Origin of the sequence: Rhizobium sp. GR12 (genome assembly GCF_036596185.1) — a bacterium.
Taxonomy (GTDB): Bacteria; Pseudomonadota; Alphaproteobacteria; order Rhizobiales; family Rhizobiaceae; genus Agrobacterium; species Agrobacterium nepotum.
Window position 1 is genome coordinate 115,343 of the sequence record NZ_JASXTH010000006.1, and the last position, 56,042, is coordinate 171,384.

The 56,042-nt window shown below is 59.1% G+C and carries 57 protein-coding genes and 1 pseudogene (2 of these 58 running past the window's edge); 31 read left to right on the forward strand and 27 right to left on the reverse strand.

Translation table 11 applies throughout. The annotated features are described in order from the left end of the window. Both QSK43_RS12165 and tsaD read right to left on the reverse strand, forming a co-directional pair. Positions 1-317, reverse strand: partial view of an NAD(P)H-dependent glycerol-3-phosphate dehydrogenase gene (locus QSK43_RS12165; RefSeq protein ID WP_332303651.1) — the beginning only. The gene continues 667 nt to the left of window position 1, outside the view; the window shows 317 of its 984 coding nt (coding positions 1-317); the start codon lies at positions 315-317; its stop codon lies off the left edge, out of view. Continuing rightward, positions 317-1,414, reverse strand: coding sequence for a tRNA (adenosine(37)-N6)-threonylcarbamoyltransferase complex transferase subunit TsaD (tsaD, locus tag QSK43_RS12170; RefSeq protein WP_332303652.1), 1,098 nt, complete (start codon positions 1,412-1,414; stop codon positions 317-319). The genes QSK43_RS12165 and tsaD overlap by 1 nt, the downstream gene beginning before the upstream one ends. A gap of 73 nt (positions 1,415-1,487) precedes the next feature. Between tsaD and hemC the strand changes: the two genes are divergently transcribed. From hemC to QSK43_RS12200, 6 genes are all read left to right on the forward strand, one after another. Further along, complete coding sequence (gene hemC, locus QSK43_RS12175; RefSeq protein WP_332303653.1) at positions 1,488-2,417, forward strand: hydroxymethylbilane synthase; 930 nt, start codon at positions 1,488-1,490, stop codon at positions 2,415-2,417. Between the two features lie 4 nt (positions 2,418-2,421). Next, positions 2,422-3,162 carry a uroporphyrinogen-III synthase gene (locus QSK43_RS12180; RefSeq protein WP_332303816.1) on the forward strand — a complete coding sequence of 247 codons (741 nt, stop codon included), beginning with the start codon at positions 2,422-2,424 and terminating at the stop codon, positions 3,160-3,162. A gap of 72 nt (positions 3,163-3,234) precedes the next feature. Beyond that, a complete protein-coding gene (locus QSK43_RS12185) occupies positions 3,235-4,683 on the forward strand; it encodes a COG4223 family protein (protein ID WP_332303654.1) in 1,449 nt (482 codons plus the stop codon). Between the two features lie 4 nt (positions 4,684-4,687). After that, the gene (locus QSK43_RS12190; protein WP_332303655.1) at positions 4,688-6,304 is read left to right on the forward strand and encodes a heme biosynthesis protein HemY; all 1,617 of its coding nucleotides are present in this window, start codon (positions 4,688-4,690) and stop codon (positions 6,302-6,304) included. A gap of 14 nt (positions 6,305-6,318) precedes the next feature. After that, positions 6,319-6,807 (forward strand): tellurite resistance TerB family protein, encoded by a 489-nt coding sequence (locus tag QSK43_RS12195; RefSeq protein WP_332303656.1) that lies wholly within the window; start codon positions 6,319-6,321, stop codon positions 6,805-6,807. Further along, positions 6,797-7,528 carry a glutamine amidotransferase gene (locus QSK43_RS12200; protein WP_332303657.1) on the forward strand — a complete coding sequence of 244 codons (732 nt, stop codon included), beginning with the start codon at positions 6,797-6,799 and terminating at the stop codon, positions 7,526-7,528. Before QSK43_RS12195 ends, QSK43_RS12200 begins: the two co-directional genes overlap by 11 nt. Positions 7,529-7,540: 12 nt before the next feature. Here the strand turns inward: QSK43_RS12200 and QSK43_RS12205 are convergent, their stop codons facing one another. Next, a complete protein-coding gene (locus tag QSK43_RS12205; RefSeq protein WP_332303658.1) occupies positions 7,541-8,773 on the reverse strand; it encodes an MFS transporter in 1,233 nt (410 codons plus the stop codon). 246 nt (positions 8,774-9,019) lie between these two features. Here QSK43_RS12205 and QSK43_RS12210 point away from each other — a divergent pair, with 246 nt between their 5' ends. Together QSK43_RS12210 and QSK43_RS12215 are read left to right on the forward strand one after the other, a co-directional pair. Beyond that, positions 9,020-9,310, forward strand: coding sequence for a YggT family protein (locus QSK43_RS12210; protein ID WP_045019592.1), 291 nt, complete (start codon positions 9,020-9,022; stop codon positions 9,308-9,310). Further along, a complete protein-coding gene (locus tag QSK43_RS12215) occupies positions 9,307-9,618 on the forward strand; it encodes a DUF167 domain-containing protein (RefSeq protein ID WP_332303659.1) in 312 nt (103 codons plus the stop codon). Before QSK43_RS12210 ends, QSK43_RS12215 begins: the two co-directional genes overlap by 4 nt. A gap of 45 nt (positions 9,619-9,663) precedes the next feature. Here QSK43_RS12215 and ppa read toward each other — a convergent pair whose 3' ends face one another. The 4 genes from ppa to QSK43_RS12235 all read right to left on the reverse strand — a co-directional run bounded on the left by ppa (position 9,664) and on the right by QSK43_RS12235 (position 15,131). Continuing rightward, positions 9,664-10,197 (reverse strand): inorganic diphosphatase, encoded by a 534-nt coding sequence (gene ppa / locus QSK43_RS12220; protein WP_045019588.1) that lies wholly within the window; start codon positions 10,195-10,197, stop codon positions 9,664-9,666. Positions 10,198-10,376: 179 nt separating this feature from the next. Continuing rightward, positions 10,377-10,883 carry a GNAT family N-acetyltransferase gene (locus QSK43_RS12225; RefSeq protein ID WP_045019585.1) on the reverse strand — a complete coding sequence of 169 codons (507 nt, stop codon included), beginning with the start codon at positions 10,881-10,883 and terminating at the stop codon, positions 10,377-10,379. 216 nt (positions 10,884-11,099) lie between these two features. After that, positions 11,100-12,920: a translational GTPase TypA gene (gene typA / locus QSK43_RS12230; protein ID WP_045019583.1), complete on the reverse strand. Its 1,821-nt coding sequence runs from the start codon at positions 12,918-12,920 to the stop codon at positions 11,100-11,102. Positions 12,921-13,070: 150 nt separating this feature from the next. Beyond that, positions 13,071-15,131 (reverse strand): M3 family metallopeptidase, encoded by a 2,061-nt coding sequence (locus tag QSK43_RS12235; protein ID WP_332303660.1) that lies wholly within the window; start codon positions 15,129-15,131, stop codon positions 13,071-13,073. Between the two features lie 245 nt (positions 15,132-15,376). Between QSK43_RS12235 and QSK43_RS12240 the strand changes: the two genes are divergently transcribed. From QSK43_RS12240 to QSK43_RS12250, 3 genes are all read left to right on the forward strand, one after another. Continuing rightward, a complete protein-coding gene (locus tag QSK43_RS12240) occupies positions 15,377-15,733 on the forward strand; it encodes a hypothetical protein (protein WP_332303661.1) in 357 nt (118 codons plus the stop codon). Between the two features lie 134 nt (positions 15,734-15,867). Beyond that, a complete protein-coding gene (locus QSK43_RS12245; protein ID WP_332303662.1) occupies positions 15,868-16,326 on the forward strand; it encodes a MarR family winged helix-turn-helix transcriptional regulator in 459 nt (152 codons plus the stop codon). Between the two features lie 5 nt (positions 16,327-16,331). Continuing rightward, positions 16,332-17,528 carry a multidrug effflux MFS transporter gene (locus tag QSK43_RS12250; protein WP_332303663.1) on the forward strand — a complete coding sequence of 399 codons (1,197 nt, stop codon included), beginning with the start codon at positions 16,332-16,334 and terminating at the stop codon, positions 17,526-17,528. A 56-nt stretch (positions 17,529-17,584) separates the two neighbouring features. On the opposite strand, the gene QSK43_RS12255 is transcribed toward QSK43_RS12250, so the two are convergent. Next, a complete protein-coding gene (locus tag QSK43_RS12255; protein WP_045019859.1) occupies positions 17,585-18,808 on the reverse strand; it encodes an argininosuccinate synthase in 1,224 nt (407 codons plus the stop codon). A 300-nt stretch (positions 18,809-19,108) separates the two neighbouring features. Here QSK43_RS12255 and QSK43_RS12260 point away from each other — a divergent pair. Together QSK43_RS12260 and QSK43_RS12265 are read left to right on the forward strand one after the other, a co-directional pair. Then, positions 19,109-19,951: pseudogene (locus QSK43_RS12260) on the forward strand (SDR family NAD(P)-dependent oxidoreductase). A gap of 142 nt (positions 19,952-20,093) precedes the next feature. After that, positions 20,094-20,741 (forward strand): LysE family translocator, encoded by a 648-nt coding sequence (locus tag QSK43_RS12265; RefSeq protein ID WP_045019857.1) that lies wholly within the window; start codon positions 20,094-20,096, stop codon positions 20,739-20,741. Positions 20,742-20,786: 45 nt separating this feature from the next. On the opposite strand, the gene QSK43_RS12270 is transcribed toward QSK43_RS12265, so the two are convergent. The 7 genes from QSK43_RS12270 to QSK43_RS12300 form a co-directional block, all read right to left on the reverse strand. Further along, positions 20,787-21,581 (reverse strand): ABC transporter ATP-binding protein, encoded by a 795-nt coding sequence (locus tag QSK43_RS12270; protein ID WP_045019570.1) that lies wholly within the window; start codon positions 21,579-21,581, stop codon positions 20,787-20,789. Next, the gene (locus QSK43_RS12275; protein ID WP_332303664.1) at positions 21,578-22,459 is read right to left on the reverse strand and encodes an ABC transporter permease; all 882 of its coding nucleotides are present in this window, start codon (positions 22,457-22,459) and stop codon (positions 21,578-21,580) included. The genes QSK43_RS12270 and QSK43_RS12275 overlap by 4 nt, the downstream gene beginning before the upstream one ends. Positions 22,460-22,563: 104 nt before the next feature. Further along, complete coding sequence (locus QSK43_RS12280) at positions 22,564-23,517, reverse strand: ABC transporter substrate-binding protein (RefSeq protein ID WP_332303665.1); 954 nt, start codon at positions 23,515-23,517, stop codon at positions 22,564-22,566. A gap of 110 nt (positions 23,518-23,627) precedes the next feature. After that, positions 23,628-24,800 (reverse strand): 23S rRNA (adenine(2503)-C(2))-methyltransferase RlmN, encoded by a 1,173-nt coding sequence (gene rlmN / locus QSK43_RS12285; RefSeq protein WP_332303817.1) that lies wholly within the window; start codon positions 24,798-24,800, stop codon positions 23,628-23,630. Between the two features lie 266 nt (positions 24,801-25,066). Next, a complete protein-coding gene (locus tag QSK43_RS12290; RefSeq protein ID WP_045019562.1) occupies positions 25,067-25,570 on the reverse strand; it encodes an invasion associated locus B family protein in 504 nt (167 codons plus the stop codon). 298 nt (positions 25,571-25,868) lie between these two features. Further along, positions 25,869-26,249: a YkvA family protein gene (locus QSK43_RS12295; protein WP_332303666.1), complete on the reverse strand. Its 381-nt coding sequence runs from the start codon at positions 26,247-26,249 to the stop codon at positions 25,869-25,871. Between the two features lie 52 nt (positions 26,250-26,301). Beyond that, a complete protein-coding gene (locus tag QSK43_RS12300) occupies positions 26,302-26,607 on the reverse strand; it encodes a 4a-hydroxytetrahydrobiopterin dehydratase (protein ID WP_045019558.1) in 306 nt (101 codons plus the stop codon). Between the two features lie 80 nt (positions 26,608-26,687). Between QSK43_RS12300 and QSK43_RS12305 the strand changes: the two genes are divergently transcribed. After that, positions 26,688-27,167 (forward strand): low molecular weight protein-tyrosine-phosphatase, encoded by a 480-nt coding sequence (locus QSK43_RS12305; RefSeq protein WP_332303667.1) that lies wholly within the window; start codon positions 26,688-26,690, stop codon positions 27,165-27,167. On the opposite strand, the gene thpR is transcribed toward QSK43_RS12305, so the two are convergent. After that, complete coding sequence (gene thpR / locus QSK43_RS12310; RefSeq protein ID WP_045019856.1) at positions 27,101-27,694, reverse strand: RNA 2',3'-cyclic phosphodiesterase; 594 nt, start codon at positions 27,692-27,694, stop codon at positions 27,101-27,103. The two genes, QSK43_RS12305 and thpR, sit on opposite strands and share 67 nt — an antisense overlap. A 68-nt stretch (positions 27,695-27,762) precedes the next feature. After that, positions 27,763-28,413, reverse strand: a complete 651-nt coding sequence (locus QSK43_RS12315) for an arylesterase (protein WP_332303668.1) — start codon at positions 28,411-28,413, stop codon at positions 27,763-27,765. 92 nt (positions 28,414-28,505) lie between these two features. Between QSK43_RS12315 and QSK43_RS12320 the strand changes: the two genes are divergently transcribed. The 3 genes from QSK43_RS12320 to QSK43_RS12330 all read left to right on the forward strand — a co-directional run bounded on the left by QSK43_RS12320 (position 28,506) and on the right by QSK43_RS12330 (position 32,730). Beyond that, positions 28,506-29,216, forward strand: a complete 711-nt coding sequence (locus QSK43_RS12320; protein WP_332303669.1) for an ABC transporter ATP-binding protein — start codon at positions 28,506-28,508, stop codon at positions 29,214-29,216. Beyond that, on the forward strand, positions 29,213-31,774 hold the full coding sequence (locus tag QSK43_RS12325) for an ABC transporter permease (protein ID WP_332303670.1): 2,562 nt from the start codon (positions 29,213-29,215) through the stop codon (positions 31,772-31,774). Before QSK43_RS12320 ends, QSK43_RS12325 begins: the two co-directional genes overlap by 4 nt. A gap of 218 nt (positions 31,775-31,992) precedes the next feature. Next, positions 31,993-32,730 carry a Bax inhibitor-1/YccA family protein gene (locus tag QSK43_RS12330; protein ID WP_045019548.1) on the forward strand — a complete coding sequence of 246 codons (738 nt, stop codon included), beginning with the start codon at positions 31,993-31,995 and terminating at the stop codon, positions 32,728-32,730. A 137-nt stretch (positions 32,731-32,867) separates the two neighbouring features. Here QSK43_RS12330 and QSK43_RS12335 read toward each other — a convergent pair whose 3' ends face one another. The 3 genes from QSK43_RS12335 to acnA all read right to left on the reverse strand — a co-directional run bounded on the left by QSK43_RS12335 (position 32,868) and on the right by acnA (position 37,290). Continuing rightward, positions 32,868-33,260, reverse strand: a complete 393-nt coding sequence (locus QSK43_RS12335) for a DUF2794 domain-containing protein (protein ID WP_045019546.1) — start codon at positions 33,258-33,260, stop codon at positions 32,868-32,870. 399 nt (positions 33,261-33,659) lie between these two features. Next, complete coding sequence (locus tag QSK43_RS12340; protein ID WP_045019545.1) at positions 33,660-34,400, reverse strand: DUF1223 domain-containing protein; 741 nt, start codon at positions 34,398-34,400, stop codon at positions 33,660-33,662. Positions 34,401-34,596: 196 nt separating this feature from the next. Next, positions 34,597-37,290, reverse strand: coding sequence for an aconitate hydratase AcnA (gene acnA / locus QSK43_RS12345; RefSeq protein ID WP_045019543.1), 2,694 nt, complete (start codon positions 37,288-37,290; stop codon positions 34,597-34,599). 272 nt (positions 37,291-37,562) lie between these two features. Here acnA and ccmA point away from each other — a divergent pair, with 272 nt between their 5' ends. The 5 genes from ccmA to QSK43_RS12370 all read left to right on the forward strand — a co-directional run bounded on the left by ccmA (position 37,563) and on the right by QSK43_RS12370 (position 40,685). After that, positions 37,563-38,204: a heme ABC exporter ATP-binding protein CcmA gene (ccmA, locus tag QSK43_RS12350; RefSeq protein WP_332303671.1), complete on the forward strand. Its 642-nt coding sequence runs from the start codon at positions 37,563-37,565 to the stop codon at positions 38,202-38,204. 205 nt (positions 38,205-38,409) lie between these two features. Beyond that, on the forward strand, positions 38,410-39,069 hold the full coding sequence (ccmB, locus tag QSK43_RS12355; RefSeq protein WP_332303672.1) for a heme exporter protein CcmB: 660 nt from the start codon (positions 38,410-38,412) through the stop codon (positions 39,067-39,069). A 74-nt stretch (positions 39,070-39,143) separates the two neighbouring features. Further along, on the forward strand, positions 39,144-39,905 hold the full coding sequence (locus QSK43_RS12360) for a heme ABC transporter permease (protein WP_332303673.1): 762 nt from the start codon (positions 39,144-39,146) through the stop codon (positions 39,903-39,905). Between the two features lie 4 nt (positions 39,906-39,909). Further along, a complete protein-coding gene (gene ccmD / locus QSK43_RS12365) occupies positions 39,910-40,083 on the forward strand; it encodes a heme exporter protein CcmD (RefSeq protein WP_045019533.1) in 174 nt (57 codons plus the stop codon). Then, on the forward strand, positions 40,080-40,685 hold the full coding sequence (locus QSK43_RS12370) for a DsbE family thiol:disulfide interchange protein (protein ID WP_332303674.1): 606 nt from the start codon (positions 40,080-40,082) through the stop codon (positions 40,683-40,685). The genes ccmD and QSK43_RS12370 overlap by 4 nt, the downstream gene beginning before the upstream one ends. A 74-nt stretch (positions 40,686-40,759) precedes the next feature. On the opposite strand, the gene QSK43_RS12375 is transcribed toward QSK43_RS12370, so the two are convergent. From QSK43_RS12375 to QSK43_RS12400, 6 genes are all read right to left on the reverse strand, one after another. Continuing rightward, positions 40,760-41,356 carry a DUF2585 domain-containing protein gene (locus QSK43_RS12375; protein ID WP_332303675.1) on the reverse strand — a complete coding sequence of 199 codons (597 nt, stop codon included), beginning with the start codon at positions 41,354-41,356 and terminating at the stop codon, positions 40,760-40,762. Further along, entirely contained in the window at positions 41,353-42,003 is a 651-nt protein-coding gene (locus QSK43_RS12380; protein WP_045019527.1) for a septation protein A, read from the reverse strand. Before QSK43_RS12380 ends, QSK43_RS12375 begins: the two co-directional genes overlap by 4 nt. A gap of 2 nt (positions 42,004-42,005) precedes the next feature. Continuing rightward, on the reverse strand, positions 42,006-43,442 hold the full coding sequence (gene ftsY / locus QSK43_RS12385) for a signal recognition particle-docking protein FtsY (protein WP_332303676.1): 1,437 nt from the start codon (positions 43,440-43,442) through the stop codon (positions 42,006-42,008). Between the two features lie 31 nt (positions 43,443-43,473). Then, positions 43,474-44,748, reverse strand: a complete 1,275-nt coding sequence (gene mtaB, locus QSK43_RS12390; protein ID WP_332303677.1) for a tRNA (N(6)-L-threonylcarbamoyladenosine(37)-C(2))-methylthiotransferase MtaB — start codon at positions 44,746-44,748, stop codon at positions 43,474-43,476. Next, on the reverse strand, positions 44,745-45,647 hold the full coding sequence (gene dapF / locus QSK43_RS12395; RefSeq protein WP_332303678.1) for a diaminopimelate epimerase: 903 nt from the start codon (positions 45,645-45,647) through the stop codon (positions 44,745-44,747). The genes mtaB and dapF overlap by 4 nt, the downstream gene beginning before the upstream one ends. Positions 45,648-45,768: 121 nt before the next feature. Beyond that, positions 45,769-46,878: an MBL fold metallo-hydrolase gene (locus QSK43_RS12400; protein ID WP_332303679.1), complete on the reverse strand. Its 1,110-nt coding sequence runs from the start codon at positions 46,876-46,878 to the stop codon at positions 45,769-45,771. 289 nt (positions 46,879-47,167) lie between these two features. Here QSK43_RS12400 and ffh point away from each other — a divergent pair, with 289 nt between their 5' ends. From ffh to trmD, 5 genes are all read left to right on the forward strand, one after another. Continuing rightward, complete coding sequence (ffh, locus tag QSK43_RS12405; RefSeq protein ID WP_332303680.1) at positions 47,168-48,739, forward strand: signal recognition particle protein; 1,572 nt, start codon at positions 47,168-47,170, stop codon at positions 48,737-48,739. An 11-nt stretch (positions 48,740-48,750) separates the two neighbouring features. Beyond that, complete coding sequence (locus QSK43_RS12410) at positions 48,751-49,068, forward strand: chorismate mutase (RefSeq protein ID WP_332303681.1); 318 nt, start codon at positions 48,751-48,753, stop codon at positions 49,066-49,068. Between the two features lie 33 nt (positions 49,069-49,101). Beyond that, positions 49,102-49,479 (forward strand): 30S ribosomal protein S16, encoded by a 378-nt coding sequence (gene rpsP / locus QSK43_RS12415; RefSeq protein WP_045019514.1) that lies wholly within the window; start codon positions 49,102-49,104, stop codon positions 49,477-49,479. A 203-nt stretch (positions 49,480-49,682) separates the two neighbouring features. Continuing rightward, positions 49,683-50,249 carry a ribosome maturation factor RimM gene (rimM, locus tag QSK43_RS12420; RefSeq protein WP_332303682.1) on the forward strand — a complete coding sequence of 189 codons (567 nt, stop codon included), beginning with the start codon at positions 49,683-49,685 and terminating at the stop codon, positions 50,247-50,249. A gap of 5 nt (positions 50,250-50,254) precedes the next feature. Further along, positions 50,255-50,959 carry a tRNA (guanosine(37)-N1)-methyltransferase TrmD gene (gene trmD / locus QSK43_RS12425; RefSeq protein WP_332303683.1) on the forward strand — a complete coding sequence of 235 codons (705 nt, stop codon included), beginning with the start codon at positions 50,255-50,257 and terminating at the stop codon, positions 50,957-50,959. Here trmD and QSK43_RS12430 read toward each other — a convergent pair. After that, a complete protein-coding gene (locus tag QSK43_RS12430) occupies positions 50,941-51,687 on the reverse strand; it encodes a sulfite exporter TauE/SafE family protein (RefSeq protein WP_332303684.1) in 747 nt (248 codons plus the stop codon). The two genes, trmD and QSK43_RS12430, sit on opposite strands and share 19 nt — an antisense overlap. Positions 51,688-51,953: 266 nt before the next feature. On the opposite strand from QSK43_RS12430, the gene rplS reads away from it, so the two are divergent. The 4 genes from rplS to QSK43_RS12450 form a co-directional block, all read left to right on the forward strand. Then, positions 51,954-52,493 (forward strand): 50S ribosomal protein L19, encoded by a 540-nt coding sequence (gene rplS, locus QSK43_RS12435; protein WP_045019506.1) that lies wholly within the window; start codon positions 51,954-51,956, stop codon positions 52,491-52,493. 274 nt (positions 52,494-52,767) lie between these two features. Continuing rightward, entirely contained in the window at positions 52,768-54,504 is a 1,737-nt protein-coding gene (locus tag QSK43_RS12440) for a type I secretion system permease/ATPase (protein WP_332303685.1), read from the forward strand. Beyond that, complete coding sequence (locus QSK43_RS12445) at positions 54,497-55,810, forward strand: HlyD family type I secretion periplasmic adaptor subunit (protein WP_332303686.1); 1,314 nt, start codon at positions 54,497-54,499, stop codon at positions 55,808-55,810. The genes QSK43_RS12440 and QSK43_RS12445 overlap by 8 nt, the downstream gene beginning before the upstream one ends. Before the next feature lie 181 nt (positions 55,811-55,991). Continuing rightward, positions 55,992-56,042, forward strand: the beginning of a protein-coding gene (locus QSK43_RS12450) for a rhizobiocin (protein ID WP_332303687.1). 855 nt of this gene lie beyond the right edge of the window; 51 of the gene's 906 nt are visible here — the first part of the coding sequence; its start codon is at positions 55,992-55,994; the stop codon falls past the right edge of the window.

The window sequence follows — 56,042 nt, forward strand, 5'->3', positions numbered from 1 at the left end:
CAGGTAACGATGATACAGTCATTAGCCAGATAAGGGCCGTAATGGCGCGCCGCATCCGCATGGGCCTGCGAGGGCATGGCGAACAGCACGATGCCGGCACCGGCCAGCACATCCGGCTCGGCGGAAAATTCAAGCGCATCCGGCAGGTCGATACCCGGCAAGGCCGCCTCGTGAATACGATCAACCTTCAGATCGGCCATCAGGGACGCACTGCGGCCGAGCAGGATTACATCATGCCGGTTTTCCAGCGCGATGACGACGGCAAGCGCGGTTCCGAAGGCGCCAGCGCCGATGACGACGATTTTCTCCCGCTGCATCAGGCCTTGGCTCCTCTTTTGCCGAAACCGATCAATGTCTCCGCGCTGCCGTCAAGCGGCCAACGCGAGCGCGGCGCTGTCTCCAGCGCATCGGGTTCCTTGCCCTCCGCCATGCGTTCCAGCCCCGCCCAGGCGATCATAGCGGCATTGTCGGTGCAAAGCCGGTGCGGCGGCGCGACAAAACGGAAGCCGTGGGTATCGCAAAGCACTTGCAGGGTCTGGCGGATTTCCTGATTGGCGGCAACGCCGCCGGCCACGACCAGAGCAGGCACGGTCTCGATATGCGGAAATTCCGCTTTGAAACGGGCAAGGCCACGGCCGATCCGGTCTTTCAGTGTGCGCGACACGGCCTTCTGAAAGGAAGCGCATATATCGGCAATGTCCTGCTCCGAAAGCGGCGCGATGGCAGTCGCCGCCTGCCGCACTGCCGTTTTCAGGCCGGAGAAGGAAAAATCGAGCCTGGTCTCGCCGACCATCGGGCGCGGCAGCGCAAAACGGTCCGGGTTGCCCGTCGCTGCCGCCTTCTCAACCGCAGGCCCGCCGGGATAGGGCAACCCCAGAAGTTTCGCGGTCTTGTCGAAGGCTTCCCCCAGCGCATCATCGATGGTGGTGCCCCAGCGCTCGTATTCGCCCACGCCGCGCACCAGCACCAGCTGGGTATGGCCGCCGGAAACCAGCAGCATCAGATAGGGGAAAGAAAGACCGTCGGTCAGGCGCGCCGTCAGCGCATGGCCTTCCAGATGGTTGATGGCGTAGAGCGGCTTGTCTGCGGCCATGGCAATCGCCTTGCCCGTCATCAGGCCCACCAGCAGGCCGCCAATAAGGCCGGGGCCGGACGTGGCCGCGATGGCGTCGACATCGGCAAGGGTGACACCTGCCTGCTCCAATGCTTCCTCCACCAGCGTGTCCAGCGCCTCGACATGGGCGCGGGCCGCGATTTCGGGCACCACGCCGCCATAGGCGCTGTGTTCCTCAAGCTGCGACAAAACGACGTCGGACACGATCTCGCCACGGCCGTCCGCATGCCGAACCACAATGGATGCAGCGGTTTCGTCGCAGCTTGTCTCTATGCCGAGGATACGAAGAAAGGGGGTCATCAATTCTGTTCGTTGATTGCGATCATGCGCTGAGTTGGTCTAAGACAACTCCGGTAACAATGGATAGACGCGGATGCAAACAAAACCTTTCCGAATCGGCACGCGTGGCAGCCCTCTGGCGCTCGCGCAGGCTTACGAGACCCGCAACCGGCTGATGTCGGCGCATGGTCTTCCGGAAGATATGTTCGAGATCGTCGTGCTTTCCACCAAGGGCGACCGGATAACCGACCGCGCTTTGTCCGAGATCGGTGGCAAGGGCCTGTTCACGGAGGAACTGGAAAACCAGCTTCTTTCCGGCGAGCTCGATATTGCCGTGCATTCCTCCAAGGACATGCCGACCGTTCTGCCTGAGGGCCTGCATCTTTCCGCCTTCCTGCCGCGCGAGGATGCGCGCGACGCCTTCATCGGCCGCACAGCACCGAAGCTTCTGGAACTGCCGCAGGGCGCCGTTGTCGGCTCCGCATCTCTGCGCCGTCAAGCGCTGATCCGCCGCCTGCGTCCAGATCTGAGCGTCATCGTTTTCCGTGGTCTGGTCGATACCCGCCTGCGCAAGCTTGCAGAAGGTCACGCGGATGCGACGCTTCTCGCCTTTGCCGGCCTGAAGAGGCTCGGCAAGGAGAATGTGCCAACGGAAATTCTCGACCCGAAGGAGTTTCCCCCTGCCCCGGCGCAGGGCGCGATCTGCGTGGAAAGCCGCGTTAGTGACGCCCGCATGGACGAGTTGCTGGTCCCCATAAACGACAGACCCACCTATGATGCAGTTACCTGCGAGCGCGCCTTTCTGGCGGTGCTTGATGGCTCCTGTCGTACCCCGATTGCCGGATACGCCATCTGCGACGGTGAGGAACTGCATTTTTCCGGCCTGATCCTCACGCCCGATGGCCAGACGAGCCACGGCGTCGAAATATCCGGCCCCCGCAAGAATGCCGAAAGCCTGGGCCGCAAGGCCGGCGAAGAGGTGCGCGCCAAGGCGGGCAGCAACTTCTTCGATGGCTGGAGCTGAGCCGATGCGGATCGTCGTCACCCGACCGCTTCGTTCGGGCGAAAAGACGGCCGAAAAACTGAAAGCCCTCGGCCACGAGCCGGTGCTTCTTCCGCTGTTTCATCCCGTCCATTACGGCGAGCGCGCCTCGTCGGCGCTCTTAGACCCACGATCAGCCATCGCCGTGACAAGCGCCGAGGCACTCTGCGTCTTGGAACCGCTGCGCGACCGACTTGCGCCTCACCTTTCGAAACCCCTCTTCGCTGTTGGCGAGGCGACGGCGGAAGCGGCGGGAAAAATCGGCTTTAAAAACATCTTCACCGCCTCCGGTGATGCCGAGGCTCTGGCCGGTTTGGTTGCAGAGCATCGCTCTTTCCTGACAAACGAAGAACCCCTGCTCTATCTCGCCGGTACACCGCGAGGTGCCGTGTTTGAGGACGGTCTTGCCGTTGCCGGAATTCACTTCCGGACAGTCGATTGTTACGAAATGCAGCCGTCGGATCTTTCGGACGATATGCTCGAAACGGCGCTTCTGGAGACATCCGCCGATGTGGTGCTGCTCTATTCCTCAGAAGCGGCACGGGCATTTTTCCGTCTCGCATCGGCGGAAAAATATGCGGCAGCGCTGGCTTCAACGCATTTCGTCTGCATCAGCCGCAATGTGCTTTCGCTGATTCCGGAAATCTTCCGCGCAAACGCAGCGGCCGCCGAAGAGCCGAGCGAGGCGGCGATGTTTGAACTTCTTCACCGAAAGTCTGGAACCTAATTCGGGCTCGCCTCTTTCCTTTGCCGCCGTCACTGACTAGGTTTAGCCTATTGCAGGCAGAATGAGGTTGTCATGGTATCGGAAAAGCCGCCACGCCACTCCAAGTCCAAAGCCGAACCGGTCACCATCGACCTGGACGCAAAAGACGTGAAAGCAATTTCCACCGACCTGGATGCTGCCAAGACTGACGAAAAGTCCAGTGACAAGACGTCGCCCGCAGCCGCAGAACCGAGCGTTCCGGAACACAAGCCAGCGGCAGCCGAAACGGCCAACCCCGCCCCGGTCTGGGACCAGCCGCACAAAACCCCAATCGAGCCCGAACCGAACGTCCACAAGGCGGAACCCGCAGCCGGCAAGCCGCAGGTGGAAAAGCAGACCGATGCCGTTTCGCCGACGCCCGCTCCGCCAAAAACCGATGCGAAGCCGTCGACAGGCACCACTGAGACGAGCGCCGCTTCCGCCACTGCCGCAAGCGCAAAGCCTTTTGCGTCCACATCTTCGTCTTCTTTCGCTTCCGGAAGCACTGCCGCGAGTGCGAAACCCTCGACCGGCTCCTCGTCATCGGGGCCGGCCAAGCCCTCCACACCACAGCAAGCCGAGCGCAAACAGGCGGCAACCTCCGGCCTGATCGCGGCGGGTATCGTCGGTGGTCTCGTGGCGCTCGCCACCGCCGGCAGCATGCAATATGCTGGCATCCTGCCCTCGTTCAATGCAGGCAGGGCTGGAAGCGATGAGATCGCCGCACTGAAAACAGATCTCGGTAGCCTGCGCCAGCAACTCGCCAATGTTCCGGCCAGCACCGGCGACACTTCGGCGCTGGAACAACGCATCGCCACCCTCGAGGGCACAAAGGGTGAGGCCCCGCAGGTGGATGCGCTTTCGGAAAAAATAGCAACGCTGGAATCCACCCTTCAGTCGGAACGGTCCGCGCAGGCCTCGGCAACAGCCGAACTGACGCGTCGCCTTACTGACGCGGAAACCAAGATCAACGAACCGCGCGACGATATCGAAGTCGCTCGCGCTATCGCCTCCGCTGGGCTCAAGGCCGCGATCGATCGTGGCGGGCCGTTCCTGACCGAACTGGATACGCTCTCGAAAGTCATCCCCGACGATCCGGCCATCGCATCGTTGCAATCCTTTGCCGCAACCGGCGTGCCGTCACGTTCGGAGCTGATGCAGAAATTCCCTGATGTCGCCAACGCGATGCTATCAGCCATCAATCAGCCCGACCCCAATCAGGGCATCGTTGAGCGCCTGACGGAAAGCGCCTTTTCGCTGGTGAAGGTCCGCCCGGTCGGAAACATCGAAGGCGAGACCCCCGACGCCATGATCGCGCGCATGGAAAACAAGCTGCGCAACGGCGATCTGCAAGGTGCGGCGCTCGAATGGAACGGGCTTCCCGAGGCCGCCAGGACAGCATCCGCCGATTATAAAAAATCTCTGGATGCGCGCATCGAGGTCGAAAACCTGGTCGGAGGCACGTTGAACCGTGCCATCACCAGCACGGGCAGGCAGGGGTAAGGGCATGACCAGAATTCTGACTTTCGCCGTTATCGTTCTGGCGCTCGGTTTCGGTTTTTCCTGGCTGGCGGACAGGCCGGGCGTGCTTTCCGTCGTCTGGCAGGGCCAGTTGATCGAAATGAGCCTGATGGTCGCCGCCTCCATCATTGCGGCGCTGGTTGCCGCCGTCATGCTGGTCTGGTGGATCGTCAACGCCATATGGACATCGCCGAACGCCGCCCGGCGTTATTTTCGCGCCCGCAAGCGCGACCGTGGTTATCAGGCGCTCTCCACCGGCCTCATCGCTGCTGGCGCCGGAAACGCCATTCTCGCCCGCAAGATGACGGCCCGCACGCAAGGGCTGCTCAGTGCCGATCAGGAGCCGCTGATCCACCTGCTCGACGCGCAGGCGGACCTCATCGAAGGCAAATATGACGAGGCGCGGCGCAAATTCGAGGCGATGGCCCGCGATCCCGAGACCCGCGAACTCGGCCTTCGCGGCCTCTATATCGAGGCACGGCGCCAGGGAGCCTATGAGGCGGCCCAGCAATATGCCGAGGATGCTGCGGAAAAAGCCCCTTATCTGCCCTGGGCAGCACAGGCGACGCTGGAAAACCGCTGCCGCAACGGACAGTGGGATGACGCTATCCGTCTTCTCGACCAGCAGAAGGCGGCCAGCGTCATCGAACGTGGCGAAGGGGAACGGCTGAAAGCGGTGCTCCTGACCGCAAAGGCCGGCGAGAAGCTGGAAAGCGATCCGGTTGGTGCGCGCGAGGATGCCAAGCATGCCCTCAAGCTCGCGAAGGGCCTTGTGCCCGCAGCACTCATCGCGGCAAAGTCCTATCTGCGCGAAGACAATCTGCGCAAGGCCGCAGCCGTCCTCGAGCCGGTCTGGAAGAGCGATCCGCATCCGCAGATCGCGGAGCTTTACGTGCGAGCGCGCAGCGGCGATACGGCCATAGACCGGCTGAAACGCGCCGAACGGCTGGAAAGCCTGAAACCCAACAACATCGAATCCCTGTTTGCCGTGGCGCAGGCAGCGCTCGGCGCCAAGGAATTCGCCAAGGCGCGGGCCAAGGCGGAGGCAGCCGCCCGGATCGAGCCGCGCGAAAGCATCTTCCTGCTGATGGCCGATATCGAGGAAGCCGAAACCGGCGATCAGGGACGGGTGCGTTACTGGATGGCGCAGGCATTGCGCGCACCGCGCGATCCGGCCTGGGTGGCCGATAGCATCGTTTCGGAAAAATGGCTGCCCGTTTCGCCCGTCACCGGCCGCCTCGACGCTTTCGAGTGGAAGGCGCCTTTCGGCCAGCTTGAAGGTCCGGTCGAGGACCTGACGATCGAAAACGCGATTGCCGCCGCCCCCGCAAGGGCAGAACCGGCTCCGGCGGCGATCATTGTCGAAGCAGCAGCCGAGCCCGTTGTGGTGAACAAGCCCGCACCGGCCGCGCCAATCGAGGTCAAGCCCGTCGCATCCGCTCCTAAGGAAAGAAAACCGGTACCGATCGAGACGCCGGAGGAAGCGGACGCAGCGGATGTTAAGGCGGAACCGGTTCCCTTTTTCGGCGGCGCGCCGGATGATCCCGGCGTCAAGAAGCCCGGCGTTGAAGCCGAACCGAAAACCCGCTTAAAACTCTTCTGACGAACAGGCTATCGATGTTCAACCAAATACAGTCGTTTATCCAGAACCTCGTCGGCCAGCACACGGATGAATTCAGCCCGGATGATCTGAGGGTGGCCGTGGCCGCCCTCTGCTTTCAGGTGATGGAGGCGGACGGCACGGTCTCGAAAAGCGAGCGTGACCGTCTTCGCGAAATCCTGCAGGACTATTACCATCTCGACGCCGGCAAGCTGGATGCGCTTCTAGCGGCCGGCCAGGAGGCGGGCAAGGAAGCCGTCGACTATTACCGCTTCACCACCGATATCCGCCGCCATCTCGATGAAGAGCAGCGCGTGGAGCTTATTGGCATCCTCTGGGATATTGTTTACGCTGACGGCGAACGAAGCGAAATGGAAGACCATGTGATTTGGCGTGTCGCCGATCTGCTCGGTGTTTCCGTTCGCGACAGGGTTCTGCAACGTCAGCAGGCCGCCACGAGGTCCGGACCCGCTGAAGAAAGCGAAAACGAAGACGATGCTGTTTGACCCTTCCAGGCAACAGAGCAAACAACCCTCACTGCTCGTCGTCCTGCATCAGGAACGCTCCACGCCCGGCCGCGTTGGCCAGATACTGGTGGAAAAAGGCTATCGTCTGGATATAAGACGCCCCGCGCTCGGCGACGATCTGCCGCAAACGCTGGAAAAACACGCGGGCGCCATCATCTTCGGCGGCCCGATGAGCGCCAATGACCCGCATGATTATGTCAAAGCCGAAATTGACTGGCTGAAGGTGCCGCTGAAGGAAAACAAGCCCTTTCTCGGCATCTGTCTCGGCGCGCAAATGCTGTCCAAGCATTTAGGTGGCAAGGTCGAGGCCGACAGGGAAGGCAAGGTGGAGATCGGCTGGTACCCGCTTCACGCCACCGAGCACGGGCGACTTTTGATGCCGCATTGGCCGAAGATGGTCTATCATTTCCACCGCGAAGGCTTTGAGCTGCCGCGAGGAGCCGAGCTTTTGGCATCGGGCGAAACCTACCCCAATCAGGCTTACCGATACGGAAAAAACGCCTGGGGCCTGCAATTTCACGCCGAATTGACCCGCGCCATGATGCACAGCTGGGTGGTGCGCGGCGCCCAGCGTTTTGGCATGCCCAATGCGCAGGTCGGCAGCCAGCATCTGGAGGGGCGCATGTTGTTCGACACACCGCTCCGCTCATGGCTCGGCAATTTTCTCGATCTGGTTTTTGAAGGCAAAGCGCAGCGCTGATACCCGTCGGCGTCAGTGCGGTGCGTCGAGATTGTCGATCCTGCGCAGCTTCGAAAAGCCGAGCGCCCAGATGACCGCGACCGCAAGCGTGCCTGCACCGCCGATAACGACGGCCGGCACCGCTCCGACGACATGGGCCATGGTGCCGGCGCGGAACTCGCCCAACTCGTTGGAGGCACCGACAAACACACTGTTCACCGCATTCACGCGCCCGCGCACCTCATCCGGCGTCCAGAGCGCAATCAGCGTTTCCCGCACATAAACGGACACCATGTCCGATGCGCCCATGACCACCAATGCAGCAATAGACACCCAGGCGGTTTCGGAAAGCCCGAAAACCACGGTGGAAATGCCGAAAAAGCCGACGCCGACGAACATCAGCAGGCCGGCATGGTGGCGGATGGGTTTGAACGCCAGAATGACCGCAACGGTGATGGCGCCGATACCGGGTGCCGCACGCAGAAGCCCGAGGCCCCATGGCCCGAGCGTCAGCACCTCCTTGGCGAAAATCGGCATCAAAGCGACAGCGCCGCCCAGCAACACGGCAAAAAGATCGAGCGAAATGGCGCCGAGAACCACTTTTTCCTGCGAGATGAATTTGAACCCGGCCAACATCGTCTCGAGACTGATCGCTTTCGCCGGACCGCGTTGCTCCGGCTTGCGGATCGTCACCGCCAGCATCGCCGAAACGATGAAAAGCACGAACGCTACGCTATAGGCCACGGAAGCGCCAAGACCGTAAAGCAGGCCGCCGGCGACGGGACCGAGAATCGACGCGAGTTGCCAAGAAGAGGAATTCCAGGCAATCGCGTTCGGCAAATCCTCGACGGGCACGAGATTGGGCGCAAGTGACTGAACCGCCGGCCCCATGAATGCCCGTTCTATGCCGAATACGATGAGAATGGCAAAGACCGGCCAGGGAGAAAAGCTGTCCGCCACCGTCAAGCCAAGCAGGGCTGCAGCGCAACCGGCGGCAATCAGAAGACATATGGACATAATGCGCCGGCGATTATGCCTGTCCGCCACCGTGCCCGTGACGAGGATCAAAAGCAGCGACGGCAGAAACTGGAAAAGGCCGATCAAGCCGAGATAAAAAGCGTTGCCGGTGACCTCATACATCTGCCAGCCGACGGAAACGCTGACGATCTGGATGCCGAAGGCCGAAAAAAACCTGGCGCTGAAAAACCGGCGATAGGAACTATGTCGGAATGCACCGAAACGGTTTTCGGCAGAAGGCAGGGACATCGGCTGGGTGCTCTCGAGACAATATGAGAACTTTGCAATAGAGGGATGTGATGGCGACCGCCAGCCCTCCTTCAGCGGGATGGCGAAAACTGTGAGCGGTTTCGTCTGAAATACCGCCGCAACCCACCTGTCGGATCGTGGCGATCCCGACGTCGATCAGTCTAAAGATCATTACGATCTGGCGCGACACTTGCCGGTTCACCAGCGAATGTCTAAATGTCTTGCAATCAAGATACGGAGATATTGATGCTTGCCCTGTTTCAGACCGTCGATCTGGCTTTGAACCTCTATACGTGGGTGCTGATCGCCAGCGCCATTTTTTCCTGGCTTTACGCCTTCAACGTCATCAACTCCCGCAACCAGTTCGTGAACGCCATCGGCAGCTTTCTGGTAAATATCACGGAGCCCCTGCTGCGCCCCATCCGCCGCATTCTGCCCAATCTCGGCGGCATCGACATTTCGCCGATCGTCCTGCTGCTCATCATCTTCTTCATCCGCTCATTCATGTGGAACACGCTCTATCCCATGTTCGCTTGAGCGGCGTCTGGCAAAAACACGGCGATCATATCCGCCTGTCCGTTCGCCTCACGCCGAATGGCGGGCGTGATGCGATTGACGGTGTGGAGCAGGATGCGGACGGAAACGCACATCTGAAAGCCCGCGTCAGCGCGGTGCCTGAAGACGGCAAGGCGAACAAGGCCCTGATTGTTTTGCTGGCGAAAAAACTAAGACTTTCCAAATCTTCCATCACCTTCATTTCAGGCGAAACAGCGCGTAAAAAAATCCTCCGGATCGACACCGACCCGGAGGATTTCGAAAAGCTTTGTCAAAAGCTGGAAGTCTGAGGCACGGGGCCGAAAAGAGCCCGATACTCGGACAATTCAGGCTGATCAGCCCTGCGTCTTGTAGCGCTCGATAGCTTCGACGATCAGCTTCTTGGCAACGTCGACATTCTGCCAGCCACCCATCTTCACCCACTTGCCGGGCTCCAGATCCTTGTAGTGCTCGAAGAAGTGCTCGATCTGCTTCAGTGTGATTTCCGGCAGGTCCGTATAGTTGTGAACCTTGTCGTAACGGCGCGTCAGCTTCGGAACAGGCACGGCGAGGATCTTCTCGTCCTTGCCGCCGTCGTCTTCCATGATCATCACGCCGATGGGGCGAACGTTGATCACGCAGCCGGGAACCAGCGGGCGAGTGTTGCAGATGAGAACGTCGATCGGGTCGCCATCATCGGAAAGCGTGTGCGGCACGAAGCCGTAATTACCCGGATAGGTCATCGGGGTGTAGAGGAAGCGATCGACGATCAGCGCACCGGCGTCCTTGTCCATCTCGTACTTGATCGGCTGGCCGCCAACCGGCACCTCGACAATAACATTCACGTCTTCCGGCGGATTTTTGCCTATGGAAATTGCATCGATACGCATTCGCTTCCCTCATTCGACGGGTTGGATTTGGTTTTCGATACTGGGAAAGTCGCCGCATTGCAACACGGCTTTGGGCGGATAAGGCAGAATGCCGGATTTGAGGGTATCGAGATTGCGAATGACCGACCGGAAAAAATGAAACCGGCGCGAAATCACCCGGCTCTGGAACGAACCCCTGGTCAGTTCCAGACGAAACCGACCTTGCGCAGCGACCTGCCGCCGAAATCTTCCATGCCCTCGGCAATATCCCGGCCGCCATGTGAACGGAAAAACCGATTGGCGACGTCGCTGTCTTCGAGGCACCAGACGACGACGCCGTTGCAGCCGAGCGAGGTCAGCAACCGGCGGGCCTCCGTGAACAGCAGGGAGCCAAGCCCGATGCCCTGATATTCCGGCCGGAGATAAAGTTCGTAAATCTCGCCGTCATGCGGCAGCCCACGCGCCCGGCTTAAGCCCAGCGTCGCGTATCCAGCAACCACTCCGGCCACTTCTACGACCAGCATGGTTGCGGAACCCCGGGTCGCCTTCTTCCACCAGATTTCGCCGCGGCGCTCCAGCATCTGCGTCAATGGACGGTGCGGAATGAGCCCGGCATAGGCCTGTTGCCACGACAGACGGTGCGCTTCGGATATAGCGCGCGCATCTTGCGGTTCGGCTCGGCGAACATCTATGGATAACGTTTTCATAACGCGATTCTGGCCCCGGCCGTGAAAACTTGCCAGCCATAAAGGTTAACGTCGGCAAGCTTACCCACAGCCTATTCATGTGGACGACCGGAAAAAATTAACGCATCCTTAACCTTTGACACAAGGGCCTTTCGACTCATGCACAAATAAAAACATGCGCATAAAAAAACCCGGCTCGAGGCCGGGTTTTTCCAAATTCGTGATGGGAAGCAGCAATCAGACTGCGAGCTTCGACTTTTCGAAACGCTTGCGATCGTTGGCGTCGAGGAACATCTTGCGCAGGCGGATCGACTTCGGCGTCACTTCCATCAACTCGTCTTCCTGGATCCAGGAAAGAGCGCGATCGAGCGTCATGCGGATCGGCGGCGTCAGCTTTACCGCTTCATCCTTGCCGGCGGCACGGATGTTGGTCAGCTGCTTGCCCTTCAGCACGTTCACTTCGAGATCGTTGTCGCGCGTGTGAATACCGATGATCATGCCGGCGTAAACCTTTTCACCCGGCTCGATAATCATCGGGCCGCGATCTTCCAGGTTGAACATGGCGTAGGCGACGGCTTCGCCCGAACCGTTCGACAGCAGAACGCCGTTGACGCGACCTGCGATCTGGCCCTTGAAAGGCTGATAGTCGTGGAACAGACGGTTCATGATCGCCGTGCCGCGCGTGTCGGTCAAAAGCTCCGACTGGTAGCCGATCAGGCCGCGGGTCGGTGCGTAGAACTTCAGACGAACGCGATTGCCGCCGGAAGGACGAAGCTCGGCCATTTCAGCCTTGCGCTCGGACATCTTCTGAACGACGACGCCGGAATGCTCTTCATCGACGTCGATCACGACTTCTTCGATCGGCTCCATAAGAGTGCCGTTCTCGTCCTTATGCATCACGACGCGCGGACGCGAAACGGCAAGCTCGAAGCCTTCGCGACGCATCGTTTCGATCAGAACGGCGAGCTGCAATTCGCCACGGCCGGAAACGAAGAACGAATCCTTGCCTTCAGCCTCTTCGATCTTCAGCGCGACGTTGCCTTCGGCTTCCTTGAACAGGCGGTCGCGGATGACGCGGCTCGTGACCTTGTCGCCTTCGGTGCCAGCCAGCGGGCTGTCGTTGACGATGAACGACATGGTGACGGTCGGCGGATCGATCGGCTGTGCGGTCATCGCCTCGGTGACGGAGGGATCACAGAAGGTATCGGCAACAGTGCCCTTGGAAAGGCCGGCGATAGCGACGATGTCACCCGCATGGGCTTCCTCGATTGCCGTGCGTTCGATACCGCGGAATGCGAGGATCTTGGAAATACGACCGTTTTCGATCAGCTTGCCGTCCTGGCCGAGTACCTTTACGGCCTGGTTCGGCTTGATCGAACCGGAAGCGATGCGGCCGGTGATGATGCGGCCCAAAAAGGGGTTGGCTTCGAGGATCGTACCGATGAGACGGAACGGACCTTCTTCGACCTTGGGCTCCGGAACATGTTCGAGAACCAGATCGAGCAGCGGTGCAAGACCCTGATCCTTCGGGCCTTCCGGGTTGACGTTCATCCAGCCGTCACGGCCGGAACCGTAGAGGATCGGGAAGTCGAGCTGCTCGTCGGTGGCGTCGAGGTTTGCGAAGAGGTCGAAGACTTCGTTGATGACTTCTTCATGGCGGCCATCCGGACGGTCGATCTTGTTGATCGCGACGATCGGGCGAAGACCGACCTTCAGCGCCTTGCTGACCACGAACTTGGTCTGCGGCATCGGGCCTTCGGAACTATCAACCAGAACGATCGCGCCATCCACCATCGACAGGATACGCTCGACTTCACCGCCGAAGTCGGCGTGGCCGGGGGTGTCGACGATGTTGATGCGAACACCCTTCCACTCCACCGAGGTCGCCTTGGCGAGAATGGTGATGCCACGTTCCTTTTCGAGATCGTTGCTGTCCATCACGCGCTCTGCAACGCGCTGGTTGTCGCGGAACGAACCGGACTGCTTCAGAAGCTCGTCAACGAGCGTCGTTTTTCCATGGTCAACGTGCGCGATGATCGCGATGTTGCGAATTGCCATTGTTCAAAATCTCTGAGGTTGGGCGCCACTGTCGGGGAATGCGCCAATTTAGTTTGGCGCGCTCATAACCTTTTTTTTGCAAATGCGAAAGGGGGGCCTGTGTCATAAGCCCCCTGCACTCAGGTTCTAGCTCACAAATGTGACAGCTTTTTACGCGAGACAGCGCTTCAAAAGCATGGCGTCGGGGCTCGGCATCTTGCCGCGAAAGGCGAGATAGGCCTCTTCCGGGTCGATCGAACCGCCAACGGAGTAGATATTGTCTTTCAACTTGCGCGCCATCTCACCATCGAAGGCATTGCCTGTTTCCTCGAAGGCAGAGAATGCATCGGCATCCAGCACCTCCGACCACATGTAGGAATAATAACCGGCCGAATATCCGTCACCGGAAAACACATGCTGGAAATGCGGCGTCGCGTGCCGCATGACGATGGACTTCGGCATGTTCAGGACGGAAAGCACCTCGCCCTGCACGACCATGGGATCGCCCGCGCTTTCCCTTGTGTGGAACGCCATGTCGACAATCGCCGAAGAGGTGAACTCGACAGTGCTGAAACCGGCATTGAAGGTCTGGGCCGCCAGAACCTTGTCCAGCAGCGCCTTCGGCATCGGCGCGCCGGTTTCGTAATGCAGGGCGTATTTTTCGAGAATTTCCGGAACGGTCAGCCAATGCTCGTAAAGCTGCGACGGCAGCTCGACGAAATCGCGAGAGACACCTGTCCCGGAAACGGAAGGATAGGTGACATTGGACAACATGCCGTGCAGGGCATGGCCGAATTCGTGAAACAGCGTGCGCGCATCGTCCAGCGATAGCAGCGCGGGCTTGCCTTCGGCCGGTTTTGCAAAATTGCAGACATTGTAGACGATCGGTATTTCGCCGACAGTGCCGTTCTTCAGCGGCAGCTTGTGCTGCGACTGGAACGAACTCATCCATGCGCCGGAACGCTTGGAGGGACGGGCGAAATAATCACCGAGGAACATGGCCTTCAGATCGCCCTTGTCGTCGCGGATTTCGAAAACCCGCACATCCGGGTGATAGGCGGCGACATTCTTGATCTCGACGGCGCGAATTCCGAAAAGCCTGTTAGCCACATCGAAACAGGCCTCTATGATCTTTTCCAGTTGCAGATAGGGCTTCAATTCAGCCTCGGAGAAGCTGAATTTCTGCGCCCGCAGCTTTTCGGCATAGTGGCGCCAGTCCCACGGCATAACTTCGTGGTTCTTCCCCTCCTCCGTGATGATGGCGGCAAGTTCGGCCTCTTCCTGACCCGCGCGCAGCACGGCCTTTTCCCAGACCTGACCCAGAAGACCGTTCACGGCATCCGGCGTTTTCGCCATCGTGTCGTCCAGCTTGTAGGTGGCGAAATTCTCATAACCGAGAAGCTTTGCCTTTTCCTCACGCAGTTCGAGCGTGCGGCGAACGGTCTCGCGATTGTCGGTCTCACCACTGTTTTCACCGCGCGCCACCCACGCCTTGAAAGCCTGCTCGCGCAAATCGCGGCGTTCGGAAAAGGTCAGGAAAGGCTCGATGATGGAACGGGAAAGAGTGACGGCGAATTTGCCGTCTTCGCCATGCTCGCGGGCAGCACCCGCCATCGCGTCGCGCAGAAAATCGGGAATGCCGGCAAGCTCGTCGTCAGTGGAAAGCAGAAGCTTCCAGCTTTTTTCATCCGCCAGCACATTCTGCCCGAATTTCGCGCCGAGACCGGCAAGCTCCTCGTTGATCGCCGCAAGCTGCTCCTGGCGGTCCTTTTGCAACTTTGCACCGGAGCGCACGAAACCCTTCCAGTGCCGTTCAAGAACGCGTTTTTCCTCGCCTGTCAGCCCCAGCGCCTCGCGCGTTTCCCACAACGCGTCGATGCGTTTGAACAGCGCCTCGTTCATGCCGATCTTGGAATAGTGCCGTGACATCTTAGGCGCGATTTCCCGCTCCAGCGCCTGAATGGCGCCATTGGTGTGGGCCCCCGCCCTGTTCCAGAACAGGGCCGAAATGCGCGACAGCTCGTCGCCTGCGATTTCAAGCGCGGTCACGGTGTTTTCGAAAGTGGCCGCCTGCGGATTGCCGGCGATCGTGTCGATTTCCTCTTCGTGGGACAAAAGCGCGGCTTCGAAGGCCGGGCCAAAATCCTCATCCTTGACCGCTTCGAATTTCGGCAGACCGTTGTGACCGTTCCAGGTGACGAGTGCGGGATAAAGCGCGGTCTTGGATGGCATTTCATCTTCCTTGTACAATTCCAGTTTAAGCCCATATGGGCACGCCTCCACCGCCAGTTCAATATGCCGAAATTTAGTGTGGAATATGCAAGCGCTACCGCCGCCAAGTATTGACCGGAACGGTAACGGCATGTTTTGATTTATCGAAATAATATCCCATGATGGAGATATGTATTATGGAGATTTATTCTTTAAGGTCCTCTAATAATTTCCTTTTTAGAGACAATTCCAGAAATACCAAATCCGTGGGCAGTCTCGATTTCGGCAAGGCAGCGCCGTCCGACGCGGCCACCGGCTTCGAAGAAACGGTGGAACGCATCGACTTTACCCGTGTCAGTCCCCGGCAATTGCGGGAAATCGCACATGAATGTTACAATACGGGGAAAATCAGCCATGATACCTGGCTTGAGCTTTCATCCGAACTGCCGGCACAGACGCTGAATGCCAATGGCGAGGTGATCGACATTGCCGACGTGACCGACGATACGGATTTCGACTTCGTGACGTATTTTTCCGACCGGATCGAGATTGCCCGCTCCATCGGCACGACGGATGACGTGGAAAAAATGCAGGATATCCTGTCTTTTTTTGCCTCAACGTGACGATCGCAGACAATATTGTTGGATGTCCCGCAACCAAACTGACCAAATACTTTACTCGATTTTCGAAAATATGATTTATACGCCATTGCTTATCGTCCGGATTTTAGTAAGGCTGACTTACAAAAAGGCGAAGCATGGGCATTAAACGCGAAAAAGATTCATTGGCATTTTTGCTGAACAGCGGCGCACGCCTGCTGAACAATGCGTTTGAGCGCCGTATTTCCGAAGCCGGACTGGGTCTGACCCCCGGCGAGGCAAGAGCGTTACTGACGGTTGCCGTTGTCGATGGCTCCAAACAATCGGACATCGCCGCCCGTCTTGGCATCGAACCCATGACGATCTGCGCCTATCTCGACAAATTGCAGTCTCTCGATCTCATCGAACGCCAGCAGGACCCCCTGGACAGGCGTTCCAAGCGCATCGTGCTGACGAAAAGCTCCGCTGACATGCTGGAAGCCGTCGGGAAGGAAATCGACGAGCTCGTTCTTCAGGCCACACAGGGGCTGAACGAAGAAGAAGTCGCGCTTTTCCGCAGCTTCCTGCAGACGCTTCGCAACAATCTGCAACCGGAGCAACCGGGCCAGAGCGGCTGATAGCAATGTCATCAAAAACGATCATGTCCAGAAAGCGCACGGCGGTGCTCGGCGCGGTGCTGACAGCGCTGGCGCCCATTTCCATGTCGATCTACACGCCGGCCATGCCGGAACTGACGCGGGTTTTCGCAACGACCGAGCCCGCTGTAAAACTCAGCCTGTCGCTTTATTTTGCCGGTTTCGCCCTGGCCCAGCTGCTTGCCGGCCCCGCATCCGATGCTTTCGGGCGACGCAAGGCAAGCCTGTTCTTTCTTTCGATCTTTCTGGGCGGTGGATTGCTCGCCCTTCTGGCCCCGACGATAGAAGTGCTGCTTTTCGCGCGCCTGGTACAGGGCATCGGGGCATCCGTGGGCATGACGGTCGCACGCGCGGTGGTGCGTGACCAGTTCACCGGGACCGACGCCTCCAGCATCATGAACCTCATCGGCATCATGCTCGCCGTCGGCCCTGCCATGGGTCCGACGATTGGCGGGCTTTCGCTTGCGGCTTTCGGCTGGCAATCGGTGTTTTTCCTGATGGTCGGCCTCGGAGCCCTCGCCATCCTGTCCGTCGTGCTTTTTCTGCGTGAAACGACGGTCCCGGATAAAAACATGATCCGACCCCGCCGCCTTCTGGCGACCTATGCCACATTGGTGAAGCAGCCACGCTTTCTTCTGGCCGCCCTCGTGCTCGGCGGCTCCATCGGCGCGCTTTATGCGCAGGCCACCATGCTGACCTTCATCCTCATAAACGAAGTCGGCATGTCTCCCACCGCCTTTGGTGTCGGCATGCTGATGCAGACCGGGGCTTACTTCTTCGGATCGATCGCCTTGCGTTATATCGCGCCCCGGCTGGGCGACCGCCGTTCGGTCATGCTCGGCCTCTGTTTTTCCGGCACAGGCGGTTTTCTCATCATGCTGTCGGTATTCCTGGTGCCGCCGTCCTTCCTCTCCATCATGGGACCGGTGGCGGTGGCGACAGTCGGGATCGCCTTGCTGACCCCTTCGATGGTGACGGCCGCCCTCGCCCCCTTTCCGCACATTGCCGGATCGGCATCGGCGATGATGGGCTTCATTCAGATGGGATCCGGTTTTGCCGGCGGCGCGGCAGCCTCCCTCATCGGTTCGCCATTGGCCGGCTTCGGCATCATCATCCCAGTCATGGAATTCATCGCGGTCGCAAGCTACATCGGCTTCCGCATCGTCTCCAAAAAAGAGACATGAAAAAACCCGCAGGCGTTGCCACCTGCGGGTTTTCCTAACTTAGGTTTCGGCAGAAATTACTTGCCGAGATTGCGCTTCGCCAGGGTGCGCAGGCGCAGGGCGTTGAGCTTGATGAAGCCAGCCGCATCCTTCTGGTCGTAAGCGCCGTGGTCATCCTCGAAAGTGACGAGCGCGTCCGAGTAGAGCGACTTTTCGCTTTCGCGGCCGGTCACCATGACATTGCCCTTGTAGAGCTTCAGCGTCACTTCGCCTTCCACATGTTCCTGGCTCTTGTCGATCAGGGCCTGAAGCATCTCGCGCTCGGGCGAGTACCAGAAGCCATAATAGATGAGTTCGGCGTAACGCGGCATCAGATCGTCCTTCAGATGCGCGGCACCCCGGTCGAGCGTGATGGATTCGATCGCACGATGCGCGGCAAGCAGGATCGTACCGCCGGGCGTTTCGTAGACGCCGCGCGACTTCATGCCAACGAAGCGGTTCTCGACCAGATCGAGACGGCCGATGCCGTTTTCGCGACCGTAATTGTTCAGCGTCGCCAGAAGCGTCGCCGGTGACATTTCGACGCCGTTGATGGAGCAGGCGTCGCCCTTGCGGAAACCGACCTTGATGACGGTTGCCTTGTCCGGAGCCGCTTCCGGGGAAATGGTGCGCATATGCACATATTCCGGCGCTTCCTTAGCCGGGTCTTCGAGAACCTTGCCCTCGGAGGAGGAATGCAGCAGGTTGGCGTCGACGGAGAAAGGCGCTTCGCCCTTCTTATCCTTGGCGACCGGAATCTGGTGCTGTTCGGCAAAGTTGAGCAGATCGGTCCGGCTCTTGAACGTCCAGTCGCGCCAGGGGGCGATGATCTTGATATCCGGGTTCAGCGCATAGGCCGAAAGCTCGAAACGAACCTGGTCGTTGCCCTTGCCCGTTGCACCATGCGCAATGGCGTCGGCGCCGGTCTTCTTGGCTATTTCGATCAGGTGCTTGGAAATCAGTGGGCGGGCAATGGAGGTGCCGAGCAGATAGACGCCTTCATAAACGGCGTTCGCGCGGAACATCGGGAAAACGAAATCACGTACGAACTCCTCGCGGACGTCCTCGACGAAGATTTCCTTGATGCCCAGCAACTCGGCCTTCTTGCGCGCCGGCTCAAGCTCTTCGCCCTGACCGAGATCGGCGGTGAAAGTCACGACTTCCGCGCCGAGTTCCGTCTGAAGCCACTTCAGGATGATCGAGGTGTCGAGGCCGCCGGAATAGGCGAGAACGACTTTCTTAACGTCTTTCGGGAGTGCCATAATGATGTCCATCTGCATGATGACGGCATGTGCACACCGTCATTCCTTGGGATTTCGGCACTTTTACAGTGCATCCCCAGAACTGTGAAGCGGTTTTCGGAAAAGATGCGCGACAAAACAACGAATGCCCGCAAGGTGTCATCATGACTGGAACGAAGGAATTGTAACATGCATTATGGGATTTCGCGCTTTAATATGGAGCGGCGCGATCAACTTGAAGACCGTGTATGAAGCCATTCAGGGTTCAGGCAACGTTGCAAAAGGCTGGAAACAGCGAAAAACGACGCGAAGGAGAAACCTATGACGACCATCCACCCAGCATTCAAGGAAGATAATGTCGCCGTCATCACCGGCGCGGCCTCCGGCATCGGACTGGCCGCCGCCCGAAAATTCGCCACCTTCGGCATGAGCGTCGTGCTCGTCGATCTCGACGGCGACAGGCTCGCCGCAGCCCATGCCGATATTCTGACCATCGCAAAGGACGGCGAGGCGCAGATCGTCGCAATACCGACCGACGTATAGCTGGAGGCGCTGGAACGCGCCGTCATCCAGCGTTTCGGCCGCGTTCATGTGTTGATGAACAATGCCGGCATCCAGCCGGGAAGCGCCATCTTCGGCCCGCAGGCCAATTGGGAAAAAATCATCAACGTCAACCTGATGGGTGTCGTGAACGGCAGCCGGGTATTCGGACAGGGCATGGTCGCCCATGGCGAGGCGTCGCTCATCATCAATACCGGCTCGAAACAGGGCATCACCACCCCGCCTGGCGATCCGGCCTATAATGTCTCGAAGGCCGGCGTCAAAGCCTTCACGGAAGCGCTCCAGCACGAGCTGCGCAATATTCCGGGCGGCACGGTTTCCGCCCATCTTCTGATCCCCGGCTTCGTCTTCACCGGCCTGACGGCCCATGGCAGGACGGAAAAACCCGCGGGGGCATGGACCGGCGATCAGACCGTCGACTTCATGGTCGAGAGCATCGGCAAGGGCGATTTCTACATTCTCTGCCCAGACGGCGAGGTGGACCGCCCGACGGATGAAAAACGCATTCTCTGGGCCGCCGGCGACATCGTCGAGAACCGTCCGCCGCTGTCACGCTGGCACACGGAATATTCCTCCGCCTTCACCAGCTTCCTCAAAAACTGATTGCCCTGAGCCGCCGCGCTTTGAAAGTTGCGGCGGCTATTCGGTTTTTAGTTTTCGTGCCGATGTGCCGACGCTCAAAAACATTGGCAGAAACACGAAATCGCGTTAAGCAACGGCAATCTCCAGCTTCATGGGTGCCGCGATGGATTTCGTTCCGAGCCTGCCAACACTTGCCGCCTTCACCGTCGCCATTCTGCTTCTGGCGGTAACGCCCGGGCCTGACATGACGCTGTGGATCAGCCGGTCAATACGCGAGGGCCGGACGGCGGGTTTCATGACCCTGGTGGGAACCAATCTCGGCATCACCGTGCATACGATGCTGGTCGCCTTCGGCGTCGCCGCCCTCATCGTTGCCTCACCCACTGCCTTCCTGATCCTGAAGACCGGCGGGGCCGCCTATCTGGTCTGGCTCGCCATTCAGGCGATCCGCAAGGGCTCGGATTTCGTGATGGTCAAGACCACGGGTGAAAAACCGCAATCCTCGCTGAAATCGGCGTTGCTGAACGGCATCTGGGTCAATCTCCTGAACCCGAAGGTCATCATCTTTTTCATGACCTTCCTGCCGCAATTTGTCAGCGCATCCGATCCGCACGTCACCGGCAAGCTGATTTTCCTCGGGCTCTGGTCCATCATCGTGGCGCTTCCAATCGGCATCGGCATCGTTGTCGCCGCCGACGTCCTGTCCGCCTGGCTGCAGCGCAACAAGAAGGTTCTGCGCGGGCTGGACTATACGATCGCCGGCGTCTTTTCACTTTTCGCCGTCAAGATTTTCTTCACGCAGACGCGATGACGAACAAATAAGAAAGGCGCCCGCAGGCGCCTTTCGGATAAGTCGTCAGCCGATCAACAACTCGTCGTCATCGAGCGTCTGGCCGCGTATCTTGCGGAACATGTCGATCAGGTCTTCGACCTCCAGACCCTTGCGGCTATCACCAGACACATCGAGAACGATTTCACCGGCATGCAGCATGATCGTGCGGTCGCCGAAATCCAGTGCCTGACGCATAGAGTGGGTAACCATCAGCGTCGTCAGCTTGCGCTCGGAAACCACCTTGCGGGTCAGCTCCATCACGAATTCCGCCATGCCGGGATCGAGGGCTGCCGTATGTTCGTCAAGCAGCAATACGTCCGAACCGGAAAGTGTCGCCATGACCAGCGAGACCGCCTGCCTTTGCCCGCCGGACAACAGGTCCATGCGGTCCTTTAATCGATTTTCCAGACCGAGATTGAGCGAAGCGATCCGTTCCCTGAAGAAATCCCGCCTGCCGCGCCCAAGCGCCGGAAACAGCCCGCGACGCTCACCGCGAGACGCCGCAAGCGCCAGGTTCTCCTCGATGGTAAGCGCGCCGCAGCTGCCTGCCAGCGGGTCCTGAAACACCCGCGCCACGCGTCCCGCCCGGCTGGCGGTCGGCTTGCGGGTGACATCGGCGCCGCCGATCATCACCTTTCCGGCCGTCGGCAGGACATCGCCCGCCAGAACGCCGAGAAGCGTGGATTTGCCGGCACCGTTGGAGCCTATAACGGTGACAAAGGAACCATCCTCGATGGTGAGATCAATCTTGGCCAGCGCCTGCTTTTGCAGCGGCGTACCGCGCCCGAAGATGACCTGAATGTCGGAAAGCGAAATCACGATGTTGCTCCCCCGCGGCGCAGTCGGGGCAGGATCAATGCGATAGCCACCAATACCGCCGTAACGAAATTAAGATCGGATGCCTTGAGGCCCAGCACATCGCTCGACAAGGCAAGCTGGATGGCAAGGCGGTAGGCGATGGAGCCGAAAACGCAGCCGATGAGCGCAATCAGAATGCCCCGCGAGCCAAACAGCGTTTCGCCAATGATGACGGCCGCAAGCCCGACGACGATGGTGCCGACACCGGCCGTCACATCCGCAAAACCATTGGTCTGCGCAAAAAGAGCGCCGCCGAGAGCGACGAGCGCATTTGAAAGCGCCATGCCAAGATAGATCTGGTTGCCGGTCTTCACACCCTGGGCGCGCGCCATCCGCGCATTCGCGCCGGTCGCCCGCATGGCAAGGCCGGCATCGCTCTCAAGAAAACGCCAGACAAGAACGACGGCAAACAACACCAGCACACCGACAAAGAGCGGCCGCACGAGATATTCGGAAAGACCGAGACCATAGAATGGTGAAACCATCGTATCCTGATTGAGCAGCGCCACATTCGGTTTACCCATCACCCGGAGGTTCACCGAAAACAGCGCGATCATCGTCAGGATCGACGCCAGCAGGTTGAGTATCTTGAAACGAACGTTGAGCGTGGCCGTGACGATGCCGGCGCCAGCACCGGCAACCATCGCAATCGCCGTCGCGACCCAGGCATTGAGACCGGCAATGATCATCACGGCCGCAACGGCTGCGCCGAGCGGAAAGGAACCGTCCACGGTCAGATCAGGAAAATCAAGCACGCGGAAAGCAAGATAGACGCCGATCGCCACGAAGGCGAAGACCAGTCCAAGCTCCACAGCACCCCAGAAGGCGATTTGGCTCACGGTAATGTCCTTATTATTGCCGCCTCAGCGGATACGGGCACTGTCTGGTGCCACGCAAAAGCGGGCGGCGCAATTACCGCCACCCGAAGTCAGCATGGTTTCGTTTAGTCGATGACCTTGGTGGCGCGCTTCGTCACGCTTTCAGGAAAGGTGACGCCAGCTTTTTCAGCGGCCTTCTTGTTGATCACCAGATCGGTGCCGACAGCGACGGTTGCCGGAATGTCGCCCGGCTTTTCACCCTTGAGGATGCGGACGACAACGGCGCCGGTCTGCTTGCCAACGTCGAAATAGTTGAAGCCGAGGGCCGCAACCGCGCCGCGCGCGACGGAATCCGTATCGGCGGCGTAAAGCGGGATCTTCGCCTCGCTCGCAACGCCGGCTGCCGCCTCGAAAGCGGAAACGATGGTGTTGTCGGTCGGGACGTAGATGACATCGGCCTTGCCGACCAGCGCGCGTGTCGCGCCCTGCACATCAGCGGATTTGGTGGCGACGGATTCGACGACCTTCAGGCCAGCCTTTTCGGCTTCAGTCTTCAGCGCCGCAAGCGTCGAGACGGAATTGGCTTCGGCGGAATTGTAGATGAAGCCGATGGACTTGGCGTTCGGCGAGATTTCCTTGATCAGCGCCAGATGCTCGCCAACCGGCAGCATGTCGGAAAGACCGGTCACGTTGCGGCCGGGCTTTTCCATGTCCTTGACGAGCTGTGCGCCGACCGGATCGGAAACGGCCGTAAAGACGACCGGAATATCGCGCGTTGCCGCAACGACGGCCTGAGCAGATGGCGTGGAGATCGGCACGATGACATTAGGAGCTTCGCCCACGAACTGGCGTGCGATCTGCGCTGCCGTGCCGGGATTGCCCTGCGCGGACTCATAGATGAACTTGAGGTTCTCGCCTTCCTTGTAACCGGCGTCGGCAAGCGCTGCCTTGACGCCGTCGCGAGCGGCGTCGAGCGCCGGATGTTCGACGATGGCGGTGACCGCAACGGTAACGTTTTCAGCCTTGGCCGGAAAAACGAGGGCGCTCGCGGCGGCGAGGGCCATAATGAATACGCGCATGAAAATCCTCCTGTTGGTTCCCTATTGTCGTCTTATTAGGAACAAGACAAACTGAAATCAATCGGAGAAACCGCCACAAAACAAGCTTTCTGGCGCAATCGGGGGCTTATTCAGTCATCCGCGCCGTGGTTTGCGATCATCATCGCCTCGAAAGCCAGCCTTTCGGTCTTGCGCATGCGCTCGGATTCCGACTTCAGCTGGCCACACGCGGCGAGAATATCGCGGCCGCGCGGCGTGCGGATCGGCGAGGCATAGCCTGCCTGATTGATGAAATCGGCAAACTTTTCGATCTGTTCCCACTCGGAGCACTGGTAATTCGTGCCCGGCCAGGGGTTGAACGGAATGAGGTTGATCTTGGCTGGAACGCCCTTCAGAAGCTGCACCAGCATCTTGGCGTCTTCCAGGCTGTCGTTCACGTCCTTCAGCATCACATATTCGAAGGTGATACGACGGGCATTGGAGACGCCAGGAAAATTGCGGCAGGCCTCGATCAGCTCTTTCAGCGGATATTTCTTGTTGATCGGCACCAGCATATCGCGCAGATCGTCACGCACCGCATGCAGCGAAATCGCCAGCATGACACCGATCTCGTCACCCGTGCGGAAAATTTCCGGCACGACGCCTGATGTGGACAAGGTAACGCGACGCCTGGAAAGCGACAGGCCGTCACCATCGGTGGCGATCAGAAGCGCGGTCTTCACATGTTCGAAATTGTAGAGCGGTTCGCCCATGCCCATCATCACGATGTTAGACACCTTACGACCTTCGCTCGGCACATAAGCGCCAACCGGCGTCGACCCATCGGGAAAATCGCCGAGCCGGTCGCGGGCAAGCAGAAGCTGGGCGAGGATTTCCTCGGCCGTCAGGTTGCGCACCAGACGCTGCGTGCCGGTGTGACAGAAAGAACAGGTCAGCGAACAGCCCACCTGGCTCGATATGCACAGCGTGCCGCGCCCCTCCTCGGGAATATAAACCGTCTCGATCTCGACGGGACGTCCCGCACCACGCGGGGGGAAACGCATAAGCCATTTGCGGGTGCCGTCATTGGAGATCTGCTCCTCGACGATTTCCGGGCGGGCGATGGTGAAGGCCGCCTTCAGCTTCTCGCGAAGCTCCTTGGCGACATTGGTCATATTGTCGAAATCCGAGACGCCACGCACGTAGAGCCAGTTCCACAACTGGCTGACGCGCATCTTCACCTGCTTCTGCGGCACGCCGATCTCGGTCAGCGCCTCGCCCATTTCCTCACGCGTCAACCCGATCAGCGACGGCTTGCCGGACATGAGATCGCTATTGGCGATCAGGGGAGTTTTGACTGCCAGACCGGCAGGGGCATGCAATACGGACATCACGCTATCCCATCATCCAATGCATCGCACGACCGGCCTTTCGGAAAGGCGGAAAATCGTCTGCATGTCGAGAAAATCAAAGGCGGAGCACTTTTCGCGCATCCGCCTGTCAATGTTGCCGCGCCTTTAGCATCAAAATGGTAAAAACGCAAATGGCCGGTCGATGACCGGCCAATCACAGAACGGATAAAGCGTCAGGATTACTTGCAGCTCTCGATCTGCTTGAGAGCAGCCGAAATACCCGACAGCGAATAGGAATAGGATGTCCCGGTGCCGCGACCGGACGTCGCCTTCACGGTCATGGACTTGCCGCCTTTCATCGCCGCCACGAGAGCTGGTTCTTCAGCGGCGTTTTCAACCCATGCGGCCTTGTCCTTGGTGAACATCACGAAGTTCTTGTTGTCGATCGTGACGTTGACCTTCGAGCCCTGCTTCAGCGGATAACCCACCATGGCCTGCGGCTCGTAAGAAATGTTCTGGCCAGGACGCTGCGATACGATGAAGAAAATATCGCCGTGATCGACGCTTGCCGGTTCCTTGGAGGTCGGAATGGAAAGAACATAGCAGACGGTGCTGTTACCCGATTTGTACGAATAGGCACCCCACGCATTGAACTGCTGGATGCGCGTGGGCGACTGTGCAGATGCTACGCCGACGCTGGTCAGCAAAATGGCCACTGCGGTTGCTACACTTCTTACAAACATAGAATTTCCTGCCGGGTTATTGTCTTCCATTAGCCCGAAGCAGCGGCGGGCTCCATTTTCTGGATCGGCCACGTTCAGGTGCGGATCGTCTTTTCTCATTGTGGTCAGGAAGCGGTTACCAAACCGTCAACAACACGCATAAAATGCCGAAAACGTCTTGCAGTGTTACAGATCGGCGACTCCCGGCATCCTGAGAGGAAAGGCGTGGCACGCCCTTCCCGCCATGTCTATGACACACAAATTCAGGCAACAATTTGTCGCCTGTCCCGCTCCGCAGGCTCTCCTCATCACAGACGTGTTATTCAGGCTCCTGCTGCCGTTTTAGCATCGCATCCGCCGCATCGTAATGTTCCATCTTGATATGGGCGCGGATCATGGCAAGCGCCGCCGTGATGACCGCGATGTCGTCGGTGAAGCCGACAACCGCCAGCATGTCCGGTATGGCGTCCAGCGGCATGACGAAATAGGCGAGCGCGGCCAGAATGATGCCCTTGGCGCGCAGCGGCGTATCCCTGTCAATCGCGCAATAATAGGCCGCCGCCGCATCGCGGGCGAAGGGCACCTTGGTCATCACACGTTTCAGCTTTGGCCAGAATTTGGTGCGCACGACACGTTCGCGTTCACTCTGGCTGCCGGTTTCCCCGGGCAAAAGAATTTCACCGATTTTCACATCATCCATGATCGACGGTCCTCCGGTCACGGCTTATTATATGGGGCTGCAAGCCCGGCGTTCAATTCCCCCGGCCCGTGGCCGCTTTCTGCATGGCCTCGGCCAGGAGAAAATCCCGCTCGGTCACGCCCTGCGAATCGTGGGTCGTGAGACAGACCCTGACCCGCGAATAGACGTTGGACCATTCCGGATGATGATTGAGGCGTTCCGCAACGAGAGCGGACTCGGCCATGAAACCGAAAGCCTCCGCAAAACTCGAAAACTTGAAGGACCTGACGATTGCCGCCCCGTCTTCGCGCAGGGACCAGCCCTCGAGTTTTAAAAGCGCCTGCCGGACGGCTTCCGGTTCAAGTCTGGGATGTTTCATGCATCTTGCCTCCGCTTGACATGCGATCTGCTGTTTCGGACAAACATTAACGCCTCAACGACCGGATCGACGCATATTCCATGAAACATACAGCCGTTCTTTTTGTCTGCATGGGCAATATCTGCCGCTCACCGCTTGCCGAAGGCATTTTGACAAACCTTGCCGAAAGCGCAGGCTTGTCCCGCCAACTCTCCGTCGATTCCGCCGGCACCGGCGGCTGGCACACTGGCACCGCCCCGGATCGCAGATCCATCGCGGTAGCCAGCAAGCATGGTATCGATATTGCCGGGCAGCGCGCAAGGCAGGTGGGTCAGGCCGATTTCGAAACCTTCGATCTCATCCTCGCAATGGACGGGAGCAATCTGGCAAAACTGCTTCAAAAGGCGCCGGAAAACAGCAGGCACAAAATCCACCTGTTTCTGGACTATGCTTCGGGGCGCCGTGACAGCGTCCCCGATCCTTATTTCGGTGGTGAAGACGGCTTTCTGGCCGTCTACAACATGCTTTTGGCGGGATGCAGCTCGTTGCTCGAAAAGATGGAGCTGGACCGCGCCTCGTGAAGCGGAAACGCCTCTTCAACGATGTAAGGCCCGCCGCCCACCGATTCTTTCGACGACATCAGCACGAAACGACCGACCGTGAAAGGTGACGTGCGGAAATTGCCGCGTCCGGAAAGATAGTGCACCACATCGTCCAGACGCGAGGAGCGCAGCCGCGCCAGCGTCACATGCGGCATGAACTTGCGCGGATCCGGCGGCAGGCCGATCCTCTGACAGATCCTCTCGACCTCCGCCTGCAGCGCATGCATTTCCGGTGAGGGAGAAACCCCTGCCCAGATGGAATGCGGCTTCTTGGAACCGAAGGAACCCATGCCGTTCAGATTGAGCTGGAATTCCGGTCTCTCGATCCGGTCCAGCCTGTCCACGACCTCATCGGCGGTCCGTCCGTCGATGTCGCCGATAAAACGCAGGGTTATGTGATAATTCTCCACATCGATCCACCGGGCTCCCGGCAGACCACCGCGCAACAATGAGAGGCTCATAGCCGCATTGCGCGGAATTTCGAGGGCGATAAACAGTCTCGGCATGGCGAGCTCCCCGAATCTCTTGGCAGAACAAGCATAGCGAATCATGCAATGCGGGCGGGCGCAAGTGCTTATTTTTTTTGCGCACCGATTGTCTTGATGAAGCTCTCAACGGCTGGCAGAGATTTCTCCACCATCATCGCCACACCCTTCGTATTCGGGTGCATCTTGTCGTCCAGCTTCAGCGTATCATCCGTCACCACGCCATCCAGAAAGAACGGATAAAGCGGCAGGTTGTACTTCTCCGCAAGCTGCGGATAAATCGGATTGAAGCGTTTGGCGTAATCGTCACCCATATTCGGCGGCGCCATAATGCCGACCAGCAGCACGGCTATGTTGCGTTTCTGAAACCCGGCAATGATGGCGTCGAGGTTCTTTTCGGTCTGTTCCGGGGCAATACCGCGCAATGCGTCATTGGCGCCGAGTTCCAGAATGACCGCCTCCGTGCCATCCGGAACCGACCATTCCGCCCGCGCCAGACCGCCGGAGGAGGTATCGCCGGATACGCCAGCATTGGTGACGGCGACATTGATGCCCCTGGCCTTCAATGCAGCTTCAAGCTGTGCGGTATAGCTGTCGGTGGGGGGCAGCTGATAACCGGCCATAAGGCTGTCGCCGAGGCCGACCAGTTGCAACGTCCGCTCCTGCGCCATGGCCACCGAGGCGGAGAAGGCGGCGGTGAAAATGACGATGAAGTGAAACAGAGCAGCTTTAAATCTCATCACGGCTTTCCTAACTTGGTTCACATTGCCTGAAATACGACCGCATCGACGCCGCCGGACCGTTTTCATCACCCTATATAGGAACGAGAATTGTGACGAAAAGCATCATAGAGCTGAAGAAAGCCGACCTCACGCTCGGCAACGCCGCCGCCTCCGTTCACGTTCTCAAGAACATTGATCTTACAATCGGCGAAAGCGAGGCGGTCGGCATCGTCGGCCCCTCCGGTTCGGGAAAATCGACGCTTCTGATGGTGCTTGCCGGCCTTGAGAGGCTTGATAGCGGCGAGATCGTCATAGCGGATACGGAATTGCACAAGCTCGGCGAGGATGCCCTGGCGGATTTCCGCGGCAAGAACATCGGCATTGTTTTCCAGTCCTTCCATCTCATCGCAAACATGACGGCGCTGGAAAACGTTGCCGTTCCGCTGGAACTGGCCAACACCCCGAACCCCTTCGAGATTGCCAAACGCGAACTCGTCGCCGTCGGTCTCGGCGAACGCCTCAACCATTATCCCGGCCAGCTATCCGGCGGCGAGCAACAGCGCGTCGCCATCGCCCGCGCGCTGGCGCCTTCCCCCGCCGTACTGATCGCCGACGAACCGACGGGCAATCTGGACACGGATACCGGCAAGCAGATCGCCGATCTTCTCTTTGCAAAGCAGGCCGAGCGCGGCATGACGATGATCCTCGTCACCCATGATCCGGCGCTGGCCGCCCGCTGCTCGCGGCAGATCAAGGTACGGTCCGGTGAGATCGAGGGTGACAGCGCCAGAGCTCATCTGGCCCGGGCGGTATCGGCATGATCGGCTCCATTCTCCCGTCTGCCGCCAATATCAGGAACGCGTTGAGGCTCGCGCGCCGCGAGATTCGCGGCGGATTGCGCGGCTTTTACATTTTCCTTGCCTGCATCGCGCTCGGAACCGCCGCCATTGCCGCCGTCAATTCCGTATCACGCGCGGTCACCAGCGCGATTGCGACGGAGGGCCAGTCTATTCTGGCGGGCGACGTACGCTTCGAACTACGCAACAGGGAAGCGACGGGAGAGGAACGAACCTATCTCGACAGCCTCGGCAAAATCGCCGTTTCCACCGGGTTGCGCTCAATGGCGCGCCTTGCCGACGGCTCTGAACAGACCCTGACGGAAGTCAAGGCCGTGGACGGCGCCTATCCGCTCTACGGTGCCTTCACCGCCGAACCCAACCGGCCCCTAAGCGAGCTTCTGGCCGGGAGCGGTGATACCTATGGCGCCATTGCCGCACCGCTTCTCCTGGAACGGCTGGGCATCAAGGTTGGCGATGAAATCCTGCTTGGCAATGTGAAGCTGAAATTGACCGGCACCGTGGTCGACGAGCCGGATGCGCTGTCCGACGGTTTCGGTTTCGCACCGAGGCTGATGGTCAGCCGCGATGCACTGTTCGCCTCGGGCCTCGTTCAGACCGGAAGTCTGGTCGAACACGCCTACAAGATCAGGCTGAACGATCCCTCGGCACGCGCAACGATGACCGATGCGGCCAACAAGGCCTTTCCCGATGCAGGCTGGTCCATCCGCACCAGCGACCGGGCAGCACCGTCGCTCACCGAAAACGTCAACCGTTTCTCACAATTCCTGACGCTGGTGGGCCTGACCGCCCTCATCGTCGGCGGTGTCGGTGTTGCGAACGCGGTTCGCGCCTTTCTCGATTCCAAGCGCACTACAATCGCCTCGCTGAAATGCCTCGGCGCTCCCGCTTCCGTGGTCACCATGACCTATCTCTTCCAGATCGCCTTCATCGCCGTCGTCGGCATCGTCATCGGTCTCGCCGTGGGCGCCATCGCCCCGCTGATCGCCATGGGGTTCCTGGAAGGCGTGCTCCCGGTGCCGGAAGAGCTTGCCTTCTACCCCGCCGCCCTCGGTCTCGCCGCACTGTTCGGCCTCTTGACGACGCTCGCCTTCGCTATCGTGCCGCTCGGCCAGGCCCGCGAAGTTCCGGCAACCGCCCTGTTCCGAGAACAAGGGTTTGAGGAAGGTAGCTGGCCGTCCTGGCCTTATCTCGCCGCGACGGCCTTGTTGTTGGCCGCGCTGGCCATACTTGCCATCTTTTCGTCAGAAGACCGTTTCATCGCCTCGGTTTTCCTTGCCGCCATCGCTTTTGCTTTCGTGGTGCTGCGGCTCGTGGCCTCGGGCGTGAAGGCCATTGCCAAACGCAGCCCCCGGGTTCATTCCGCAGCCCTTCGCCTGGCGATTGGCAATATTCACCGGCCGGGCGCGCTTACACCCTCGGTCGTTCTTTCGCTCGGCCTCGGCTTGACCCTGCTCGTGACCCTGACGCTGATCGACGGCAATCTGCGCCGCGAACTGACCGGCAGCCTGCCGGAACGCGCCCCGAATTTCTTCTTCGTAGATATTCAAGGCAGCGAGTTGCAGGGCTTCCGTGATCTCTTGAAGCGCGAAGCGCCGGAAGGCACGCTGACCGAGGTGCCGATGCTGCGCGGCCGCATTCTGGCGCTCAACGGCGAGGACGTGACGAAGATGGAGGTGCCGCCATCCGGGCGCTGGCTGCTGCGCGGTGACCGGGGCATAACCTATTCGCAGGACGCTCCCGAAAACGCGACACTGACGGAGGGAACATGGTGGGGACAGGATTATAACGGCGAGCCGCTGGTTTCCTTCGCGGCAAAAGAAGCGGGCGAACTTGGCCTCAAGATCGGCGACACAGTCACCGTCAACGTGCTCGGCCGCAGCATCACGGCGAAGATCGCCAATCTGCGCAATGTCGAATGGGAATCGCTGTCGATCAATTTCGTCATGGTGTTTTCGCCGAACACCTTCCGCGGCGCACCGCATGCCTGGCTGGCCACGCTCGCCGATCCTTCCGCATCAGCGAGTGACGAAGGCCAGATATTGCGCACGGTTACCAACGCCTATCCGACGATCACGACCGTGCGCGTGAAAGATGCGCTCGACGTCGTCAACCGGCTGGTCGGCCAGCTTGCAACCGCCATCCGCGCCGCCGCCGCCGTGGCGCTGATAGCATCCGTCCTCGTTCTCGCTGGCGCCCTTGCTGCCGGAAACCGCGCCCGTACCCATGACGCGGTCATCCTGAAAACGCTGGGAGGCACGCGAAGCCTGCTCATCCGCGCTTTCTCTTACGAATATATGATGCTCGGTCTCGCCACCGCCGTTTTCGCACTTTTCGCCGGCGGCGTCTCCGCATGGTTCGTGATTGCCCGCATCATGAAGCTGCCTTCCAGTTTCCTGCCGGATGTGGCGATAGGAACCCTGGTCGTCGCCCTCGTCATGACGGTGGGTATCGGCCTCATCGGTACCTGGCGAATTCTCGGGCAGAAGGCCGCTCCGGTTTTACGGCAGGCGGGTGAATGATCTTCGGTTGTGCGCCGCTTAACTTTAACGATTAATTCTTTGTAATGATCGCCAAAACGTGAGCGCTTTTCGCGCATATGGTGTCTTTTCAATAGCAAAAGGCCTTGTATCGGACACGTTCTGCCATCATATTCTTGAACAGGCTTGCTGTAGCTCCGCAGCGGCGCCCGGGAGGTATCCCGACACCGTAGCAATCACGGAGCTCAAAAGAGGAAACAATGGCTGATTTCAATAACTACCAGAACCGCATGGCGCAGACCCGTGCACAGACTGGTGCGATGATCGATGAAGGTCTTCGCGCCTACATGCTCAAGGTTTACAACCTGATGGCGCTGGCTCTGGTCATCACCGGCGTTGCTGCGTTCGCTACCTTTACGCTCGCGACGACCAATCCGGCTGTCGCCCAGCTGCTCTATGCATCGCCGCTGCGCTGGGTTGTCATGCTCGCGCCGCTCGGACTGGTGTTCTTCCTTAGCTTCCGTATCCAGAACATGAGCGTTTCCGCCGCCCAGATGACCTTCTGGGCCTATGCGGCGCTGATGGGTGTGTCTCTGTCGTCGATCTTCCTGGTCTATACCGGCCAGAGCGTCGTACAGACGTTCTTCGTGACAGCCGCCTCGTTCGGCGCGCTCTCGCTTTACGGTTACACGACGAAGAAGAACCTCTCCGGTCTCGGTTCGTTCCTGATCATGGGTCTGTTCGGCCTCATCATCGCATCCATCGTCAACATCTTCCTCGCCTCTTCCGCGCTGCAGTTCGCGATCTCCGCTATCGGCGTGCTGATCTTCGCAGGCCTGACCGCCTACGACACGCAGAAGATCAAGGAAATGTATTTCGATGGCGACGAGGTTGCCGTGGCTGGCCGCAAGGCTATCATGGGCGCGCTGACGCTGTATCTCGACTTCATCAACCTGTTCATGTTCCTCCTGCAATTCATGGGTAACCGTGACAAGTAAGGGCAAGAGCCCGACAGGCAAATACGCAAAAGGCGGCCCTTTGGCCGCCTTTTTTATTTACCAGCATTCGGAAGCTGAACGCCTCTCGACCCGCTTGTCCGCATAAAGCGACAGGAGATAGCCCGCCTGTCTGAAGCTCACTCGATGAGCTTCAGGACCTTGTCGAAAACCTTGAGAACCTGCGGCAGTTCGTGGCCACGTTTGAGGATGCGGCCATCCGTATTGACCACGCAATAAGCGCCCTGTTTTGCTGCCAGCTTGGGGTTCTTCTCGATCCGGTAAAGCGGCATTTCGCCCGAGCGTTTAAAGACTGAAAATACCGCCTTTTCCCTCAGATGGTCGATGGCATAATCGCGCCACTCGCCCTCTCCCACCATGCGGCCATAGATGCGCAGGATCGCATCCAGCTCGCGCCGGTGAAAGGTGACCGGCAAAGGGTCTTTATCTTTTTTGTATTCGCGGAGATCGACAACGGTGGAACTGTCGCGTGAAGCGGTTTGCACCTGCTGCACATCCGGTTGATCGGTCATCCAATACCTCCGATTCCACCCAAGTCTTTCAATTAATGTGACCCCGGGAAGACGAAATTGCAAGCCTTGCAAGGCCTCTAAGCACAGGGCTGGAATTTTCGCGAAGGGTTTGACGGTCCTCGGACGGCGACAAAAACCGGGTGGCGATGACGCCGAATGACACCTGAAAACACCCTTACGAGAGTTGCCTCCGGAAAAGCAGAGGTAAAAATTGGTAACCATTTAGGCAGCCATTTTAGCATGGGCTGCCGTAATTCGGTCAAACCATGGCCCGAATTGGATGGAATAGTCCTATTGTCAATTGATGCCTAGGCACCAAGATGACCCGGTCCGGTGCATTGACCCTTTACCCCCAGCCCCCAATGCCCCGGACCGGATCTTCCATCGCCGGATCGGCGATTACTGTGTTTCATTCCCCAGCAGAATACTTGCGCCGACAATGGCGGCCGGATCGCCGCCGGCATTTGCCGTCTGCAACAGCACGGCGCAGCCACCCTTTTTCACCTTTGCAACCACGCTCGCCGGAAGCTTCACCGTCATCGGTGAACCGTCCCACATGCCGACCGTCTGCACGTCATAGACGCTGTGCCAGTAGGACATTTTTTTCCCCTGGTTCTCGCCCTTCTGCACATCCACCGTTTGTTCGCGCGTGAAATAGGCGACCACAACATCGGCCTTGCCGCTGCCGGCGCCGATATCGATTTCCACCTCGTCTCCGGCAAACTTCGACGAGACCGGCACGTTCAGCCCCTGACCTTCCCGCTTGAAGGCATCGAGCCTGTCGTAAATGCCACGGACATCGGCACCCTTGACGTGATCGCGACCGTTCAGAATGGCCTGCGGCGTATAGACCCCGTTACGGCCAAGAGCCCGCATGTAACCATATTGCCGTTCGGTGTTTTCCTTCGATGCCAGCGAATCCGTCCAGCCAAGATAGTTCCAGTAGTCGACATGGTAGGAGAGGCCGACGACATCGCCCTTCTGGATCATCTTGCGCAAGGCCTCGTCCGCCGGCGGGCAGGATGCGCATCCCTGCGACGTGAACAATTCGACGACGCCCTTCACAGCCTCCTGCGCATGCGCAGATGTGACGAGGAACGTGCCGAGAACACATATCGACAGAGGGAATTTCAGCGGCATTACAAAAACCTTTGTCCGGACGAAATATCCAGACGAATTGATGCGATCAACCCTGCCGGATGCAAACCGGAAAATAACGTCTATTCCACTTCAATAGAAAGTCACGAAGGGGTGAGCGGCAATCACAAAAAAAGAGGCCATGAAACAGGAAAGACGCCGGGATTTCTCCCGGCGTCTTTTATTGGTCTAAACTTTCTCAGGCGACCAGATCGCGAAGAACAGTCTGCAGAATGCCGCCATTGTTCATGTAGATCACTTCGTCCAGCGTATCGATGCGGCACAGAAGCGGAACTTCCTTTACCGAACCGTCGCTGTAGGTGATCTTGGCGATCTTCTTTTCACGCGGCTTGATCTCGCCTTCGAGACCATCGATCTCGACGGTTTCGTCACCCTTGAGATCGAGGCTTGCCCAGGTCGTGCCTTCCTCGAAGACGAAGGGAACGACGCCCATGCCAACGAGGTTGGAGCGGTGGATACGCTCGAAGGACTGCGCGATAACCGCCTTGACGCCGAGCAGATTGGTGCCCTTGGCCGCCCAGTCGCGGGAAGAACCGTTACCGTATTCGACACCGGCGAAGATGACGAGCGGAACACCTTCCGCCTTGTACTTCATGGCGGCGTCGTAGATCGACATCTCTTCCTTGGACGGATAGTGGATGGTGTAGCCACCTTCCTTGCCGTTCGGGCCGAGCATGTGGTTGCGGATGCGGATGTTGGCGAAAGTGCCGCGCATCATCACTTCATGGTTGCCGCGACGCGTGCCATACTGATTGAAGTCGGCAACGGCGACGCCATTGTCGGTCAGATAGGCACCTGCCGGTGAGGCAGCCTTGATCGAACCGGCCGGGGAAATATGGTCGGTCGTGATCTTGTCGCCGAAGAGACCGAGAACGCGAGCGCCCTTGATATTCTTGAGGCCCGTGCCGCTCTTGCCCATGCCCACGAAGTAAGGCGGGTTCTGAACATAGGTCGACTTGTCGTCCCAGGCATAGGTCTGGCCCGGAGGAACCTGAACGGCCTGCCAGTTCTCGTCGCCCTTGAACACGTCCGCATACTTCGATTCGTAAAGTTCGCGGGTGACGTATTTCAGGATGAATTCCTGGATTTCCTGCGAAGTCGGCCAGATATCCTTGAGGAAGACCGGGTTACCATTCTGGTCGTCGCCGATCGGCTCCTTCGTCAGGTCTTTCTGGACCGTGCCGGCAAGGGCATAGGCCACGACGAGCGGCGGCGAGGCCAGGTAGTTCGCCTGAACGTCCGGCGAGATACGGCCTTCGAAGTTACGGTTGCCGGAAAGAACGCCAGCCGTGATCAGGCCCTTGTCGTTGATCGTCTTGGAGATCGGCGCCGGCAGCGGGCCGGAGTTGCCGATGCAGGTCGTGCAACCGAAGCCAACGAGATTGAAACCGATCGCGTCGAGATCCTTCTGCAGACCGGCCTTCTCGAGATATTCGGCAACGACCTGCGATCCCGGCGCCAGCGAGGTCTTGACCCAAGGCTTGGACTTCAAGCCCTTGGCCACCGCATTGCGGGCAAGAAGGCCGGCGGCGATGAGAACCGAAGGGTTGGAGGTGTTGGTGCACGACGTGATGGCGGCAATCGCCACATCGCCATGGCCAAGATCGAAATCAGCGCCTTCGACCGCATAGCGGCTGTTGAGCTGACCTGGCTTCTTGTAGTCGCTTTCGAGAGCCGTTGCGAAATTCGGCGCAATGGTTTCGAGCGGCAGACGGCCTTCCGGACGCTTCGGACCGGCCATGGACGGCACGACGTCGCCAAGGTCGAGTTCCAGCGTGTCGGTGAAGACGAGGTCGGAACCGTCACCGGTACGCCACATGTCCTGCGCCTTGGAATAGGCCTCGACGAGCGCGATACGGTCCTTGGTGCGGCCGGACATGGTCAGGTAGTTGATGGTTTCGCCATCAACCGGGAAGAAGCCGCAGGTTGCACCATATTCCGGACCCATGTTGCCGATGGTCGCACGGTCGGCAAGAGACATCGAATCGAGGCCGGGACCGAAGAATTCGACGAACTTGGAAACCACGCCCTTCTTGCGCAGCATCTGTACGACGGTCAGCACGAGGTCGGTCGCGGTCACGCCTTCCTTTACCTTGCCGGTCAGCTTGAAGCCGATGACCTCAGGCAGAAGCATGGAGACCGGCTGGCCGAGCATCGCCGCTTCGGCTTCGATGCCGCCAACGCCCCAGCCCAGAACGCCGAGACCGTTGATCATGGTGGTGTGGCTGTCGGTGCCGACGCAGGTATCCGGATAAGCGATCGTCTCGCCATCCTCTTCCTTCGTCCAGACGGTCTGGCCGAGATATTCGAGGTTGACCTGATGACAGATGCCGGTGCCGGGCGGAACCACGCGGAAGTTCTTGAATGCCTGCTGGCCCCACTTCAGGAAGCGGTAACGCTCGCCGTTGCGCTCGTATTCAAGCTCGACGTTGCGGGCAAACGCGTTCGGAGTGCCGAATTCGTCGACGATGACCGAGTGGTCGATGACGAGGTCGACGGGAACGAGCGGATTGATCTTTTCCGGATCGCCGCCGAGAGCCTTGATGCCGTCACGCATCGCAGCAAGATCGACCACGGCGGGAACGCCGGTGAAGTCCTGCATGAGAACGCGGGCGGGACGATAAGCGATTTCGTTTTCGGTCCGACCCTTGTTGTCCAGCCATTCCGCAACGGCCAGAATGTGCTCCTTGGTGACGGACTGACCGTCCTCGAAACGAAGCAGGTTTTCCAGAAGAACCTTCATGGAATAAGGCAGTTTGGAAACGCCCTTCAGACCGTTGGCTTCAGCCTTGGGAAGGCTGAAATAGACATAATCCTTACCGTCAACGGTAAGAACGGAACGACAATTAAAACTGTCGAGAGATTTGGCCACGGATAAAACCCCGCTTACTCTGATAGCCAACACGCGCGTGCGGACACCTATGCACTCATGCACATCAGGATGCGGGTACGACCATTTCCGCTGTCCGCACGTGAAAGTTGCTCACGCAACATTCAGGTCCGGCGCAAGATGATGTTCACGCCGGCCGCTGGCGTGGTTGACACCCATATAGATAATTTCTCCGAAACGTGCCAGACCATTCGGTGACCCAAATCGATATTTTTTACGATCGGTGCGATGAAAATTTTAAACGGAACCCCGGCATGGATTTGACGGCGGAAAATCTCGGCGTTCGTCGCGGCGAAGATTTCATATTCATGAATGTTTCCTTCAAGTTAAGTGACGGCGAAGCGCTGGTGCTAACCGGCCGCAACGGCTCGGGAAAATCGACGCTCCTGCGTACGGTGGCCGGCCTGCTGCGCGCCGAACAGGGACGCATAAATATAGCCGGCAAAGGAATAGAACCGGACATGCGCCCGTCGGAGGCCTGCCATTATCTCGGCCATCGCAACGCGATGAAAACAGAACTGACCGTTTCGGAAAACCTGCGGTTCTGGAAAGACTTCCTCGGTGATTTTTCCGGCGGCGCGGGTGTGGATATCGATGAGGCGGCCGAGATCGTCGGCCTTGCCGGTATCACCCATCTGCCCTTCGGTTATCTGTCCGCCGGCCAGCAACGGCGTTTTGCCATGGCGAAGCTTTTGATCGCATGGCGGCCAGTATGGATTCTCGACGAACCAACCGCCGCCCTCGACAAAGCTGCGGACCACATGTTTACCGATCTCGTCAAGAACCACCTGTCCTGCGGCGGTATCGTCATCGCCGCGACCCACCAGCCGCTTGGGCTGGACAATGCGCACGAATTGCAGATGACGGGCTTTTTAGATGTGGAGGCCTGGACATGAGGGGCGTGGGCGCGGGACATACCCCCCTCTGCCCTGCCGGGCATCTCTCCCTAAAGGGGGGAGGTCGACCTGAGGCAAGGTTTCGCCCACATCAACGTTTGCGAATGAAGTGGTGGCACGGCTTCTTGCCGATCTCCCCCCTTGAGGGGGAGATGTCCGGCAGGACAGAGGGGGGTGCCGCAGCCTCGGGAACGAGGGCGCCCCGATGACCGCCCTCTTCTTCCGCGACATCAAGCTCTCCATCCGTGCCGGCGGCGGCGCGTTGATCGGCGTGCTGTTTTTCATGACCGTGGTGGCCGTTATCCCCTTCGGCGTCGGACCCGATCTCAACCTGCTGGCACGCATCGGCCCGGCCATCGTCTGGATCGGCGCGCTTCTTTCCGCCCTTCTCGGCCTCGACCGGCTGTTTCAGGCAGAGCGTGAGGATGGCTCGCTCGACCTTATTCTCATGCAGGAAAACCCGCTGGTCCTGACCGTGCTCGTCAAATGCCTGGCGCACTGGGTGGCGACCGGCCTGCCGCTGGTGCTTGCTTCTCCATTGCTCGGCCTGTTCATGAACATGGATGAAGTGGCGATCGGCGCCGTGATGCTGACGCTTCTGGTCGGCTCGCCCGCCATCACTTTCATCGGCGCGGTGGGTGCCGCCGTCGCCGTCGCCTTGCCGCGTGGCGGTCTTCTGGTCTCCATCCTCGTCCTGCCGCTGGCCGTTCCGGTGCTGATCTTCGGCGTCAGCGCCTCCTATGCGGCGGTGCAGGACCCGGCACCCTTTCTGCCGCCATTCCTTATTCTCTGCGCGATCACGTTATTTTCAGCCGTAACCGGCCCTTTCTTCGCCGCTTTGGCGTTGCGTAGTGTTATGGATTGATGAAACCGCGACTGCCGATCTACGATTGACGGGGATCAATTGCGGGACAGCCATTCTCGGGTTACACAAACGGCATGAACGAGCAGACCTTCACCATCACCAAATTCAGCGATCTCGCCAATCCCACGCGGTTTCTGGCGCTGGCGGCCCGTATTCTGCCCTGGCTGGGAACGTTGACGGCGCTGGTGCTGGCCGCCGGTCTTTATCTGTCCTTCACGAGCGAGGGCGATTACCAGCAGGGTTACACCGTGCGCATCATGTATGTGCACGTTCCCTCCGCCTGGCTTGCCATGATGTGTTATACGGTCATGGCGGTCTCGGCCATCGGCACTCTCGTGTGGCGTCATCCGGTCGCGGATGTCAGCCACAAGGCCGCCGCCCCCATCGGCGCAGCCTTCACGCTCATTGCCCTCGTCACCGGCTCGCTCTGGGGTAAACCCATGTGGGGAACCTGGTGGGTCTGGGACGCACGCCTGACATCCGTCTTCGTCCTCTTTCTGATGTATCTCGGGCTGATCGCACTCAATCGCGCCATGGACGACCCCTCCAGAGCCGCCCGGCTCAGCGCCGTGCTGATCCTCGTGGGTTTCGTGAATATTCCCATCATCAAATTTTCGGTCGAGTGGTGGAACACCCTGCATCAACCGGCAAGCGTCGTCCGCATGGGCGGCTCAGCCATCGATGCGGAATTTCTCTGGCCGCTTCTCACCATGGCGATCGGCTTCACGCTGCTGTTCTTCACATTGCACATCGCCGCCATGCGCAACGAAATCTGGCGAAGGCGTGTCGCGGCCCAGCGGCGGCTCGCCGCCCGCATGGCGAACCGGGAGGCATGAGATTATGACGCACGCCTTTTATATCGGCATGTCCTATGCGGCGACCGGCCTCGTCGTCCTCTGTCTCATCGCCTGGGTCGTCGTCGACGGTCAGGCGCGCAAACGGGAGCTGAAGGAATTGGAGGCGTCCGGCGTGCGCCGCAGGACGAAAGCTGCTTCTGCGGGTGACGCCCGATGACGCAGGCCGGCCAGGAACAGAACACAAAGGCCAAAACGACGGGCCGCGCACGTTATGCGCTGGCGCTGCTGCCACTTCTGCTTTTCGGCGGCTTTGCCTTCATCGCCGGCAAGATGCTCTACGATCAGGACGTCAACGGGCTGGATATCAGCGCCATTCCATCAGCGCTCATCGGCACCAAAGCGCCGACTTTGTCGCTGCCGCCGCTGGAAGGCTCGAACCTGCCGGCGCTGACCGACGCCGCCATCAAAGGCAAGTTGACGCTGGTGAACGTCTTCGCCTCCTGGTGCATTCCCTGCCGTCAGGAGCACCCTATCCTTCAGGAACTGTCGAAAGACAGCCGCATCACGATCGTCGGTATCAATTACAAGGACAGTCAGGACAATGCGCTTCGCTTTCTCGGCGAACTCGGCAATCCATTTGCGGCGATAGGTGTCGACCCCAACGGCAAGGCTGCTATCGACTGGGGTGTCTACGGCATTCCCGAAAGTTATCTGGTCGGTGCAGACGGCACGATCCTTTACAAAAAGGTCGGCCCTTTCGATGCCCGAAGCGTCGAACGGGACTTGCTGCCAGCCATCACGGCCGCAGCCGGAAAATAACTCACCTGCCTAAGGACATCTGCCTTTGAACCCGGGCAATGTGCACCTTCCAAGTCCGAATCCGGCAGACATGTTCACATCTGCGGAAGGGCGTTCTGCCATACCTTGATCGCCTCGACAGGCCAGACCAGCATGACGACATTCAGCGTCAGATTATCGCGGATCAGCCAGCCGGTGAAGAGTTCGAAGAAGATGGCGATCGCCACCGTCAGCCACACCGGCACGCGGGCGGCGAACAGGAAACCCAGCACCATGAAAACCGTATCCATCGCCGAGTTCAATATGCTGTCGCCGGCGTACCCCAGCGCCATGGTCGCCGTACGGTAACGATCGATAATGAGAGGCGAGTTTTCGAGAATTTCCCAAGCCGCCTCGACCAGAACCGCAACGGAAAGCCGCATGGAAAGCGGCTTTTTGCGGAACAGCAGCCAGGCGAACCAGTAAAACAGGAAGCCGTGGATGATGTGCGACGGCGTGTACCAGTCGGCTAGGTGCTGAGAATTGCCCGGCGTGTTCACACCCGGTTCGAACAGCTTCACATATCCGCATTCGCAAATGGGAATGCGGCCCATGACATAAAGAATGACGATCTGCAGGAGAAGCAGCCCGGCGGCCACACCGAACCATTTGAGCGACCGCGAACGGGAAACCGGCATCTCCGCAACTGTCATTTTTCGTCCTTGTTGAGCGGTTCGAGCGAATGACGCATGACGAGCGGCATCTGCGCCATGGTGAAGATGATGGTGATCGGCATCGTGCCCCACACCTTGAAGGCCACCCATGCATCGGTGGAAAACATGCGCCAGACCACCTCGTTCATGACCGCGAGAAAGAGGAAAAACACACCCCAGCGCAAAGTCAGCTTGCGCCAGCCCTCATCGTTCAGCTTGAACGCCGAATTGAAGACATAACCGAGCAGCGACTGGCCGAAGAACAGGCCGCCGAGCAGGATGACGCCGAACAGAGTGTTGACGATCGTCGGCTTCATCTTGATGAAAGTGTCGTTCTGCAACCAAAGTGTCAGCGCACCGAAGACCAAAACCACGATGCCCGAAATCAGCGGCATCATAGGCAGCTTTCGCGTCAGTATCCATGAAACAGAAAGCGCGACAGCAGTTGCGATCATGAACAGGCCAGTGGCGATGAAGATCGGCCCGCCGAACTCCGTCAGCACCGGAAAAGTGGATGCCAGCCATTCGCCACGGGAGTTGGCGAAAAAGAACACCATGAGCGGACCAAGCTCGAGCACGAATTTCAGGAGCGGGCTGATTTCCGCCACCATCTTTTCGCTTTCCTTGGAATTGCTTTCAATATCCATACTCAAACTCCCGCAATGGCCTTGGCGAAATCTTCCGCCTCGAAGGGCTCCAGATCGTCCACACCTTCACCCACACCGATGAAATACACCGGCAGCTTGTGTTTTGCAGCAATGGCAACGAGGATACCGCCCCGCGCCGTGCCATCCAATTTTGTCATAATCAGGCCCGAAACGCCCGCGACGTTGCGGAATATCTCCACCTGGTTGAGGGCGTTCTGCCCGGTCGTCGCATCCAGCGTCTGAAGCACGGTGTGCGGCGCATCCGGATCGAGCTTGCCAAGCACCCGCACAATCTTTTCCAGTTCCGCCATCAGCTCCGTCTTGTTCTGCAAGCGACCGGCGGTATCGATGATGAGCACGTCGCTTTTTTCAGCCCGCGCCTGCTCATAGGCATCGTAAGCCAGACCCGAGGCATCCGCCCCAAGCTTGGTGCCGATGAATTGCGAGCCGGTGCGATCGGCCCAGATCTTGAGCTGCTCGATTGCCGCGGCTCGAAAAGTGTCGCCAGCCGCCAGCATGACCTTGAGGCCCGAGCCGGACAGCTTGGCGGCGAGTTTGCCGATGGTCGTCGTCTTGCCGGTGCCGTTCACACCCACGACGAGAATGACATGCGGCTTGTGCGAAAGATCGAGTTCCAGCGGTTTTGCGACGGGTTTCAGGACCTTGGTAATCTCGCCCGCCATGATGCGCGCCACATCCTCGCCGCTGACATCCTTGCCATAACGTTCCGAAGACAGGACACCGGTAATGCGCATGGCTGTCTCGACACCCAGATCCGACTGGATGAGAAGATCTTCCAGTTCGTCGAGCGTGTCCTCGTCCAGCTTTCGCTTGGTGAACAGCGCCGAAATCTGGGTGGTCAGCTGCGATGAGGTGCGCGCAAGCCCGGCCCGCAGACGCTGAAACCAGCTGAGCTTCGGCTGCGGTGCTTCGTCCGCAGGCTCTTCGCGCTCACTCGCCGATGAAAAGCCCTTCGGCAAAGCGGACGAAACCGCAGGGGGTTCGACTGCGCGCGCAGACTCCGCCTCATCGAGCAACGCATCCATCGCATCCGCATCGAGCACGGCATCGGCAGCTTGCGGCAAAACCTCTGCCTGTTCTTCGGCGGCGGCTTCGGCCTGCAACAGCGACAACGGCACGACACCGATATCACCGGCAAGCTCCACACCGGGCAGAAGCGGCGCGTCCTCTTCCTCTTCGTCTTCGGAAACGGCCACATTTGGCGTCTCGTCCGAAGCCGGCCCACCGGCCGTCTCGATCTCCAGTTCGGAAACCGGGTCCTTCTCAACAATGGGATGTGCTTCGGCTTCGCTCAGCGCCTCGTCGAAAGAGGCGTTTTCCTTGGCGCGTTCAAGCGCGGAATCCTCTTGCGGCCGGTCGCCCGTCCCGGTCTTGTCCTTGCCGAACGAAAAGACTTTTTTGATGAAGCCGAGGGCCATGGTCGTTTCCGTGTCTTTATCTCGTGCCGCTTCAGGCCGCGTCCGCCGCCAGAAGCTTCATGTTCAGATGTTTGCCGTTGTGGCCGGTAATCGCAACCTGCGCAAGAGTGCGCGGGAGAAGATGCGGCGTCGCCACCAGCGTGAAATTGTCGGTATGCGCAAAACCGGTGTTTTCCACCAGGATCGTCTGCACCGAACCGACCATGTTTTGCAAATGTGCGAGCCTGAGCGCCTCGCCGCGCCCGCGAAGCCTTGCCGCCCGCTCCTTCACCAGCGCCCGGTCGAGCTGCGGCATGCGCGCGGCGGGTGTGCCGGAACGCGGGCTATAGGGAAATACATGCAGGCTGGAAATGCCGCATTCTTCCGCCAGCGTCGCAGCATTTTCGAACATCTCTTCCGTCTCGGTCGGAAAACCGGCGATCATATCAGCACCGAAAGCGATATCCGGCCGGAGCGACCGCACCTCGTGACAGAAGCGAATGGCGTCGGCCCGCGAATGGCGGCGCTTCATGCGTTTCAGGATCATGTCGTCGCCGTGCTGAAGCGACAGGTGCAGATGCGGCATGAAACGCGGCTCGCCGCCAATCAAATCCATCAGATGATGGTCGGCCTCGATGCTGTCGATGGAGGAAAGCCGCAGCCTCGAGATTTCCGGCACCTGCTTCAGCAATGTCTTGGCAAGATACCCAAGCGAAGGTTCGCCCGGCAGGTCGGCCCCATAACTGGTTGCATCAACACCGGTCAGCACGATTTCGCAATAGCCGCTTTCCGTCAGCTTGCGCGCCTGCTCCACCACAGCACCCATCGGCACGGAGCGGGAATTGCCGCGGCCATAGGGGATGATGCAGAAGGTGCAGCGATGATCGCAGCCGTTCTGCACCTGAATGAAGGCGCGCACGTGCCCATCAATGTGCTTGACCATCTGCGGCGCGGTCGCCTTGATGCTCATGATGTCGTTGACGCGCAGCTTTTCTTCCGCCGAAACGCCGAAATCCGGCAGAGCGCGATAGGAGGCGCTTTTCAGCTTTTCCTCATTGCCCAGCACCGCATCCACCTCGGGCATCTCGGCAAAGGTCTCTTTTTCCGTCTGCGCGGCGCAGCCGGTGACGATGATGCGGGCATGCGGATTGTCGCGCCTTGCCCGGCGGATGGCCTGGCGCGCCTGGCGCACCGCCTCGCCCGTCACGGCGCAGGTATTGACCAGCACGGCATTGTTGAGCCCGGCCTTTTCGGCCTCCGCCCGCATCACTTCCGATTCATAGGTATTGAGACGGCAGCCGAAGGTTATGACCTCGACGCCGCTCATATGGCCCCCTGCTCGGCCATGGCGTCCCGCGACCAGACGCCGGTGACGGGATCGACCATGCCGGACCATTCCCATTCGGCCGGCCCGGTCATGACGACGTGATCGTCCTCGCGCCATTCGATGGTCAGCGGCACGCGCACGGGGCTGGAGGCGACATCAATGGTGACCTTCCTGCCGGTGCGGCCGGTGCGCGCGGCGGAAACAGCGGCGGCACAGGCGGCGGAACCGCAGGCGAGCGTCAGCCCGGCGCCGCGTTCCCATGTACGGGTGCGAAGCGCGCTGTCGGAAATCACCTGCGCCAGCGTGATATTGGCCTTTTCCGGAAACATCGGGTGGTTTTCGAGAAGCGGTCCGAAGCGTCCCAGATCGAAATCCATCGGGTCGCGATCCACCCAGAAAATCGCATGCGGGTTGCCCATGGACATGACGGCGGGCGAATGCAGGATCGGCGCGTCGATCGGCCCGATCTGCAATTCGATGCGGCTCGTATCGTGGAACTCCTCCGAAAGCGGAATATCGCTCCAACGGAAACGCGGCAGGCCCATATCCACGGAGATCATACCGTCTTCATGCTCTACGGCATTGAGGATGCCCGCGACCGTCTGGAAAGTGAAAGAGGTCTTGCCCGTCTCGGACGACAACGCCTGCACCACACAACGCGTGCCGTTGCCGCAAGCCTGCGCCTTTGTGCCGTCGCAATTGAGAATATCGATAAAGGCGTCGGTGCCGCCGACACGCGGATCGTGGATCGCCATGATCTGGTCGAACTGCGTGGCGGGATCGGCATTGAGCGCGATTGCCGCCGAGGGCGTCACCATATCCTTGCGGCCGCGCATATCGACAACGAGGATCTTGTTGCCAAGCCCGTTCATCTTCGCAAATTCGACCGTATCCGCCATCGCCTTGAACCTGAAAACTACCTGAAACCGGATTGAAAACGGGCTTCTACCCGCGCTTTCGCTCTATATGGCGGAAAGGACGGTAAATTACCAGACTGTTGCAGCGCAAACCGGGCAGCACTCAGACGGAAGGCGTGTCGAAAACCTCGCCCGGACGCATGGGCCGGAAACGGCTCTCGTCTACCCCCTGCCCGGCAAGTGCTGCCTTGAGCGCCGCAAGCGGCGCATCGACCGCCTCATCGGTCAGTTGCACCGTGCCCCAATGGTGGCCGCAGACATGCGCGGCACCGCAAATCTTCATGCCTTCCACGGCTTCCGCCGGGTTCTGGTGCTGGCCCTTCATGAACCAGCGCGGCTCGTAAGCACCGAAGGGCAGATTGGCGAGGCGGAAATCACCATGCTTCTTACGTGCGGCGTGATAATTGAGGCCATCGTGGAAGCCGGTATCGCCGATGTGGTAGATCTTGCCACCCGGCGTTTCGATGACGAAGGCGGCCCATAACGCCATGCGCCGGTCATTCAGGCCACGCGCAGACCAGTGGTGGCAGGGTTCGAAATGAATTTTGACCGCACCCATCTCCACGACATCGCCCCAATCACCCACCTTGATGCGCGCCGCCTCAACGCCGGTGCGGATGATGGCGTCATTGCCGATCGGCGTAATGAAAAGCGGCTTATGCGCCACATGCAGACGCTTCAGCGTCTCCATATCCAGATGGTCGTAGTGATTATGCGTCACCAGCACCAGATCGATGGGCGGCAAGTCCTCAAAACGGATACCGGGCGGGTTGACGCGTTTGGGACCGGCGAAACTGAACGGGCTGGTGCGCTCGGACCATACGGGATCGATGAGAATATTCAGCCCCGCTGTCTGGATGAGAAAGGAGGCGTGGCCGACGAAGGTGACGCGGATGTCCTTGCCATCGACCCGGCTTTCGGGTTTTGCGAAGGGAAAGGGGCTCGGATAGCTTTCCGGCCACCTGGTGCGCTCGCCATTAAATCGCCATTTCATGAGATCCATGAAATTGCCGGGCGGCAAACCGTCGGGATTGAAGAAACGCGTCCCGTCGAAATGATCGGAGACCGGACCGCTATAATAGGCCCCGGCGTTCGAACGGCGCGCAAACAGGCCGCCGCCCGCGAGAGCAAGCAGACCAAGTGCGGAAAAACGAAAGAAGTTTCGACGTTTCATGGAAAAGGTATAGGGAGCGGAACGACGCCGTTCAAGCATCGCCGTTGCGCCTTGGGTCCGATCACGCAAAGATGAAGAAGCATGCGTTGCCGTGTGAAAAACCGGCACGGTCTTGACTTTTCCCGCGCATTCCTGTTTATCGCCGCCAATCAGCTGGCAGTTTCACGACTCCAAGCCGCCGACCGGGACCCGCAAAGGTATAAAGAGATCCAGGAGGTCAACACCCGACAGCGCGATGCGCCCTCGGGTGCTTTTTGGCTTTGCGTCTTGTTTTTGGCAGCGAAAGCACCGACGTTTCGGAGACCCCGGAACGAAGAAGGAATAAACGATGTTTGAAAACCTCCAGGACCGCCTTGGTTCCATTCTGAATGGACTGACCGGCCGTGGCGCGCTGACGGAAGCCGATGTTGCTGCCGCCCTGCGCGAGGTTCGCCGTGCGCTTCTGGAAGCGGACGTTGCGCTGGAAGTCGTGCGCTCCTTTACTGACAAGGTGCGTGAAAAGGCTGTCGGCGCAGCTGTTCTGAAATCCATCAAGCCCGGCCAGATGGTCGTCAAGATCGTGCATGACGAACTTGTCGAGATGCTCGGCACCGAAGGCGTCTCGATCGACCTGCATGCGGCCGCCCCCGTCGTCATCATGATGGTGGGTCTGCAGGGTTCGGGCAAGACCACGACCACCGGCAAGATCGCCAAGCGCCTGACCGACCGCGAGAAGAAGAAGGTGCTGATGGCATCTCTCGACACGCGCCGTCCGGCAGCACAGGAACAGCTTCGCCAGCTGGGCGTGCAGACCGGCGTCGACACGCTGCCGGTCATCGCCGGCCAGTCGCCGGTCGATATCGCCGCGCGCGCCGTGCAGGCAGCCAAGCTCGGCGGCCATGACGTCGTCATTCTCGACACCGCCGGCCGCACCCATATCGACGAACCCTTGATGCTGGAAATGGCCGACATCAAGAAGAAGTCCAACCCGCATGAAATCCTGCTGGTCGCGGATTCGCTGACCGGTCAGGACGCCGTCAACCTCGCGCGCAACTTCGATGAGCGTGTCGGCATTACCGGCCTCGTGCTGACCCGTATGGACGGCGACGGACGCGGCGGTGCTGCCCTCTCCATGCGCGCCGTCACCGGCAAGCCGATCAAGCTGATCGGTATCGGCGAGCGCATGAACGAACTCGACGAGTTCCATCCGCGCCGTATCGCCGACCGTATTCTCGGCATGGGCGACATCGTCTCGCTGGTCGAGAAGGCCGCCGAAAACATCGATGCGGAAAAAGCCCGCGCCATGGCCGAAAAGATGGCCAAGGGCAAGTTCGACCTCAACGATCTCTCCGACCAGCTTGGCCAGATGAAGAAGATGGGCGGTATGGGCGGCATCATGGGGCTGATGCCCGGCATGGCCGGCATGAAGGACAAGATGGCTTCGGCCGGTATGAACGACAAGATGTTCGACCGCCAGATCGCCATCATCTCGTCGATGACCAGGGCGGAACGCGCCAATCCCGATATTCTGAAACACAGCCGCAAGAAGCGCATTGCCGCCGGTTCCGGCACCGATGCCGCTGAAATCAACAAGCTCTTGAAGATGCATCGCGGCATGGCCGACATGATGAAAGCCATGGGCGGCAAGGGTAAAGGCGGCATCATGAAGCAGATGATGGGCGGCCTTGCGGGCAAGATGGGGCTTGGTGGTCTTGGGGGCGGCGGTATGCCCGATCTGTCGAACATCGACCCGAAGCAGCTCGAAGCGCTCCAGAAGCAAGCTGAAGCCGCCGGTCTCGGCAAGCCGGGCGCTATGCCCGGTCTTGGTGGTCTTCCGGGTGGTTTGCCTGGTCTCGGCGGGGCCAAGCTGCCGGGTCTGGGCGGTATGCCGGGCCTGCCGGGCTTCCCGAAAAAGAAGTGAGGGCAACGCCAGTGAACAACACAGAAGTGAAAGCCCAGCTTTCCGAATACCGCCAGTCGATCGACAATATCGATGCCGCACTGGTTCACATTCTTGCCGAACGTTTCCGCTGCACCAAAGCGGTGGGCGTACTGAAGGCAAAATACAATTTGCCGCCGGCGGACCCGGCGCGCGAGGAATACCAGATCGAACGCCTTCGCCGTCTGGCGAAGGATGCCAATCTGGATCCGGATTTCGCCGAGAAGTTTTTAAACTTCGTCATCACGGAAGTCATCCGGCATCATGAAGCAATAGCCGCCGAACACGGCGGTACTGAAAAGACCGCCTGACCGGCGGACAAGCCATCTTAAGGAGTAAATCACATGGCACTTAAAATTCGTCTCGCACGCGGTGGTTCCAAGAAGCGCCCGTATTACCAGATCGTCGTTGCTGACGCCCGTTCGCCCCGCGACGGCCGTTTCCTCGAGAAGGTCGGTTCCTGGAACCCGATGCTTGCCAAGGACAACCCGCAGCGCATCGAGCTGAAGGCTGACCTCATCAAGGAATGGATCGCCAAGGGCGCACAGCCGACCGACCGCGTTCTGCGCTTCCTCGCAGAGGCCGGCGTTGCCGAGCGCGCCGTTCGCAGCAACCCGGAAAAGGCACTGCCGGGCAAGCGCGCTCTGGAACGCGTTGCAGAAAAGAAGCAGAAGGCTGAAGATGCAGCTGCTGCCGCAGCAGAAGCCTCTGCTGCAGAATAATCTGCATTAGAATTTTAGAGAACGGGTGGCGTGGTTTTCCATGCCGCCCGTTTTTTGTTTATTTTGGCATCAATAAACTTTAGAGCCTCAGGAACTATGCTCTAACGTGTTGAATCTGCGCATCGTGCCCTGTGAAATCGATTCCGATTTTCACGCCGATGCTGTAAACCAGACGCAACCAACACCAGAAGACGGACGGCCCGATGGCAAAGCTGGAAAACCCGATACTCATGGCAAAGATCGGCGGCGCACAGGGATTGCGCGGCGAAGTCCGTGTCAGCACCTATACGGACGAACCGATGGCGCTCGGCGACTATGGCAATCTGGTCAGCGCCGATGGCCGCGTCTTCGAAATTCTGGAGGTTCGCGAGAGCAAGAATGTCGTCGTCGTCCGCTTCAGGGGCATCAATGACCGCAACGCGGCGGAAAGCCTGAATGGGCTTGAACTGTTTATCGAACGCGACAATCTGCCGGATGACGAACTGGACGACGACGAATTTTATTATGCCGATCTCGAAGGGCTGGAAGCCGTCGATGCCGAAGGCAAAAGTTATGGCGCCGTCAGCGCCGTCTACGATTTTGGCGCGGGTGACCTGCTGGAACTGAAGGGCGCAGGCCGCCGCCCCGCCCTCATTCCGTTTTCGGAGGCGGCCGTGCTTGAAATCGATCTGGAGGCGAGACGCATTCTCATCGATCCGATGGCCGCCGGCCTGATCGACAATCCCGACGACAAAGACGAAACCGGCACATCGCCTTTCGGCAAGAAATAAAACCAATGACCTTCAAGGCTACCGTTCTGACGCTCTACCCGGAAATGTTTCCGGGGCATCTCGGATATTCGCTGGCGGGCAAAGCGCTGGAGCGTGGGCAATGGTCGCTTGAGGCCGTGCAGATTCGCGAATTCGCCACCGACCGGCACAGAAGCGTCGATGATACACCGGCAGGCGGCGGCGCCGGCATGGTGCTGAAACCCGACATTCTGGCCGCAGCCATCGATCATGTTTCTGACGGAGATACGCGACCGCGCCTGCTGATGAGCCCGCGCGGCAAACCGCTGTCGCAGGACCGCGTGCGCGAACTGGCGGCGGGCGATGGCGCAATCATCGTGTGCGGCCGTTTCGAAGGCGTCGACCAGCGGGTGATCGATGCGCGTGGGTTGGAGGAAGTATCGATCGGTGACTATATCCTCTCCGGCGGCGAACCGGCGGCTCTGACGCTTCTGGACGCCATCGTGCGCATTCTGCCGGGTGTCATGGGCAACGATCTTTCCGGCGTGCATGAAAGCTTCGAGGGCGGGCTACTGGAGCATCCGCATTATACCCGTCCGCAACTCTGGGAAGACCGCGACATCCCCGCCGTTCTGACCTCCGGCAACCACGCCGTCATCGACAAATGGCGACGCGAACAGGCACTGGCGCTGACGAAGGAAAGACGGCCCGACCTTCTGGAGAAGGCAACGGCTCAGGTCGAGACGAAATAATAAGCCGTCAATATCAGTCCGACCGCAATCACCAGCCAGCGGATGATCCATTGCGGCACCCGTCTTGCCGCGTGCACGCCCACATATCCACCAAGTGCCGCCGCCGGAAACATGATGAGGGCTGCCCACCAGGAAACGACGCCGCCGCTGACGAATATCGTAATGGCGATGACGGCGATCACCACCGACAGCAGGTTCTTCAGCGCATTCAGATGATGATAGCTGCCGCCCGAAGTCATTCCGAGGATGGCCAGCATCATGATGCCCATGCCCGCCCCGAAAAAACCGCCATAGACGGAGGCAAGCCCCTGAAAGACAAGGCTCGTGAAGTTACCGGGCGAACGCTCGGCACTGGCCTTCGGCCGCAGCCACGGGCCGGCGGCGAAAACGGCAGTGGCGGCGAGAAGCAGCCATGGCACAAGCTGGCGGAAGGAGGGGTTGTCGAGCGACAGCAACAGGAGCGACCCCGCCAGCCCGCCGACGATCGAAACGACCGACAGCAGGATCGCCTCGCGCCAGTGGGCGCGGATTTCCGGCCCATAGGCAATCACGGACGTGATGTAGCCTGGAAACTGCACGATCGCCGACGTAGCGTTGGCGACGATGGGCGGCAGACCGGCAAGCGTCATCGCCCCGAAGGTCAGGAAGGTGCCGCCGCCGGCAATCGCATTGACGACACCCGACAGAAAACCGGTCGCAATAAGCATCAGAATAATGAAAATCGACATGGCCCCTCCCAAGGTTGCCATGCCATAGCTGGTGAAACACACCTTCGCAACTGCCGTCATGTCGCGCAGAATTGATAAAATATTGTCATGAAGGGATGACAAATGGCGCAGTCTCGTATATGTGCGCGCTTGGAATTGGGGTTTTCCCCTTTAACCGCAAGCAAAGAATGGCGAACCCGCTCCTGCCGCAAGGCATAGTCTGAAGGCATTGACCGAAAGACAATCGTTGAGCGCTCTGGCTGTTTCAGAAGAAATCAGAGGTTAACATGACCAATATCATTCAGCAGCTGGAAGCCGAACAGGCTGCCAAGATCGAAGCAAAGCGCACCCTGCCTGAGTTTTCTCCGGGCGACACGCTGCGCGTCAACGTTCGCGTGACCGAAGGTACCCGTACCCGCGTTCAGGCTTACGAAGGCGTTTGCATCGCCCGTTCCGGCGGTGGCCTTTCCGAAAGCTTCACCGTTCGCAAGATTTCCTACGGCGAAGGCGTCGAGCGCGTGTTCCCGATCTACTCCCCGCTGGTCGAAGGCGTTGAAATCGTTCGCCGCGGTAAGGTTCGTCGCGCGAAGCTCTATTACCTGCGCGATCGTCGCGGCAAGGCTGCCCGTATCGTTGAGAACACCGGTACACGCGCGCGCAAGCTGAACGAATCCGAGCGCCAGGCAATTGTCGAAGAAAAGGCACGCCTGGAAGCTGAAAAGGTAGCAGCAGCACAGGCTCTCGCCGCCGAAAAGGCAGCAGCCGAAGCCGCAGAAGCCAAGGCAGCGGAAGAAGCAGCAAAGGCTGCGGAAGCCACAGCGGAATAAGATTTCCATTTCGATGGATCTACGGGAAAGGCGGTCTTAGGACCGCCTTTTTTGTTGCGCCGTCATGCGACAAAAATTCGGTCGACAACTTTACGGTCCGCAGAAACCAGCGCCCCTTTACCTCTCGCCTCTCTTCGAAATGTCTTCACGTCGACAGATCAAGATCAAAGTCGTATTGCTACTTATTCTTTCGCTTAATTTCTTTAGAACATTCTCGAATAGCATTGCCTAGTTTTACGTATTGTGCAATTTTCGCGCAGTTTTAGGTGTTGATATGTTTTTATTTAATTCTTTTTTAACAAAAAATAAGCGTGCTTTCTTCGCTGTCGGCCTTGCCAGCGCGCTCATGAATATTCTTAACCTCTCAGGCTCCCTTTTCATGCTGGAGGTTTATGATCGCATTCTGCCCAGCAAGAGTATTCCCTCCCTTGTCGCCCTGGTTGTTCTGCTGATTATTCTCTATGCCTTTCTTGTGGGGTTCGACATTCTGCGCGGCCGGATATTGGCGCGCATCTCGGACGCTATGGACGATGCGCTCAATCAAAAGCTCTTCAGGGCGTCGATCAGCGCGCCACTTGCCGCTTATGGCAAGATCGATGGACTGCAGATCGTTGGCGATCTCGATCAGATACGCCAGTTCTTGTCCGGCCCCGGGCCGGCAGCTTTCTTTGATATTCCCTGGCTGCCCATCTATCTGCTGATCTGTTTCGCCTTGCATCCGTGGATCGGTTTTGCCGTGCTCGGCGGTGCCCTCGTCCTTGTCGTGTTGACGCTCATAACCAACTGGCTCACCGAAAGGGCGACCAAGCAGGCTTATGCCGTACGCGGGCAGCGAAATGCACTCGTCGGCAGCAGTCAGCGCAACATCGAATCCATCAAAACCATGGGCATGATGAGTGCGGTGACGTCGATGTGGGACGATCTGCACTCCAGATATCGCGCTGTCACTCTGTCGACATCGGACACGGCGGGCACGCTCAGCGCGATTTCCCGAACATTCCGCCTGTTGTTACAGTCAGGTGTGATGGCAATCGGCGCCTGGCTGGTTATCGAGGGGAATGCCTCAGCGGGTAGCATTATCGCAGGCTCCATCCTCTCGGCAAAGGCGCTAGGCCCCGTCGAACAGGCGATTGCAAACTGGCGCAGCTTCATGACCGCGCGACAGGGCTGGAATCGCATCAACGAATTTCTCCAACTCGTGCCGGAACCCTCACAGCCGCTCTCCCTGCCGCCACCGAAATATACCGTGGCTATTGATCGCGTGACCGGCGGTCCGCCCAATGGCGCGCGCGACACCGTGGCCGATATTTCCTTTACGCTGAACGCGGGCGATGGTCTTGGCATCATTGGCCCCAGCGCATCCGGTAAATCCACGCTGGCGCGTTTGATAACCGGTATCTGGCCCTATGAACGGGGTTCCGTGCGCTTCGATGGGGCTGCGCTGAACCAGTGGGATTTCGACCTTCTCGGTAAGTCCATCGGTTACATGCCCCAGCAGGTGGAGCTGATGCCGGGCACGGTGGCGCAAAATATCGCGCGTTTCGATCGGGATGCGACGGCGAAAGCGATCATTACCGCAGCCAAGGCCGCTCAGGTCCATGAAATGATCCTGAACCTGCCGAACGGTTACGACACCTATATCGGTGACCGTGGAGAGGCATTGTCAGGCGGACAAAAACAGCGCATCGGCCTTGCGAGAGCGCTTTTCGGAGAACCGTTCTTCGTCATTCTCGATGAACCGAACTCAAATCTGGACAGCGAAGGCGAAACAGCCTTGCGTAACGCCATTGGCGACGTCAGGAGCCGGGGCGGCATCGTGGTCGTCATTGCCCATCGCCCCAGCGCCATAGAAAGCGTCAATCTCGTGATGGTGATGAGCAACGGCCGAATGCTTCGCTTTGGCACCAAGGAAGAGGTGCTTGCGCAAATCCTGCGGCAGAACATTCGCCAGGTACCCGAAACAGAGGAAGACATACGCAAGCTGGAAAACAGGGTGAGTGAAAATGGGTGAGGCAGAGAAAACCGGCATGACGAATGCATCCATTATCAAACACTCGGCCGCCGTGACCATTCTTGCCGTCGGCCTTCTTTTCGGTTTGGGCGGCTGGGCGGCTCTGGCGAAACTTTCTGGTGCGGTCGTGGCCACGGGCCGGGTTGTTGTCGAGGGGAACTCCAAAAAGATTCAGCATCTTTCCGGCGGTATCGTCAGCGAGATCAATGTTGCTGAAGGTGACACGGTGGAGGCCGGTCAAATCTTGCTGCGGCTGAGCGGCACGATCGTTCAGGCGAACCTGTCCATCGTCGAAAATACGCTTGCGCAAGTCTATGCGCGCCGCGCGCGTCTGCGGGCCGAGATTTCCGATGCGTCCTCTTTCACTACGCCCGAAGATCTGGCCGTCTTGACCAATTCCAAGGCTGCCAAAACTTTCAGCGACAGTGAGCAGAACCTTTTCAACAGCCGTCGCAGTGCGCTGATCGGCATGAAAAAACAGTTGGCCACGCGCAAGGATCAGCTCGCCGACGAGGCGCGCGGCATGGACGTTCAGATCGAGGCGACCAACAATGAACTGAGTATTGTAAGGGAAGACGTTTCCAAGACACGGGAACTCTACGCGAAGGGTCTCGTAACGCTTCAGCGCCTCAATCTTCTCAAGCGGCAGCTTTCCAATCTTGAAGGTCAGCAGGGCCAATATATGGCCTCACGTGCACAGACGGTGGGTAAGCTGAGCGAAATGGACTTGCAGTTGCTTCAGCTCGACGAGGACCGCAAATCCGAGGTCACAAAAGATTTGACCTCAATCGAAGCGACTGTCGCGGAATATGAAGAACGGCTTGCGGCAACGCGTGACCAGCTGGATCGCCTCGATATTCGCTCGCCGATCGCGGGGCGCATCTACCAGCTGTCGGTGCACAATATAAATGGCGTCATTCAGCCGGGCGAAGTGCTTATGCTGGTCGTTCCGGCGAAGGAAGACCTTGCGATCGACGCCAATGTCCTTCCGAGCGACATCGACCAGATTTACGTCGGGCAGCCGGTGACCATCCGGTTCACCGCTTTCAACCAAAGCACCACACCGGATGTAAACGCTGAAGTCGCCGTCGTCGCACCGGACCTGCAGACAGATTCCCGCACCGGGGCATCATATTATGCGCTGCGCATCAAGCCGAGCAAAACCGGCATGGATCATTTGCCTGGCAGGCGGTTATACCCGGGCATGCCGGCCGAAGTCTTCATACAGACGAGCGAAAGAAGTGTTCTTTCCTATTTTGTAAAACCATTCCAGGACAGGCTTAGAAAGACGTTCCTGCAGGAATAAACGACGTTTATTGCAGTTTTTTTTAGAGAATATTCCGAAATACACCAAAAACGAGAATTTATCCGAAAAAAACAATTTCTCATATTGTCTTGTCGTTTATGATGTACTAAATATTGCCCGTAATATTTATTATAAATTTAATTTCGATTAATCGAATCTCAAAAATTTGTAGGAGAGTAAAATGGCTTTAAAAGTAACTTTCGGTAATGGCGGTGCCGCTTCGGTTTCGTCA

Excerpts from the sequence above, each read along its gene's own strand:
- tsaD (WP_332303652.1), bottom strand. The coding sequence starts at position 1,414 with ATGACCCCCTTTCTTCGTATCCTCGGCATAGAGACAAGCTGCGACGAA.
- hemC (WP_332303653.1), top strand. The coding sequence starts at position 1,488 with ATGCAAACAAAACCTTTCCGAATCGGCACGCGTGGCAGCCCTCTGGCG.
- QSK43_RS12180 (WP_332303816.1), top strand. The coding sequence starts at position 2,422 with ATGCGGATCGTCGTCACCCGACCGCTTCGTTCGGGCGAAAAGACGGCC.
- QSK43_RS12185 (WP_332303654.1), top strand. The coding sequence starts at position 3,235 with ATGGTATCGGAAAAGCCGCCACGCCACTCCAAGTCCAAAGCCGAACCG.
- QSK43_RS12190 (WP_332303655.1), top strand. The coding sequence starts at position 4,688 with ATGACCAGAATTCTGACTTTCGCCGTTATCGTTCTGGCGCTCGGTTTC.
- QSK43_RS12195 (WP_332303656.1), top strand. The coding sequence starts at position 6,319 with ATGTTCAACCAAATACAGTCGTTTATCCAGAACCTCGTCGGCCAGCAC.
- QSK43_RS12200 (WP_332303657.1), top strand. The coding sequence starts at position 6,797 with ATGCTGTTTGACCCTTCCAGGCAACAGAGCAAACAACCCTCACTGCTC.
- QSK43_RS12205 (WP_332303658.1), bottom strand. The coding sequence starts at position 8,773 with ATGTCCCTGCCTTCTGCCGAAAACCGTTTCGGTGCATTCCGACATAGT.
- QSK43_RS12210 (WP_045019592.1), top strand. The coding sequence starts at position 9,020 with ATGCTTGCCCTGTTTCAGACCGTCGATCTGGCTTTGAACCTCTATACG.
- ppa (WP_045019588.1), bottom strand. The coding sequence starts at position 10,197 with ATGCGTATCGATGCAATTTCCATAGGCAAAAATCCGCCGGAAGACGTG.
- QSK43_RS12225 (WP_045019585.1), bottom strand. The coding sequence starts at position 10,883 with ATGAAAACGTTATCCATAGATGTTCGCCGAGCCGAACCGCAAGATGCG.
- typA (WP_045019583.1), bottom strand. The coding sequence starts at position 12,920 with ATGGCAATTCGCAACATCGCGATCATCGCGCACGTTGACCATGGAAAA.
- QSK43_RS12235 (WP_332303660.1), bottom strand. The coding sequence starts at position 15,131 with ATGCCATCCAAGACCGCGCTTTATCCCGCACTCGTCACCTGGAACGGT.
- QSK43_RS12245 (WP_332303662.1), top strand. The coding sequence starts at position 15,868 with ATGGGCATTAAACGCGAAAAAGATTCATTGGCATTTTTGCTGAACAGC.
- QSK43_RS12250 (WP_332303663.1), top strand. The coding sequence starts at position 16,332 with ATGTCATCAAAAACGATCATGTCCAGAAAGCGCACGGCGGTGCTCGGC.
- QSK43_RS12255 (WP_045019859.1), bottom strand. The coding sequence starts at position 18,808 with ATGGCACTCCCGAAAGACGTTAAGAAAGTCGTTCTCGCCTATTCCGGC.
- QSK43_RS12265 (WP_045019857.1), top strand. The coding sequence starts at position 20,094 with ATGGATTTCGTTCCGAGCCTGCCAACACTTGCCGCCTTCACCGTCGCC.
- QSK43_RS12280 (WP_332303665.1), bottom strand. The coding sequence starts at position 23,517 with ATGCGCGTATTCATTATGGCCCTCGCCGCCGCGAGCGCCCTCGTTTTT.
- rlmN (WP_332303817.1), bottom strand. The coding sequence starts at position 24,800 with ATGTCCGGCAAGCCGTCGCTGATCGGGTTGACGCGTGAGGAAATGGGC.
- QSK43_RS12290 (WP_045019562.1), bottom strand. The coding sequence starts at position 25,570 with ATGTTTGTAAGAAGTGTAGCAACCGCAGTGGCCATTTTGCTGACCAGC.
- QSK43_RS12295 (WP_332303666.1), bottom strand. The coding sequence starts at position 26,249 with ATGGATGATGTGAAAATCGGTGAAATTCTTTTGCCCGGGGAAACCGGC.
- QSK43_RS12300 (WP_045019558.1), bottom strand. The coding sequence starts at position 26,607 with ATGAAACATCCCAGACTTGAACCGGAAGCCGTCCGGCAGGCGCTTTTA.
- QSK43_RS12305 (WP_332303667.1), top strand. The coding sequence starts at position 26,688 with ATGAAACATACAGCCGTTCTTTTTGTCTGCATGGGCAATATCTGCCGC.
- thpR (WP_045019856.1), bottom strand. The coding sequence starts at position 27,694 with ATGCCGAGACTGTTTATCGCCCTCGAAATTCCGCGCAATGCGGCTATG.
- QSK43_RS12315 (WP_332303668.1), bottom strand. The coding sequence starts at position 28,413 with ATGAGATTTAAAGCTGCTCTGTTTCACTTCATCGTCATTTTCACCGCC.
- QSK43_RS12325 (WP_332303670.1), top strand. The coding sequence starts at position 29,213 with ATGATCGGCTCCATTCTCCCGTCTGCCGCCAATATCAGGAACGCGTTG.
- QSK43_RS12330 (WP_045019548.1), top strand. The coding sequence starts at position 31,993 with ATGGCTGATTTCAATAACTACCAGAACCGCATGGCGCAGACCCGTGCA.
- QSK43_RS12335 (WP_045019546.1), bottom strand. The coding sequence starts at position 33,260 with ATGACCGATCAACCGGATGTGCAGCAGGTGCAAACCGCTTCACGCGAC.
- QSK43_RS12340 (WP_045019545.1), bottom strand. The coding sequence starts at position 34,400 with ATGCCGCTGAAATTCCCTCTGTCGATATGTGTTCTCGGCACGTTCCTC.
- ccmA (WP_332303671.1), top strand. The coding sequence starts at position 37,563 with ATGGATTTGACGGCGGAAAATCTCGGCGTTCGTCGCGGCGAAGATTTC.
- ccmB (WP_332303672.1), top strand. The coding sequence starts at position 38,410 with ATGACCGCCCTCTTCTTCCGCGACATCAAGCTCTCCATCCGTGCCGGC.
- QSK43_RS12360 (WP_332303673.1), top strand. The coding sequence starts at position 39,144 with ATGAACGAGCAGACCTTCACCATCACCAAATTCAGCGATCTCGCCAAT.
- ccmD (WP_045019533.1), top strand. The coding sequence starts at position 39,910 with ATGACGCACGCCTTTTATATCGGCATGTCCTATGCGGCGACCGGCCTC.
- QSK43_RS12370 (WP_332303674.1), top strand. The coding sequence starts at position 40,080 with ATGACGCAGGCCGGCCAGGAACAGAACACAAAGGCCAAAACGACGGGC.
- QSK43_RS12375 (WP_332303675.1), bottom strand. The coding sequence starts at position 41,356 with ATGACAGTTGCGGAGATGCCGGTTTCCCGTTCGCGGTCGCTCAAATGG.
- QSK43_RS12380 (WP_045019527.1), bottom strand. The coding sequence starts at position 42,003 with ATGGATATTGAAAGCAATTCCAAGGAAAGCGAAAAGATGGTGGCGGAA.
- ftsY (WP_332303676.1), bottom strand. The coding sequence starts at position 43,442 with ATGGCCCTCGGCTTCATCAAAAAAGTCTTTTCGTTCGGCAAGGACAAG.
- mtaB (WP_332303677.1), bottom strand. The coding sequence starts at position 44,748 with ATGAGCGGCGTCGAGGTCATAACCTTCGGCTGCCGTCTCAATACCTAT.
- dapF (WP_332303678.1), bottom strand. The coding sequence starts at position 45,647 with ATGGCGGATACGGTCGAATTTGCGAAGATGAACGGGCTTGGCAACAAG.
- QSK43_RS12400 (WP_332303679.1), bottom strand. The coding sequence starts at position 46,878 with ATGCTTGAACGGCGTCGTTCCGCTCCCTATACCTTTTCCATGAAACGT.
- ffh (WP_332303680.1), top strand. The coding sequence starts at position 47,168 with ATGTTTGAAAACCTCCAGGACCGCCTTGGTTCCATTCTGAATGGACTG.
- rpsP (WP_045019514.1), top strand. The coding sequence starts at position 49,102 with ATGGCACTTAAAATTCGTCTCGCACGCGGTGGTTCCAAGAAGCGCCCG.
- rimM (WP_332303682.1), top strand. The coding sequence starts at position 49,683 with ATGGCAAAGCTGGAAAACCCGATACTCATGGCAAAGATCGGCGGCGCA.
- trmD (WP_332303683.1), top strand. The coding sequence starts at position 50,255 with ATGACCTTCAAGGCTACCGTTCTGACGCTCTACCCGGAAATGTTTCCG.
- QSK43_RS12430 (WP_332303684.1), bottom strand. The coding sequence starts at position 51,687 with ATGTCGATTTTCATTATTCTGATGCTTATTGCGACCGGTTTTCTGTCG.
- rplS (WP_045019506.1), top strand. The coding sequence starts at position 51,954 with ATGACCAATATCATTCAGCAGCTGGAAGCCGAACAGGCTGCCAAGATC.
- QSK43_RS12440 (WP_332303685.1), top strand. The coding sequence starts at position 52,768 with ATGTTTTTATTTAATTCTTTTTTAACAAAAAATAAGCGTGCTTTCTTC.
- QSK43_RS12445 (WP_332303686.1), top strand. The coding sequence starts at position 54,497 with ATGGGTGAGGCAGAGAAAACCGGCATGACGAATGCATCCATTATCAAA.